The organism is Streptomyces sp. NPDC033165 (genome assembly GCF_055577965.1).
This window is the reverse complement of record NZ_JBVIPK010000016.1, coordinates 1-55,594: the sequence shown is the minus strand read 5'-3', so window position 1 is coordinate 55,594 and position 55,594 is coordinate 1. Positions and strand designations below refer to the sequence as shown.

Annotated in this window: 52 protein-coding genes and 2 pseudogenes; 28 read left to right on the top strand and 26 right to left on the bottom strand. The window is 72.9% G+C overall.

The features are described from left to right. Positions 1-41: 41 nt before the first annotated feature. Both ACZ5WC_RS28830 and ACZ5WC_RS28825 read left to right on the top strand, forming a co-directional pair. A complete protein-coding gene (locus tag ACZ5WC_RS28830; protein ID WP_468543557.1) occupies positions 42-194 on the top strand; it encodes a hypothetical protein in 153 nt (50 codons plus the stop codon). Next, on the top strand, positions 191-1,396 hold the full coding sequence (locus ACZ5WC_RS28825; RefSeq protein ID WP_468543556.1) for a PucR-like N-terminal domain-containing protein: 1,206 nt from the start codon (positions 191-193) through the stop codon (positions 1,394-1,396). Before ACZ5WC_RS28830 ends, ACZ5WC_RS28825 begins: the two co-directional genes overlap by 4 nt. Positions 1,397-1,465: 69 nt before the next feature. Here the strand turns inward: ACZ5WC_RS28825 and ACZ5WC_RS28820 are convergent, their stop codons facing one another. From ACZ5WC_RS28820 to ACZ5WC_RS28810, 3 genes are read right to left on the bottom strand one after another with little or no spacing between them, the layout of a single operon-like run. After that, positions 1,466-2,251, bottom strand: a complete 786-nt coding sequence (locus ACZ5WC_RS28820) for a 3-oxoacyl-ACP reductase (RefSeq protein ID WP_468543555.1) — start codon at positions 2,249-2,251, stop codon at positions 1,466-1,468. Positions 2,252-2,256: 5 nt separating this feature from the next. Next, positions 2,257-3,639 carry an aldehyde dehydrogenase family protein gene (locus tag ACZ5WC_RS28815; protein WP_468543554.1) on the bottom strand — a complete coding sequence of 461 codons (1,383 nt, stop codon included), beginning with the start codon at positions 3,637-3,639 and terminating at the stop codon, positions 2,257-2,259. A gap of 40 nt (positions 3,640-3,679) precedes the next feature. Further along, on the bottom strand, positions 3,680-5,044 hold the full coding sequence (locus ACZ5WC_RS28810; protein ID WP_468543553.1) for a glutamine synthetase family protein: 1,365 nt from the start codon (positions 5,042-5,044) through the stop codon (positions 3,680-3,682). Between the two features lie 73 nt (positions 5,045-5,117). On the opposite strand from ACZ5WC_RS28810, the gene ACZ5WC_RS28805 reads away from it, so the two are divergent. From ACZ5WC_RS28805 to ACZ5WC_RS28795, 3 genes are all read left to right on the top strand, one after another. Continuing rightward, positions 5,118-5,927 (top strand): FadR/GntR family transcriptional regulator, encoded by an 810-nt coding sequence (locus tag ACZ5WC_RS28805; RefSeq protein ID WP_468543552.1) that lies wholly within the window; start codon positions 5,118-5,120, stop codon positions 5,925-5,927. Between the two features lie 137 nt (positions 5,928-6,064). Then, positions 6,065-7,543, top strand: a complete 1,479-nt coding sequence (gene eat, locus ACZ5WC_RS28800; RefSeq protein ID WP_468543551.1) for an ethanolamine permease — start codon at positions 6,065-6,067, stop codon at positions 7,541-7,543. Between the two features lie 58 nt (positions 7,544-7,601). Next, on the top strand, positions 7,602-8,342 hold the full coding sequence (locus tag ACZ5WC_RS28795) for a gamma-glutamyl-gamma-aminobutyrate hydrolase family protein (RefSeq protein ID WP_468543550.1): 741 nt from the start codon (positions 7,602-7,604) through the stop codon (positions 8,340-8,342). Positions 8,343-8,351: 9 nt separating this feature from the next. Here ACZ5WC_RS28795 and ACZ5WC_RS28790 read toward each other — a convergent pair whose 3' ends face one another. The 3 genes from ACZ5WC_RS28790 to ACZ5WC_RS28780 all read right to left on the bottom strand — a co-directional run bounded on the left by ACZ5WC_RS28790 (position 8,352) and on the right by ACZ5WC_RS28780 (position 10,342). Further along, positions 8,352-9,014 (bottom strand): hypothetical protein, encoded by a 663-nt coding sequence (locus ACZ5WC_RS28790; RefSeq protein WP_468543549.1) that lies wholly within the window; start codon positions 9,012-9,014, stop codon positions 8,352-8,354. A 93-nt stretch (positions 9,015-9,107) separates the two neighbouring features. Then, positions 9,108-9,689, bottom strand: coding sequence for a TerD family protein (locus tag ACZ5WC_RS28785; protein WP_468543548.1), 582 nt, complete (start codon positions 9,687-9,689; stop codon positions 9,108-9,110). A gap of 77 nt (positions 9,690-9,766) precedes the next feature. Continuing rightward, positions 9,767-10,342 carry a TerD family protein gene (locus ACZ5WC_RS28780; protein ID WP_096628035.1) on the bottom strand — a complete coding sequence of 192 codons (576 nt, stop codon included), beginning with the start codon at positions 10,340-10,342 and terminating at the stop codon, positions 9,767-9,769. A 185-nt stretch (positions 10,343-10,527) separates the two neighbouring features. On the opposite strand from ACZ5WC_RS28780, the gene ACZ5WC_RS28775 reads away from it, so the two are divergent. Beyond that, complete coding sequence (locus ACZ5WC_RS28775; RefSeq protein ID WP_468543547.1) at positions 10,528-10,959, top strand: BlaI/MecI/CopY family transcriptional regulator; 432 nt, start codon at positions 10,528-10,530, stop codon at positions 10,957-10,959. Between the two features lie 2 nt (positions 10,960-10,961). After that, positions 10,962-11,894, top strand: coding sequence for a M56 family metallopeptidase (locus ACZ5WC_RS28770; protein WP_468543546.1), 933 nt, complete (start codon positions 10,962-10,964; stop codon positions 11,892-11,894). Between the two features lie 52 nt (positions 11,895-11,946). Here the strand turns inward: ACZ5WC_RS28770 and ACZ5WC_RS28765 are convergent, their stop codons facing one another. After that, positions 11,947-12,168, bottom strand: coding sequence for a hypothetical protein (locus ACZ5WC_RS28765; RefSeq protein ID WP_468543545.1), 222 nt, complete (start codon positions 12,166-12,168; stop codon positions 11,947-11,949). 401 nt (positions 12,169-12,569) lie between these two features. On the opposite strand from ACZ5WC_RS28765, the gene ACZ5WC_RS28760 reads away from it, so the two are divergent. Together ACZ5WC_RS28760 and ACZ5WC_RS28755 are read left to right on the top strand one after the other, a co-directional pair. After that, the gene (locus ACZ5WC_RS28760; protein ID WP_468543544.1) at positions 12,570-13,901 is read left to right on the top strand and encodes a hemolysin family protein; all 1,332 of its coding nucleotides are present in this window, start codon (positions 12,570-12,572) and stop codon (positions 13,899-13,901) included. Beyond that, positions 13,898-14,920, top strand: coding sequence for a hemolysin family protein (locus ACZ5WC_RS28755; protein WP_468543543.1), 1,023 nt, complete (start codon positions 13,898-13,900; stop codon positions 14,918-14,920). The genes ACZ5WC_RS28760 and ACZ5WC_RS28755 overlap by 4 nt, the downstream gene beginning before the upstream one ends. A 30-nt stretch (positions 14,921-14,950) precedes the next feature. On the opposite strand, the gene ACZ5WC_RS28750 is transcribed toward ACZ5WC_RS28755, so the two are convergent. Further along, entirely contained in the window at positions 14,951-15,223 is a 273-nt protein-coding gene (locus ACZ5WC_RS28750) for a twin-arginine translocase TatA/TatE family subunit (protein WP_468543542.1), read from the bottom strand. Positions 15,224-15,372: 149 nt separating this feature from the next. On the opposite strand from ACZ5WC_RS28750, the gene ACZ5WC_RS28745 reads away from it, so the two are divergent. Beyond that, positions 15,373-16,317 carry an ion transporter gene (locus ACZ5WC_RS28745; RefSeq protein WP_468543541.1) on the top strand — a complete coding sequence of 315 codons (945 nt, stop codon included), beginning with the start codon at positions 15,373-15,375 and terminating at the stop codon, positions 16,315-16,317. A 125-nt stretch (positions 16,318-16,442) separates the two neighbouring features. Continuing rightward, a complete protein-coding gene (locus tag ACZ5WC_RS28740) occupies positions 16,443-18,287 on the top strand; it encodes a hypothetical protein (protein WP_468543540.1) in 1,845 nt (614 codons plus the stop codon). 114 nt (positions 18,288-18,401) lie between these two features. Here the strand turns inward: ACZ5WC_RS28740 and ACZ5WC_RS28735 are convergent, their stop codons facing one another. Beyond that, the gene (locus ACZ5WC_RS28735) at positions 18,402-19,760 is read right to left on the bottom strand and encodes a geranylgeranyl reductase family protein (protein WP_468543539.1); all 1,359 of its coding nucleotides are present in this window, start codon (positions 19,758-19,760) and stop codon (positions 18,402-18,404) included. Between the two features lie 134 nt (positions 19,761-19,894). On the opposite strand from ACZ5WC_RS28735, the gene ACZ5WC_RS28730 reads away from it, so the two are divergent. After that, positions 19,895-24,679 (top strand): HEAT repeat domain-containing protein, encoded by a 4,785-nt coding sequence (locus ACZ5WC_RS28730; RefSeq protein WP_468543538.1) that lies wholly within the window; start codon positions 19,895-19,897, stop codon positions 24,677-24,679. Between the two features lie 184 nt (positions 24,680-24,863). On the opposite strand, the gene ACZ5WC_RS28725 is transcribed toward ACZ5WC_RS28730, so the two are convergent. Then, positions 24,864-25,433: a DNA polymerase ligase N-terminal domain-containing protein gene (locus tag ACZ5WC_RS28725; RefSeq protein ID WP_468543537.1), complete on the bottom strand. Its 570-nt coding sequence runs from the start codon at positions 25,431-25,433 to the stop codon at positions 24,864-24,866. 268 nt (positions 25,434-25,701) lie between these two features. Between ACZ5WC_RS28725 and ACZ5WC_RS28720 the strand changes: the two genes are divergently transcribed. Further along, the gene (locus tag ACZ5WC_RS28720) at positions 25,702-26,694 is read left to right on the top strand and encodes an aldo/keto reductase (protein ID WP_468543536.1); all 993 of its coding nucleotides are present in this window, start codon (positions 25,702-25,704) and stop codon (positions 26,692-26,694) included. Positions 26,695-26,759: 65 nt separating this feature from the next. On the opposite strand, the gene ACZ5WC_RS28715 is transcribed toward ACZ5WC_RS28720, so the two are convergent. The 3 genes from ACZ5WC_RS28715 to ACZ5WC_RS28705 all read right to left on the bottom strand — a co-directional run bounded on the left by ACZ5WC_RS28715 (position 26,760) and on the right by ACZ5WC_RS28705 (position 29,583). Beyond that, positions 26,760-28,124 carry a serine/threonine-protein kinase gene (locus ACZ5WC_RS28715; protein ID WP_468543535.1) on the bottom strand — a complete coding sequence of 455 codons (1,365 nt, stop codon included), beginning with the start codon at positions 28,122-28,124 and terminating at the stop codon, positions 26,760-26,762. Positions 28,125-28,319: 195 nt separating this feature from the next. Further along, positions 28,320-29,036, bottom strand: coding sequence for an HAD family hydrolase (locus tag ACZ5WC_RS28710; protein WP_468543534.1), 717 nt, complete (start codon positions 29,034-29,036; stop codon positions 28,320-28,322). A gap of 40 nt (positions 29,037-29,076) precedes the next feature. Beyond that, positions 29,077-29,583, bottom strand: a complete 507-nt coding sequence (locus ACZ5WC_RS28705) for an Lrp/AsnC family transcriptional regulator (RefSeq protein WP_468543533.1) — start codon at positions 29,581-29,583, stop codon at positions 29,077-29,079. A 344-nt stretch (positions 29,584-29,927) separates the two neighbouring features. Here ACZ5WC_RS28705 and ACZ5WC_RS28700 point away from each other — a divergent pair, with 344 nt between their 5' ends. Then, a complete protein-coding gene (locus ACZ5WC_RS28700) occupies positions 29,928-31,436 on the top strand; it encodes an FUSC family protein (protein WP_468543532.1) in 1,509 nt (502 codons plus the stop codon). Positions 31,437-31,678: 242 nt separating this feature from the next. Then, positions 31,679-32,752 carry a lactonase family protein gene (locus tag ACZ5WC_RS28695; RefSeq protein WP_468543531.1) on the top strand — a complete coding sequence of 358 codons (1,074 nt, stop codon included), beginning with the start codon at positions 31,679-31,681 and terminating at the stop codon, positions 32,750-32,752. Between the two features lie 129 nt (positions 32,753-32,881). On the opposite strand, the gene ACZ5WC_RS28690 is transcribed toward ACZ5WC_RS28695, so the two are convergent. The 4 genes from ACZ5WC_RS28690 to ACZ5WC_RS28675 form a co-directional block, all read right to left on the bottom strand. Beyond that, positions 32,882-33,814, bottom strand: a complete 933-nt coding sequence (locus ACZ5WC_RS28690; protein WP_468543530.1) for a sirohydrochlorin chelatase — start codon at positions 33,812-33,814, stop codon at positions 32,882-32,884. A 62-nt stretch (positions 33,815-33,876) separates the two neighbouring features. After that, positions 33,877-35,076 (bottom strand): N-acetylglucosamine kinase, encoded by a 1,200-nt coding sequence (locus tag ACZ5WC_RS28685; RefSeq protein WP_468543529.1) that lies wholly within the window; start codon positions 35,074-35,076, stop codon positions 33,877-33,879. Next, positions 35,073-35,750 carry a uracil-DNA glycosylase gene (locus ACZ5WC_RS28680; protein WP_096628118.1) on the bottom strand — a complete coding sequence of 226 codons (678 nt, stop codon included), beginning with the start codon at positions 35,748-35,750 and terminating at the stop codon, positions 35,073-35,075. Before ACZ5WC_RS28680 ends, ACZ5WC_RS28685 begins: the two co-directional genes overlap by 4 nt. 44 nt (positions 35,751-35,794) lie before the next feature. Further along, the gene (locus tag ACZ5WC_RS28675; RefSeq protein WP_468543528.1) at positions 35,795-36,880 is read right to left on the bottom strand and encodes a WD40/YVTN/BNR-like repeat-containing protein; all 1,086 of its coding nucleotides are present in this window, start codon (positions 36,878-36,880) and stop codon (positions 35,795-35,797) included. Between the two features lie 267 nt (positions 36,881-37,147). Here ACZ5WC_RS28675 and ACZ5WC_RS28670 point away from each other — a divergent pair, with 267 nt between their 5' ends. Together ACZ5WC_RS28670 and ACZ5WC_RS28665 are read left to right on the top strand one after the other, a co-directional pair. Next, positions 37,148-37,582, top strand: coding sequence for a hypothetical protein (locus ACZ5WC_RS28670; RefSeq protein WP_468543527.1), 435 nt, complete (start codon positions 37,148-37,150; stop codon positions 37,580-37,582). A gap of 61 nt (positions 37,583-37,643) precedes the next feature. Beyond that, the gene (locus ACZ5WC_RS28665) at positions 37,644-38,414 is read left to right on the top strand and encodes a class I SAM-dependent methyltransferase (protein WP_468543526.1); all 771 of its coding nucleotides are present in this window, start codon (positions 37,644-37,646) and stop codon (positions 38,412-38,414) included. A gap of 33 nt (positions 38,415-38,447) precedes the next feature. On the opposite strand, the gene ACZ5WC_RS28660 is transcribed toward ACZ5WC_RS28665, so the two are convergent. After that, the gene (locus ACZ5WC_RS28660) at positions 38,448-39,863 is read right to left on the bottom strand and encodes an FAD-dependent oxidoreductase (RefSeq protein WP_468543525.1); all 1,416 of its coding nucleotides are present in this window, start codon (positions 39,861-39,863) and stop codon (positions 38,448-38,450) included. A gap of 67 nt (positions 39,864-39,930) precedes the next feature. Beyond that, positions 39,931-40,617: a DUF305 domain-containing protein gene (locus tag ACZ5WC_RS28655; protein ID WP_468543524.1), complete on the bottom strand. Its 687-nt coding sequence runs from the start codon at positions 40,615-40,617 to the stop codon at positions 39,931-39,933. A 156-nt stretch (positions 40,618-40,773) separates the two neighbouring features. Here ACZ5WC_RS28655 and ACZ5WC_RS28650 point away from each other — a divergent pair, with 156 nt between their 5' ends. After that, on the top strand, positions 40,774-42,267 hold the full coding sequence (locus tag ACZ5WC_RS28650; protein ID WP_468543523.1) for an LVIVD repeat-containing protein: 1,494 nt from the start codon (positions 40,774-40,776) through the stop codon (positions 42,265-42,267). A 220-nt stretch (positions 42,268-42,487) separates the two neighbouring features. On the opposite strand, the gene ACZ5WC_RS28645 is transcribed toward ACZ5WC_RS28650, so the two are convergent. From ACZ5WC_RS28645 to ACZ5WC_RS28625, 5 genes are all read right to left on the bottom strand, one after another. After that, positions 42,488-42,667 carry a hypothetical protein gene (locus tag ACZ5WC_RS28645; protein ID WP_468543522.1) on the bottom strand — a complete coding sequence of 60 codons (180 nt, stop codon included), beginning with the start codon at positions 42,665-42,667 and terminating at the stop codon, positions 42,488-42,490. 57 nt (positions 42,668-42,724) lie between these two features. Further along, a complete protein-coding gene (locus ACZ5WC_RS28640; protein ID WP_468543521.1) occupies positions 42,725-43,459 on the bottom strand; it encodes an HAD family hydrolase in 735 nt (244 codons plus the stop codon). Between the two features lie 77 nt (positions 43,460-43,536). After that, positions 43,537-44,247, bottom strand: coding sequence for a phosphatase PAP2 family protein (locus ACZ5WC_RS28635; RefSeq protein ID WP_468543520.1), 711 nt, complete (start codon positions 44,245-44,247; stop codon positions 43,537-43,539). A gap of 61 nt (positions 44,248-44,308) precedes the next feature. After that, the gene (locus ACZ5WC_RS28630) at positions 44,309-45,244 is read right to left on the bottom strand and encodes a M56 family metallopeptidase (protein ID WP_468543519.1); all 936 of its coding nucleotides are present in this window, start codon (positions 45,242-45,244) and stop codon (positions 44,309-44,311) included. Between the two features lie 98 nt (positions 45,245-45,342). Then, positions 45,343-45,948 carry a DUF5134 domain-containing protein gene (locus ACZ5WC_RS28625; protein WP_468543518.1) on the bottom strand — a complete coding sequence of 202 codons (606 nt, stop codon included), beginning with the start codon at positions 45,946-45,948 and terminating at the stop codon, positions 45,343-45,345. A gap of 191 nt (positions 45,949-46,139) precedes the next feature. Here ACZ5WC_RS28625 and ACZ5WC_RS28620 point away from each other — a divergent pair, with 191 nt between their 5' ends. After that, complete coding sequence (locus ACZ5WC_RS28620; RefSeq protein ID WP_468543517.1) at positions 46,140-46,688, top strand: GNAT family N-acetyltransferase; 549 nt, start codon at positions 46,140-46,142, stop codon at positions 46,686-46,688. A 53-nt stretch (positions 46,689-46,741) separates the two neighbouring features. On the opposite strand, the gene ACZ5WC_RS28615 is transcribed toward ACZ5WC_RS28620, so the two are convergent. After that, positions 46,742-47,425, bottom strand: coding sequence for a glycerophosphodiester phosphodiesterase (locus ACZ5WC_RS28615; RefSeq protein WP_468543516.1), 684 nt, complete (start codon positions 47,423-47,425; stop codon positions 46,742-46,744). Between the two features lie 293 nt (positions 47,426-47,718). Here ACZ5WC_RS28615 and ACZ5WC_RS28610 point away from each other — a divergent pair, with 293 nt between their 5' ends. The 5 genes and pseudogenes from ACZ5WC_RS28610 to ACZ5WC_RS28590 all read left to right on the top strand — a co-directional run bounded on the left by ACZ5WC_RS28610 (position 47,719) and on the right by ACZ5WC_RS28590 (position 52,110). Continuing rightward, a complete protein-coding gene (locus ACZ5WC_RS28610) occupies positions 47,719-49,116 on the top strand; it encodes a DUF6421 family protein (protein WP_468543515.1) in 1,398 nt (465 codons plus the stop codon). A gap of 26 nt (positions 49,117-49,142) precedes the next feature. Then, positions 49,143-49,910: an SDR family NAD(P)-dependent oxidoreductase gene (locus ACZ5WC_RS28605; RefSeq protein ID WP_468543514.1), complete on the top strand. Its 768-nt coding sequence runs from the start codon at positions 49,143-49,145 to the stop codon at positions 49,908-49,910. Then, on the top strand, positions 49,889-50,968 hold the full coding sequence (locus tag ACZ5WC_RS28600) for a threonine aldolase family protein (protein WP_468543513.1): 1,080 nt from the start codon (positions 49,889-49,891) through the stop codon (positions 50,966-50,968). The genes ACZ5WC_RS28605 and ACZ5WC_RS28600 overlap by 22 nt, the downstream gene beginning before the upstream one ends. A 183-nt stretch (positions 50,969-51,151) precedes the next feature. After that, positions 51,152-51,346: pseudogene (locus ACZ5WC_RS28595) on the top strand (transglutaminase); the annotation flags it as partial. A gap of 71 nt (positions 51,347-51,417) precedes the next feature. Continuing rightward, positions 51,418-52,110, top strand: a complete 693-nt coding sequence (locus ACZ5WC_RS28590) for a B3/B4 domain-containing protein (protein WP_468543512.1) — start codon at positions 51,418-51,420, stop codon at positions 52,108-52,110. 27 nt (positions 52,111-52,137) lie between these two features. Here ACZ5WC_RS28590 and ACZ5WC_RS28585 read toward each other — a convergent pair whose 3' ends face one another. Further along, on the bottom strand, positions 52,138-52,860 hold the full coding sequence (locus ACZ5WC_RS28585) for a lysophospholipid acyltransferase family protein (protein ID WP_468543511.1): 723 nt from the start codon (positions 52,858-52,860) through the stop codon (positions 52,138-52,140). A gap of 231 nt (positions 52,861-53,091) precedes the next feature. Between ACZ5WC_RS28585 and ACZ5WC_RS28580 the strand changes: the two genes are divergently transcribed. The 4 genes and pseudogenes from ACZ5WC_RS28580 to ACZ5WC_RS28565 form a co-directional block, all read left to right on the top strand. After that, positions 53,092-53,418 (top strand): TlpA family protein disulfide reductase, encoded by a 327-nt coding sequence (locus ACZ5WC_RS28580; protein ID WP_468543510.1) that lies wholly within the window; start codon positions 53,092-53,094, stop codon positions 53,416-53,418. 196 nt (positions 53,419-53,614) lie between these two features. Next, positions 53,615-54,124 (top strand): flavin reductase family protein, encoded by a 510-nt coding sequence (locus ACZ5WC_RS28575; RefSeq protein WP_468543509.1) that lies wholly within the window; start codon positions 53,615-53,617, stop codon positions 54,122-54,124. Positions 54,125-54,325: 201 nt separating this feature from the next. Next, the gene (locus ACZ5WC_RS28570) at positions 54,326-55,111 is read left to right on the top strand and encodes an electron transfer flavoprotein subunit beta/FixA family protein (protein WP_468543508.1); all 786 of its coding nucleotides are present in this window, start codon (positions 54,326-54,328) and stop codon (positions 55,109-55,111) included. A 58-nt stretch (positions 55,112-55,169) separates the two neighbouring features. Then, positions 55,170-55,594: pseudogene (locus ACZ5WC_RS28565) on the top strand (electron transfer flavoprotein subunit alpha/FixB family protein); the annotation flags it as partial.

Below are 55,594 nucleotides of genomic sequence, written 5' to 3'. Positions count from 1 at the left end.
CACGGGGTGGGGATTGCCTCCAGCAAGGAGCTGACCCGACTATGCGCAGACTCATCGCCGCTCTTGTCACCGTCCTGGCGGCCGCGACGCTCGCCGTAGGTGCGGCGGTCGGTGTCGTGGCACTGCTCGACGCCACCCCCGACCAGCCCAATACACCGCTGATCAGCTACGACACCGCACCGGCCGCCCCATGACGCGCACGGCCTGGCAGGAGGTGCCCCGGCCGAAACTGGACCGGTTCGCCGCCATCGCCCTGTCCGAGGCCCCGGAACTCGCCCAGACGATCCTGCACGCGATCCGCAGGGACTACCCCTATCTCCACCTGGTCGAGGACGAGTCCGGGGAGCCCCTGGCCCTGGTCGGCATCCGCCGCGCCATCGAGGGCTTCGTCCACAACCTCACCTCCGGCGCCCACCCCCGGGTGCCGCCGGAGATGTTCCAGGAGTTCGGGCGGGGCGAAGGGCTTGAGGGCCGCAGCCTCGACTCGCTCCAGGCCATCTACCGCCTCGGTGTGAGGCTCACCTGGCGCAGGTTCGCCGAGATCGGACAGCAGATCGACATCGCCGCACCCGCCATGTACGAGCTCGCCGAATCGGGATTCGAGTATCTGGACGGACTCGTGGAACAGTCGGTACGGGGCTACGCCGAGGCGGCGGCCCGGCGCGCCAGCGAACGCCTCCGCCTCCAGCGCCAGCTGATCGAGATGCTGCTCATGGAGCACCGGGCCGAATCGACCCGGACCCTGGCCGAGCGGGCCGCCCGGATCGGCTGGGAGCTTCCCGAGACGATCGCGGTGGGCGTCCTCATCCGCCCCGCCCGGGAAGCGGTGGCCCCGGCGGTCGGCCAGGGCATCCTGCTGGAGATGGAGAGCGAGCAGCCGCGCATCGTCATCCCGGACCCGGACACGGCGGGCCGCGCGGAGACCCTGCGACGGGCCACGGCCGGCTGGTCCGGGGCGATCGGACCGCCGGTCCCGCTGGCGTCCGCGGCGACGTCGTTGCGCTGGGCGGAGACGGCGGTCCAGCTGATCAAGAAGGACCTGCTGCCGCAGGGCGAGGTGCTGTACTGCACCGAGCGGACGGAGGAACTGGTGCTGCTGCCCGCCCAGGAGCTGACCGACGCGTCCGCCCGCCGCTGCCTCGCCCCGCTGGACGGCCTCAGCCCGACCCAGACCCGGCGCCTGGCCGAGACCCTGCTCGCCTGGATCGAGACCCCCGGCGGCGCACCCGAGGTGGCCACCCGGCTCGGCATCCACCCCCAGACGGCCCGCTACCGGCTCCGGCAGATCCGTGAGCTGTGGGGCGACGCGATCGACGAACCGGACCAGCGCTTCGAGATGCTCCTCGTGCTCCGCTCCCGGCGGCTGCGCGGCGACCTGGCGCCCGTCCAGGGCTGAGGCCGCGACCGCCGCGGCCCCCGCGTCCGGGACCGCGGCGGTCCCGGACGCGGGGGCTCGGACCTGGGCTCAGACCGGGGTGACGTACGCCCCGGCGATCCCCCCGTCGACCAGGAAGTCCGTGGCGTTCACGAACGAGGAGTCGTCGCTCGCCAGGAAGGCGACAGCGGCGGCGATCTCGGTCGGCTCGGCGAACCGGCCCACCGGGATGTGCACAAGACGCCGCGCGGCCCGCTCCGGGTCCTTGGCGAACAGCTCCTGGAGCAGCGGGGTGTTGACCGGCCCCGGGCAGAGCGCGTTGACGCGGATGCCGTCGCGCGCGAACTGCACCCCCAGCTCGCGCGACATCGCCAGCACCCCGCCCTTGGACGCGGTGTACGAGATCTGCGAGGTGGCCGCGCCCATCCGGGCCACGAACGAGGCCGTGTTGATGATGGAACCCCTGCCCTGGGTCCGCATGTAGGGGATGGCCGCCTTGCAGCAGAGGTAGACGGACGTCAGGTTGACCTCCTGCACCCGCCGCCAGGCCTCAAGGCCGGTCTCCAGGATCGAGTCGTCCTCCGGCGGGGAGATCCCCGCGTTGTTGAACGCGATGTCCACCGAGCCGTAGGTGTCGAACGCCGCCTTGAACAGGGCGTCCACCTGCTCGGCGTCGGTGACGTCCGTACGGACGAAGAGCCCGGCGGCCTCCTCGGCGGCGGCCTTGCCCCGCTCCTCGTCCACATCGGCGCAGACCACATGGGCGCCCTCGGCGGCCAGTCGCCGCACGGTGGCCAGTCCGATGCCGCTGCCGGCTCCGGTCACGACGGCGGTGCGGCCGACCAGGCGGCGGCAGACAGAAGACGTGTCGGTCATGGTGCTCAGGCCTCCGTGCTGATGAAGACGTTCTTGGTTTCGGTGAAGGCGGCCAGGGCGTCGGGGCCGAGCTCACGGCCCAGACCCGACTGCTTGAAACCGCCGAAGGGGGTCGAATAGCGCACGCTGGAATGCGAGTTGACGGACAGGTTGCCCGCCCGCAGAGCCTGGCCGACGCGGAGCGCGCGGCCGATGTCCCGGGTCCAGACCGAGCCCGCCAGCCCGTAGTCGGTGGCGTTGGCGAGGCGCACGGCGTCCTGTTCGTCCTCGAACGGCAGGACCACCGCGACCGGCCCGAAGACCTCCTCGACGGCCACCGGCGCATCGGGCGAGACCCCGGCGAGGACGGTCGGCGGATACCAGAACCCGGGCCCCTCGGGCGCCTTGCCGAGGAAGGCCCGTACGCCGTCGGCGCCCCGGCCGCCGTCGACGAACCCCGCCACCCGGTCCCGCTGGAGGGCCGAGATCAGCGGGCCCATCCGGGTCCTCTCGTCGGCCGGGTCGCCCACCACGACGGCGGCCATGGCGGGGACGAGCAGGTCGAGGAAGCGGTCGTACACGGACCGCTCGACCAGGATGCGGGTGCGGGCACAGCAGTCCTGGCCCGCGTTGTCCAGGAAGGACATGGGGGCGGCGGCCGCCGCGGCCGCCACGTCGGCGTCCGCGAAGACGACGTTGGGACTCTTGCCGCCCAGCTCCAGGGTGAGCCGCTTCACGCGCTCGGCGCACCGGGTCATGATGTGCTTCCCGGTCCGGGTGGAGCCGGTGAAGACGATCTTCGCGACGCCGGGGTGCTCGACCAGGGCGCTCCCGGCCACCGGCCCCTCGCCGGGCAGCACCTGGAAGAGACCCTCGGGAAGGCCTGCCTCCAGGGCGAGTTCGGCCAGCCGGAGAGCGGTGAGCGGGGTGGTCTCGGCGGGCTTGAGGAGGACGGCGTTGCCCGCGGCGAGCGCCGGGGCCAGACCCCAGGCGGCGATCGGCATCGGGAAGTTCCACGGGGCGATGACGCCGACGACGCCCAGCGGCTCCAGGACCGTGAAGTCGATGCCGCCCGCCACCGGGATCTGCCGGCCGAGCAGCCGCTCCGCCCCGCCCGCGCTGTAGTCGAGGAGATCGCGGACGTTGCCCGCCTCCCAGCGGGCGTTGCCGATGGTGTGGCCCGCCTCGCGGACCTCCAACCGGGCCAGTTCCTCGATGTGTTCGTCGACGACGGCGGCGAAGCGGCGCAGCAGCCGGGCCCGGTCGGCGGGCGCGGCGGCCGCCCAGGGGCGCTGGGCAGCGGCGGCGCGGGTGACGGCCGCGTCCACGTCGGCGGCGGAGGCGGCGGGGACGGTGGCGATGACCTCGGCGGTCGCCGGGTTGAGGACATCCAGGGTGGGCTGGGACACGTACGGACCTCGATCGGGAGTGGTCGTGGCGGCGGGCGGGTCAGAGGCGTTCGAAGGAGCGGCGCAGCTCCCAGTCGGTCACCGCCGCGTCGTACGCGGCGAGTTCGACGCGGGCCATGTTGAGGTAGTGCGCCACGACCTCCTCGCCGAACGCCTCCTTGGCGATGGGGCTGGCCTCCCACAGCTCGGCCGCCTCGCGCAGGGTCGTCGGCACCTGGTCGTAGTCCCCGGTGTACGCGTTGCCCGTGCAGGCCTCGGGCAGCGGCAGCCGGTGCTGGACCCCGTACAGACCGGCGGCGACCAGTCCGGCCACCGCGAGGTGCGGGTTGACGTCGCCGCCGGGCAGCCGGTTCTCGAAGCGCGTCGAGCGCCCGTGGCCGACGACCCGCAGGGCGCAGGTGCGGTTGTCGACGCCCCAGGCGACGGCGGTGGGGGCGAAGGAGCCGGGCTGGAAGCGTTTGTAGGAGTTGATGTTGGGCGCGTAGAGGAGGGAGAAGTCCCGCAGGGCGGCCAGCTGACCGGCCAGGAAGTGGCGCATCAGTTCCGACATGCCGTCCGGACCGTCCCCCGCCATCGCGTTCTCGCCGTTCTCGTCGGTGAGCGAGAGGTGGATGTGGCAGGAGTTGCCCTCGCGCTCGTCGTACTTGGCCATGAAGGTCAGCGACACGCCTTCCTGGGCCGCGATCTCCTTGGCGCCCGTCTTGTAGACGGCGTGCTGGTCGCAGGTGGTCAGCGCCTCGTCATAGCGGAAGACGATCTCGTGCTGGCCCGGATTGCACTCGCCCTTGGCGGACTCGACGGTCAGTCCGGCCTCCTGCATCTCGTTGCGGATGCGGCGCAGCAGCGGCTCGATGCGGCCGGTGCCGAGGATCGAGTAGTCGATGTTGTACTGGTTGGCCGGGGTCAGCCCGCGGTAGTCGCGGTCCCAGGCCTCCTCGTAACTGTCCCGGAAGACGATGAACTCCAGCTCCGTGCCGACCTGCGCCGTGTAGCCGAGCTCCGCGAGGCGGTCGAGCTGGCGGCGCAGGATCTGGCGCGGCGCGGCCACGACCGGGCTGCCGTCGTGCCAGGCGAGATCAGCGATCAGCAGGGCCGTGCCCTCGTGCCAGGGGACGGGGCGCAGGGTGGCGGTGTCCGGGACCATGCCGAAGTCGCCGTAGCCGTTCTCCCACGAGGACATCGCATAGCCGTCGACGGTCCGCATCTCGGTGTCCACGGCCAGCAGGTAGTTGCAGCCCTCGGTACCGTGCTCCAGCACCTCGTCCAGGAAGAACCCGGCCGCGAACCGCTTCCCCTGAAGCCGCCCCTGCATGTCGGGGAAGGCCAGCACCACGGTGTCTATCGACCCGTCCGCGACGCGTGAGCGGAGCTCGTCGACGCCGAGCGGGGGTGTGCGGTCTGCCACGGGATGCCTCCTTGGGGGAACCGGGAGCCATAAGGTATGACAGAGAACCATTGCTTGGGAAGGGGATTCGCCAGTGGTCACCAGAAGGAGAACCGACGACACCCGTCCGGCGGCCGGGGAGGGCGCTCCCGGGGCCGGCGGCCTGGTGGCGGGCGGGGGAGCGGCGGAGGGCGGCCCCGGCCCGCTGGCCTCCGTCCTGCGGCCCGTGCGCGCGGGCAACGGCTTCGAGGAGACCCTTGAGCAGGTCCTGCAACTGCTCCGCCTCGGCCTCGTCCCGCCCGGCGACCGGCTGCCCGCCGAGCGCGAACTCGCCCAGCACCTGGGCGTCAGCCGGGTGACCCTGCGCGAGGTGCTCAAGGTCCTCCAGGACCAGGGCATGGTGGAGAGCCGGCGCGGCCGCTACGGCGGGACGTTCGTCCTGCCGCGCACCAGTGCCGCCGACGGCAGCGACGAACTGCGGCGCCGGGTGGCGGCCGTCGACGTGGAGGACACCCTGCGCTTCCGCGAGGTGCTGGAGACCGGGGCCGCCGGGCTCTGCGCCGACGGCCTCGCGACGGACGGGGCCGCCCGGCTGCGGGCGGCCCTCGAAGCCACCCAGGGCGCCCGGCTGGAGGACTACCGCCGCCAGGACACCCTGCTCCACCTCACCCTCGCCGAGCTCTCCGGCTCCCGCTCGCTCGCGGCCCGGTACGCCTCCGTCCGGGCGACCCTCAACGAACTGCTCGACTGCATCCCCCTGCTGGTGCGCAACCTGGAGCACTCCCAGCAGCAGCACGCGGCCGTCGTCGAGGCGGTGCTCGACCGGGACGCGGAGGCGGCCCGCGAGATGATGCGCGAACACTGCGGCGGTACGGCGGCGCTGCTGCGAGGCTTCCTGGCCTGAGACCCGGGAAGCGAATCCGTAACCGCTCTTTAACGCACGCCCCTTGCCATGCGTCCCGATGTTCTACAAAGGTGTGCCGGCGAACCTTTGATCGACGCAGTTCCACCGGTGAAGTCGACACACATCTGGAGCACCTGATGGCTCAGGAAACCGAAACACCCGCCGGTCCACCCGGCGGCGCGCGTACGGGAACGGCCGACGCCTCCGGCACCACCGCGTATCTCCACCGCCGGACCCTGCGCCGGGGCAGCGCCGGATGGCTGCTGCTGACCGGGCTCGGCGTCGCCTATGTCGTCTCCGGCGATTTCTCCGGCTGGAACATCGGCCTCTCCAAGGGCGGCTTCGGCGGACTCGCCGTCGCCACACTCCTCATGGGCGTCATGTACGCCTGCCTCGTCTTCGCCCTGGCCGAACTCTCCGCCATCCTCCCCACGGCGGGCGGCGGTTACGGATTCGCCCGGCGTGCGCTCGGCACCTGGGGCGGCTTCCTCACCGGTACGGCCATCCTCATCGAGTACATCCTCGCCCCGGCCGCCATCTCCCTCTTCATCGGCGACTACGTCGAGTCGCTCGGCCTGTTCGGGCTCACCTCCGGCTGGCCCGTCTACCTCGCCTGTTTCGCGATCTTCATCGGCATCCACCTCTGGGGCGTCGGCGAGGCGCTGCGCTTCAGCCTGGTGGTGACCGCCATCGCGGTGGCGGCCCTCCTCATCTTCGCCGTCGGCGCGTTCACCGAGTTCGACGCGGGCCGCCTCAACGACATCCCGGCGGACGCCTCCGCCTTCGGCTCCTCCTCGTGGCTGCCGTACGGACTCCTCGGCATCTGGGCCGCCTTCCCCTTCGGCATGTGGTTCTTCCTCGGCGTGGAGGGCGTGCCGCTCGCCGCCGAGGAGGCCAAGGACCCGGTCCGCTCGATGCCGAAGGCTCTGGCCATCTCGCTCGCCGTGCTGGTCTTCCTCGCCCTCATCACCTTCGTCTCAGCCACCGGCGCCCAGGGCGCCAACGCCATCAAGGAGGCCGGGAACCCGCTGGTGGTCGCGCTCCAGGGCAGCGGCGAGCCGACCGTCCTGAGCCGCTTCGTCAACTACGCGGGCCTCGCGGGCCTGGTCGCCTCCTTCTTCTCCCTGATCTTCGCGGGCTCCCGTCAGCTGTTCGCCCTCTCCCGGGCGGGCTACCTCCCCCGGTTCCTCTCCCTGACCAACCACCGCAAGTCCCCCTACCTCGGGCTGCTGATCCCCGGCGTCATCGGGTTCACGCTCGCCGCCTGGAGCGGCAACGGCGGCCGGATGCTGAACGTCGCCGTCTTCGGCGCCACCATCAGCTACGCCCTCATGGCCCTCTCCCACATCGTGCTGCGCCGCCGCGAACCCGGCCTGCCGCGCCCCTACCGCACCCCCGGCGGCGCGCTCACCTCCTCGGTCGCCTTCGTTCTGGCATGCTCGGCGCTGGTGGCGACCTTCCTGGTGGACCGCGACGCGGCCTTCATCGCGCTCGGTGTGTATGCGGTGGCGCTCGCCTACTTCGCCTTCTACAGCCGCCACCGCCTGGTCGCCGGAGCCCCGGAGGAGGAGTTCGCCGCCCTCGCGGCGGCCGAGGCGGAACTCGCCCGCCACTGAACCCGTCCGCACCCTGCGGCCGTCGACACGATCCCCCCGACCTGAAGGAGTACGTTCCATGTCCCGGCCCGTCATCGGCATCAGCACCTACCAGGACCCGGCCCGCTGGGGTGTGTGGGAGATGCCCGCGGTGCTGCTGCCCGCCGCTTATCCGCGTCTCGTCCGGGCGGCGGGCGGCCTCGCGGTCCTGCTCCCGCCCGATGACGCGGCGGACGCGGCCCGGGAGACCGTCGCGGCCCTGGACGGACTGGTCATCGCGGGCGGCGCGGACGTCGAACCGGCCCGCTACGGCGCGATCCCCGACCCCCGTACAGGCCCCCCGGCCCGCGAACGCGACGCCTGGGAACTGGCCCTGATCGGGGCCGCGATCGAGCAGCGCATCCCGCTGCTCGGCATCTGCCGCGGGATGCAGCTGCTGAACGTCGCCCGCGGCGGCACCCTGCACCAGCACCTCGACCACCACACCGGCGGCCCCGGCGTCTTCGGCCGCCACCCGGTGACCCCGGTACCCGGTACGGCGTACGCGGACGCCGTACCGGAGACGGCCGTGGTGCCCGCGTACCACCACCAGGCGGTCGACCGCCTGGGCGCGGGCCTGGCCCCCTCCGCCCACGCGCCGGACGGAACGGTGGAGGCCCTGGAGCTCCCCGGCCACGAAAGCCTGGTGCTCGGCGTCCAGTGGCACCCCGAGATGGGCGAGGACACCCGGGTCATGACGGCCCTGGTCGAGGCGGCCCGCCGCGGCTCGCGCACACCGGGTGCCGGAGCACCCGCCGATGTGGCGGTCGCCGTCTCCTGACGCGACCGGTCAGCGGCGGGTGTCGGGGAGGTACGGGGAGTGGGCCGCCTCGGTCAACTTCGCGACGAGGAACGGCCGGATGCCTTTGTCCCGCAGGGCGTCCAGCCAGGCTTCGCGGGCACGGTCCAGGGCGTCCGCCCGGACGGGAGCGGCCGACGGCCCCTCCGCCGACTGCCTCGCCGCCGTGCGGTAGAGGGCGACGATGCTGATCAGAGAGGCGGCCGCCGCGACCGAAAGGCTGATCCAGCCGACGCCGACGAGGGTGTCGGACAGCGCGGGCAGGCTCTCGGCGAAGCGCAGCGCGTAACCGAGGAGCAGGAACGTGGCCGCGGCGACGGCGGCGAGCACCGGCGTCAGGACCCCGAGCACCGCCAGCACCCCGGCCCCCGGCCGCTCCTGGTCGCCCGGCCCGGACAGCGGCGCCGCCCCGACGCCCTGCCGGGCGCCCAGGGCCTCCCGCCGCAGGGCCGCGTAGCGGCGGTACTCGGTGTCCGCGGCGGCGGCCGTGCAAGGGGCGGCCTCCAGCGCCAGGGCGCGCAGTCGGCCGACGGGCACTCCCGACCGTTCGAGCAGCTGCTGGATCTCGGGGCAGTCGATGACCTCGTCGAGCGCGCGCGTGCAGTCGGATCTGTCCTCGTCCTCGAAGTCCCCGGACCGGGAAGGCCTGCGCATACTGTCCCTCAGTCGATACATCGATACGTCGCTGTACAGCGGTGCGCCGGCCCGGTGGGTGCCCTCCGGGCCGGCGCGGTGAAGCCGGTGGAACTACAGGTGCTGTGCGACCGCGGGCATGAGGTCCTGGAACGTGCGCCCGTCCGCCGCCGCGCCGATGGCGGTCATCTGCCAGCCCGCGCCCGCCCGCTGGACCTTGGCCATGATCTGCGCGGTGTGCCGTCCGCCCCCGGTCAGGGTGTAGCGGGCCAGCTCCTGCCCGTTGCTCTCGTCGACCAGCCGGCAGAAGGCGGCCTCGACCTCCTCGAAGGTCTGGCCGGTGAACGAGTTCACCGTGAAGACGATCTGGTCCACATGGGCGGGCACACGCCGCAGGTCGACGACGATGGACTCGTCGTCGCCGCCCTCACCCGCTCCGCCGACCCGGTTGTCCCCGGTGTGCTGGACCGAACCGTCATCGCTGGTCAGGTGCTGGAAGAAGACCACGTCCTGCGGCTGACCGTCCGCGAAGAGCACCGCCGAGGCGTCCAGATCGATGTCGCGGGCGGTCAGCCGGGCCAGGAACCCCTTGCGGGGAGCGGACTTCCAGCCCAGCCCCATCCGTACGACGCCGAGTTCGCCGCCTCCGGACTTGGTGAGACTGACCTGCTGGCCCTTGGTGAGGTTGATCGTCATGGTTCCGCCTTCGGTGCCTGGTGCTGATGCCTGTGTTGCTGGACTTCGTGTGGTGTGCGTGTCCGGAGCCCGGCGGCTCAGAGACTGACGCCGAAGTCGGCGACGATGCCGCTGAGCCCGGAGGCGTAACCCTGCCCGACCGCACGGAACTTCCACTCCGCGCCGTGCCGGTACAGCTCGCCGAAGACCATGGCGGTCTCGGTGGAGGCGTCCTCGCTGAGGTCGTAGCGGGCGATCTCCGCGCCGCCCGCCTGGTTCACCACGCGAATGTAGGCGTTGCGGACCTGGCCGAAGCTCTGCCCGCGGCCCTCCGCCTCGTGGATGGAGACCGGGAACACGATCTTCGCGACGGTCGCGGGCACCGCGGAGAGGTCGACCTTGACGATCTCGTCGTCGCCCTCGCCCTCACCGGTGAGGTTGTCCCCGGTGTGCTCGACCGAGCCGTCGGGGCTCTTCAGGTTGTTGTAGAAGATGAAGTGCTCGTTCGACAGGACCTTGCCCGCCTCGTCGCAGAGCAGCGCGCTCGCGTCCAGGTCGTAGTCGGTGCCGGTCGTGGTGCGGACGTCCCAGCCGAGACCGACGAGGATCGCGGTCAGACCGGGGGCTTCCTTGCTCAGCGAGACATTTCCGCCCTTGGCCAGACTCACGCCCATGATGTTCTCCCTTGTACGGTGACGGGTGGTCAAATCTACAGCACTGTAGATTTGCCGTGCCGGAAGACGGACGATTCCCGCCGCTCCCGGCCGGTGGCCGCTCCTCCCGGTGGCTGGATACGATTTCCCGATGCCCGGCCGGTGAACGGCCGGAACCGGGCCGGACGGAAACAGGGGGTCGGGCCGTGGAAGCCGAAGGAGCCGGTGGCGAGCGGGAAGTGCCTGTCCGCAGACGGGGCCAGGGCGAGCTGGAGGCCCAGGTGCTGTCGGTGCTGGGCGAGGCCGGCGAGCCGGTGAACGCGGCCTGGGTGCTGGAACGGCTCGGCGGCGGCCTCTCGTACAGCACCGTCATCACCATCCTCACCCGGCTGCACGCCAAGCAGGCCGTCACCCGCACCGGGCCCAAACGCCCCGTCCTGTGGCAGCCCGTGGCGAACGAGGCGGGCCTCGCCGCGCTGCGCATGCGCCGACTGCTCGACAAGCAGAGCGACCGCGACGCGGTGCTCTCCAGCTTCGTCTCCGTCCTGTCCTCCCACGACGAGGAGCTGCTGCGGTCCCTGCTCGCGGAGAGCGGTCCCGGCCACCCGCATGAGCCCACGGACAGGCCGGAGCGCTGACGATGGGCGTCTTCGTCTTCCTGCCTCTCGTTCTCCCGCTGACCGCCCTGCCGATCGCGCGGCTCGCCGAACAGCACCTCCACCCCCGCAGGGCCGCGCGGCTGCTGGCCACCGCCGCCGTGATCCTCGCCTCGTGCAGCCTGGTCTGCCTCGGGCTGCTGGTGGTCGTCGGCACGGCCCAGCTGCCCGGCAATCCGCTGCCCGACGGCTGGTCCGACGACGAGGTCCGCGACGCCGTGCCCCACGACGCGTTCGCGGGCAAGGCCGCCATCGTCGCGCTCGTCGCGGTAGCCGTGTCCTGCGGTTTCACCGTCCACCGCCACTACCTCTTCCGGGCCCGGGCGCACCGGGCGCTGGCCGGTCTGCCGGGCGGTGACCTCGCTGTGCTCCCCGATGACGTGCCGTACGCCTACGCGCTCCCCGGTTCCCCGGGGCGGGTGCTGGTCTCCACCGCGATGCTCGCCTCCCTGGACCCGGCGGAGCGCCGGGCGCTGTTCGCCCACGAGCAGGCCCACCTGGCGGGGCGTCACCACCGGCTGCTGCTCGCGACCCGGCTGGCGGGATGCGTCAACCCCCTCCTGCGGCCCCTGATCGCGGCCCTGGTCTACAGCACGGAGCGCTGGGCGGACGAGGAGGCGGCCCGGGTCACGGGCGACCGCAGACTGACCGCTCGCGCGGTCGGCAAGGCGGCGCTCGTCTCCCGCCCGGCCCCCGGCCGCCCGGCCTTCGCCGCGTTCGCCGCGACGGGACCGGTGCCCCGCCGGGTGGCCGCGCTCCTCGGTCCCGTGCCGCCGGACCGGGGATGGCCGCCCGCCCTCACCCCGGCCGGGGCCGCCGCCTTCGTCGCCGCGGCCGGGACGACCGTCTCGGCCCTGTCGGCGCTCAACGCGGCCGTGGCGCTGTTCCTCGTCCTGGAAGCGGCGACACCTCTGTAGGGGGGCGCGGTGCGGCCCGCCGGAGGAGCCCGGCGGGCCGCACCGGAGCACGTCAGGCCCGGCCGGCGTCGAGCGCGGCGAGGGCCTGGGCCCAGCGGGCGTACTTCAGGTTGGCCAGATCTGCCACCGTCTTGACGTTGAACGCCTCCTGGAGCAGCTCGCCGTCGCGGTCCGAGACGCCCTTCAGCGCCGAGACCGGGGCCGCCAGAATCGTGCTGAGGTCCTTGTCCGCGTAAGCCTTGTCGAGCACCTTGTCCAGGTCGATCTGGGCCACTGCTGCCTCCTGGGAGCTTGTCGCCCCGCCTTGACGGCGGGTGGCCCCGGTCGGGGCCGACAGCACAACCGCGGAGGGCGGCCGGTCAGTTCCCGGCCGTGCCCGGCACCGAAAGGTTCTCGCCACGGAGGCCGCCCCGATCCCGGTCTACTCCGCTGTAGAGTTCGTGGGCCGCGGTCCCGATCGTGGGCGCCGCCGGAAACGCACCGGCAGCGGCGGAGCGGGCGCTGCCCCTCCAGACATGGGCTGGACCCCCAGCCGGACAGGAGCCACGCGTTGTATGCCAGTCCGGGCCCTTCGGGGCCTGACCTCCGCCCTCCGGGGCCTGACTTCCACCGCACCCGATCCGCCGCCGCGGCCCCGGACCGGGTGGGCCACCGCTCCTGTGGGGCGAGTGCCCGATGACCGCCGCGCTGCTCGGCCTCCTGGCCGTCTTCGTCCTCACCGCCGGGACCGGCTACTTCGTCGCCCAGGAGTTCGCCTACGTCTCCGCCGACCGCCTCACCCTCTCCCGGGAGGCCGCGGCCGGTGACAAGCGGGCCGCCCGCGCCGTGAACGTCCTGGAACGACTCTCGTTCATGCTGTCCGGCGCGCAGCTCGGCATCACCGTCACGGGGCTGATCGTCGGCTTCCTCGCCGAACCGTCCGTCTCCACCCTGCTGCGGCCCGCCCTGAGCGGCACAGGTGTGCCCGACGGAGTGGTGTCGGGCATCTCCGTGGCGCTCTCCTTCGTGGTGGCGACCGTCATCCAGATGGTCCTGGGCGAACTCGCCCCGAAGAACCTCGCCCTCGCCATCCCCGAGCGGATGGCGAAGTCCCTGGCCGCCTCCACCCTGATCTACCTCCGAGCCGTCGGCCCGGTGATCCGCGTCTTCGACAGCGCCGCCAACCGGCTGCTGCGCCGGATCGGCATCGAACCCGTCGAGGAGCTCCACCACGGCGCCACCCTGGAGGAGCTCGGCCATCTGATCGGCGAATCCCACGAGCAGGGCCAGCTGCCCGCCGCGACCGCCGAGCTGATGGACCACGCCCTGGAGTTCTCCGAGCGCACCCTCGGCGAGGTGATGATCCCGCGCGCCGATGTCGCCTTCGTCCGCCGGGACGCCATGGCCGCCGAGGCCGTCGAGCTGATCGCCCGCCACGGGCACTCCAACTACCCCGTGCTCGGGGACCACCCCGACGACCCCGCCGGAGTCCTGGGCGTACGGGAGCTGATGCGCCTCTCGACCGCCGAGGTCGGCCGCACCACCGTGGGCACCCTGGCCCGCCGCCCCCTCCTGCTGCCCGAGCTTCTGAGACTCCCCGCGGCCGTCGCGCAGATGCGGGAGCGTGACGACGAGTTCGCCGTCGTCCTGGACGAGCACGGCGGCCTCGCCGGGATCGTCACCTACGAGGACATCGCCGAGGAGCTCGTCGGGGACATCGCGGACGAGAGCGACACCGTCGTCGAACTCGCGGTGGCCGACGGGACCGGCTGGATCGTCGACGCGGGGCGCCGTCCCGACGAGATCCAGGAGGCCACCGGCGTCGAACTGCCCCAGGAGAGCGACGACTACGACACCCTGGCCGGACTGATCATCGACCGGCTCGGCCGCTTCCCGACGGTGGGGGACCGGCTCACCACCGGCAGCGCCCGGATCGAGGTCCGTACGCTCGACCGGCATGTCGCCGAGTACGTGCGCATCGAAAGCACCCAAGGCACCGGACGCACCGAACAGGAGCCGCAGGCATGAGTTTCCCCCTGGCCCTCTTCGTGACCGTCCTGCTGCTGATCGGCAGCGGATTCTTCGTCGCCGCCGAATTCGCCCTGGTCGCCTCCAAGCGCCACCGCATGGAACAGGCCGCCGCCCGCGGGCAGCGCGGGGCGAAGGCGGCGCTCGCCGGAATGCGCGAGCTGTCCCTGATGCTCGCGGGCGCCCAGCTCGGCATCACCATCTGCACCCTGGGCCTCGGCTCCGTGTCCAAGCCCGCGATCTCGCACGAGCTGGACCCGCTGCTGGAGCGGCTCGGACTGCCCGCGGCCCTCAGCTACGGCATCGCCTTCGCGCTGGCGATGACGGTCGTCGTCTTCCTGCACATGGTCGTCGGCGAAATGGCACCCAAGTCCTGGGCCATCGCCCACCCGGAGCGCTCCGCGATGCTGCTGAGCCCGCCCTTCCGCGCCCTGGTCAACGCCGTACGCCCGCTGATCCGGCTGCTGAACGCGATCAGCAACGCCCTGGTACGGCTCTGCAAGGTGACCCCGCGCGACGAACTGACCTCGGTGCACAACCGGGACCAGCTCACCCACCTCATCGAGGAGTCGGAGCGGCTCGGGCTGATCAGCAAGGGCGACTCCGGCCTGATGACCCGGTCCCTGACCGAGCCGCAGGCCCCGGTGTCCACCCTCCAGATCCCCGCCGAACGGATCGCGACCGTCCCCGCGGACGCCGGACTCGACCGGATCCTGGCCACCGCGGCCGAGGCCGACCGCACCCGCCTGCTGGTACGGGACGGGGAACAGGTCCTCGGATCGGTGCACGCCCGCGACGCCCTGGTCGCCCGCGCCGGCGGCCGGGCCGTCCTCGCCCGCGACCTGGCCCGCCCGGTCCCGGAGCTGGCCCCGGAGGAGACCGCCGCCCACGCCGTGGAGCAGCTGCGCGATCGGCGCGCCACGATCGCCGTGGTCCGCGACGCGGAGGGCAGGCTCACCGGACTGGTCAGCCTGGACGATCTCCTCGCCCGCCTGCTGCACCCGCCGACGGCCGCCTGAGAGACCGCTCGCGGCCCGGGCCGCGAGCGGCTACAGGTCCTTGCGCTCGGTCGCCTCCCCGCGGATCACGCGAGGGGACGGCCGGGCGTCGTCGTCCGGGGCCGCCCCACCGGGCGCGGCCCCGGCCTGCGGGACGTTCTGCGGGTCGGTGTACGGGGCGTCCTGCTCCTTGAGGGCCCGCTTCTCGCTCTTGAGGATGCGTGCGGCCTTGCCGGCCGAACGCATCAGGTCCGGCAGCCTTTTGATGCTCAGGACCACCACGATCACGAGAAGAAGAAGGGTGAGCTCGCCGAACCCCAACATGGCTGCTGCTTTCTCTCGTGCGATCTGCGTCGGTAGGTAATCTACAGGGCTGTAGAGTATCCGTTCGCGGGTTCCATGATCAGGCTGCCCGGAGCAACCTCCTTTCAGGCCAGTCGTGTTCGGTGGCCGCGGACGACCAGGGAAGCGGGATGACGGACGCAGCGGCGCACGCCCCGCGCCGACGGCAGGCGGTGGCCGGGCGGTGCAGGGAGATCACGGAGGCCCGCTGGTTCGCCGCCCTGGTCTTCTGCCTCATCCTCGCCAACGCGGCGGTGCTCGGCATCGAGACGTACTCCGGACTGGCCGAGCGCTGGCACCTGGCCCTGCGTACCGTCGAGTACAGCTTCCTCGCCGCGTTCACCGTGGAGATCCTGTTACGCGCGGGCGCCCACGCCGAACGCCCCGCGGCCTTCTTCCGTGACCCGTGGAACATCTTCGACCTCGCCGTCGTCCTCTTCGCCTTCCTGCCGTTCCTCCGCGAGAACGGCACCGTGCTGCGCCTCCTGCGCCTCGCCCGGGTGCTGCGTGCGGCACGCTTCCTGCCCCAGCTGCGCGTCGTCCTGGTCGCGGTCGGCAGAAGCCTCCCCGGCACCGTCAGCTTCCTGCTCGTCGGCGGTCTGCTGCTCTACCTCTACGCCATGGTCGGCTGGATCTGCTTCTCCGACAGCGACCCGGAACACTTCGGCTCCCTGGGCCGCGCGGTCCTCACCCTGTTCCTGCTGATGACCCTGGACGGACTGGGCGACGCGGTGCGCGCGGGCCTGGAGATCTCCCGGTGGAGCATCCTCTACTACGCCTCGTACGTCCTGTTCGCCTCCTTCGTCCTGGTCAACGTCCTGATCGGGGTCGTCATCACCTCGCTCGACGAGGCCCGTTCGATGGAGGAGCCGGCGGAATCACCGGAGCCCGCCCGCCCCGGCCCGGCCGACGCCCTCCTGCCCACCGCCGACGCCACCGTGCTGCGCGAACGCGTCGCCGCGGCCCGCCGGGCCCTGGACGACCTCGAACGAGCCCTGGCAGCGGCCCCGGTGGAGCACACGGCCGTCGCACTCGCACCCGCACACGCGTCCGCGCCCCGTACGCGTACCGACTGATCCGGGTCGGTCTGCGGACACCGCTGTCCGCCTCCGACCGGGCGGAGGCGATACTGGTGGTCCTATCAGCGGTCATATCAGCAGTTCAGGCCTGTCGGCGGGCCGGTGGAGAGGCGGGGGCGCGCGTGAGTTCCACGAAGGAGCGGGAGGGGACGGCGATCGCTCTCCCGGCCACCGAGAGAGCCGTCGCCCGCTACCGGAGACGGGCGGGCACATGGTGTGCGGCCGGGGGCGGGGCTCTCGTGGCCGGTCCGGCGGCGGCCCTCCTCGCCGGGGGCGGCGGGGCCCGTCCGGGCTGGGCCATGCCGCTCGCGGCGTGGCTGTCCGTGGCGGGCCTCATCGCTCTCCTCGTCGGCCTGGTCCTCGTCTTCAACGCCCGCCGCATGCACGGGCGGCTGTCCGCGGCCCCCTGGACGGCCTGCGTCGCCCGGTCGACGGTCTCGGCCGTGACCGGCGCACCGCGCCTGGTGCTCCGCGACCCCCGCACCGGTGACCTCGTGTGCCTCGGCGCCGTCGTCGCGCAGGCCAACGCCCACCTCGCCGAAACCGGGTGGGACGGCATCGTGTGGTGGTGCGGCGACCCGGTGCGCGGCGGTGTCGTGTCACGGCCCGGCGGGGAAGGCCTGTTCTGGGCCCGCCCGGAGACCGGGGCCAAGCGGAGCCGGCTCATCGCGTGGGCGCGGGAGACGGGCATCGACGGCCGCCCCGATCCTGAGCGGATCCCCGGTCAGCGGCCGCAGGCGGGGCCGGGTACAGCCGAGCACAGGGCCCCGGCGGCGGTGCCGCGCCGGCGGCCGTGCTGGCGCTGGGTCCTGCTCGTGGGTTGTGCGGTCCTGGGGCTGGGCATCGCCGCGTCCCAGGCGGCCATGGACGACCCGAAGGCCGAGCTGACCGTGATCAGCGAGTCGGCCGACGGCGACTGCACCGTGCGCTGGGCCGACCCCTGGAGCGGCGAGCGGCGCGAAGGCCCGTTCCGCTGCGACCCCGACCGGGCCCCGATCCTGCACGACTGGGAGATCGGCTGGGTGGTGTCCTACGGCCCGTGGAAGGGTGACCTGTACAACGCCGACTGGGAGGGCACCCCGGCCAACGAGGTGAACGATGCGGTGTTGCTGGCGGGTGTGCTGCTGATCCTCGGCTCCCTGATCGGGGGCGCCATCCGCGTCGTACGCCGGATACGGGACCGCCGTTCCTTCGCGCAGGGCCCGGCCCACGCCTCCCCCGTGACGCCGCCGCGCTCTCGTGTCTCCCTGGTCAAGGGCGCCCCGGCGGAACAGGGCCCCGGCCTCTCCTGCGCGGTGGTGTCCGCGGCGGCCGAGCGCCGGGCCCCGCACGTCACGGAACCACTGCCGCCGCTCCCGCCCGGAGCCCGGGAGCTGCCCTGGTGGCGGATCGGACCGCTGCTGGAGCTCTCGGCGACGCTCGGGACCCTGCGCTCCCTGGCCGTGTCGCTGGCCGCGACCGCCTTGTGGTGGTGGCTGGACGAACCGGCGCCCCTGCTGGTCGGCGGCCTCGCGGCCTGCAATGCCGTACGGCTGGGCTACCGTGCCCTGCGCCACGGGATACCGAACGTCCGCGGACTGGTCCGTGCAGCCCGCCACCCCGGACCCGTACGCAAGCGGTACGCCCTGCTGCGCGGCCACGACGACACGGTGGTCCTGATCTTCTTCCCGCTGGACGGCGGCCCGGAGGCGCAGGCGGAAGGCTCCCTGGAGGTCTTCCCGCCGGGCACGTCACGCAAGCCGTGGCGTGGCCTGCCCGCCCCCACCGGCATCGCGGAGCTGTACGGGGACGTCGACGGTACGCCGACGGCGGACGGCGGACGGACGCGCGCCCTGCCGGACGACGCGGAGCGCCCCTTGCTCGTGCCGTGGATCGACGGACGCCCGCTGTGGCCGCTGCACGGTTACGACGCCGTGCGACCCGAGGACGTACGGGACCGGGAGTACTTTGCCGGGCTCCTCTCCTGAGCCGCCCGCCACCGCGCGGACCGGGCCGGGCGCGGCCGCCCGTTCCGCGTCCTGCTGTGAGGGCCGATCGAGGCCGTACGCCGTGCCCTGAGCGCTGAGGAATGGACCGGGCCGTCAGCGTGACCGCGCGCCGCTGCCGCGAGCGCCCGGCTTCGGGGACGGGACCAGGCGGAACGCGGTGTTGAGCAGATGGTCGACGACATCGCGCGAGGGCGTGTCCGTGAGGTTGGTGAGCAGCCGGGCCAGTGTGTTGAGGAGGAACGGCGAGCCCATGACGTACCGGTTGAGCACTGGCTGGAAGCCCGACCGGCTGAAGAGCAGGTCGGCGGCGGTGTTGCCGAGCCGGTAGTAGCGGCCCCAGCGGCGGTTCATCTCCACCGGGTAGCCGCGCAGCACCTGTTCGCGGCGCGGGCCCTCGGGATGGGCCAGGGCCAGTGCCGTGCTCTCGGCGGCGACCTCGCCCGCCTCCATGGCCTGGGCGATGCCCTCACCGTTCCAGGGGCTGACCATTCCGCCGGAGTCACCGACGAGCAGCAGCCCCCGCGCGTACAGCGGATGCCGGTTGAAGCCGAGGGGGAGCGCGGCGCTGCGGACCGGGCCCTCCGCGTTCTCCTCGCGCAGCCCCCACTCCTCGGGGGTACGGGCCAGCCACTGGTCCAGCGTGGCGCGCAGGTCCGCCTTGCCGTGCCGCCGGTGGGGGAGCGCCCCGAGCCCGACGTTGACCCGGCCGTCGCCCATCGGGAAGATCCAGCCGTACCCCGGAAGATACGGGCCGCCGTCCGGGAAGCGAAGGTCGGCCCACAGCTCCAGATAGTCCTCCCGGGAGCGCTCCGGGCTGCGGTAGTAGCGGCGGGCCGCAGTCGCGATCTGCCGCCGGGGGTCCCGCTCCAGGCCCATCGCCAGGGCCAGCCGCGCGGAGGCCCCGTCGGCGGCGATGACGACCGGCGCGCGGAAGTCGACCGGTTCCGGCAGGTCCGGGGAGTCCGAAGTCGCGGCGACCCCGATGACCCGGCCCGCCCGGTCGGTCAGCGGCCGCTCCGCCTTCCAGCCGCTGTACAGCCGGGCGCCGGCCGCCACGGCGTGCCGCGCGAGAATGTCGTCGAAGTCGTGCCGGCTGCGGGAGAGGCCGAAGTCCGGGTAGCGGCCCAGCGCGGGCCAGTCGATGTGCACCCGGTGCTCCCCGGCGACCCAGCGCATACCGCGCGAACGCGTCCAGCCCGGCGCGGAGACGTCGACGCCCATCCGGATCAGCTGATGCACCGCGTGCGGGGTCAGGCCGTCCCCGCACACCTTCTCCCGGGGGAAGCGGGCCTTCTCCAGCAGGATCACGTCGACCCCGGCCCGGGCCAGGTGGTAGGCGGCCGACGAGCCTGCCGGTCCCGCGCCCACCACGATCACCCGGGCGTCCTCCCCCGAGCGGGACACCCCCCGTACGTCCGTCGTCGCCAGGTCCGGTGGTGAGAGATCCCGCATCACAGTCCCTTCCTTCCGCGGCCGTTGCTCCTGCCGGGGCGGTGGGGCCCCGGGCCACATCATCGGCCAGGACGGGCGGCAGCGATACCCGGCCCAGGGGACGGGAGACCGGACCGTCCGTCTACGATCCCCCGATGGCCACCCCACCGGACGCGCTGATCGACGACGCCCTCGACCGCGCCGACGCCGGACTCCTCGCCCGGCACCTCGACGCCCGGACCTGCCCGCCGGGGCTGCTCGCCCGGCTGCTCCGGCACCCCGCCCCCCGGCTCCGCCACCTCGGCCTCCTGCTCCTCACCGAACGCACGGACACTCCGGCGGCAGCGGGCGGCGGGCCGGAGCAACAGGGCCTCCTGGCGCGCCTGTTGCCCGCATCGCCGGGCGCGTCCCCCGAGGAGTCGCTGCTGCTCGCGGAGCTCCACGCGCGGCTCGGCGCGCAGCGGCCGGGGCACCGGCTGCCGGACTGGCGTACGGCGGAGCTGCCCGCGCGGGTACGGATCGCCTGGCTGCGGGCCGAACTCCTCGGCGACCCGGCCGCCGTCCGTACGGAGCCACCGGGCGAACTCCTGTACCGGGCCGTCGGCGCGATCGCCGCCGCCGTCGTGCACCGGCCCGACCGCCTCGACCGGCTCGTGGCCGAACTCATCGGCAGCGGCGACCCGGTCCTGGGGGCCGAGGCGCTGCGGCTGGCCCGGGAAGGGCTGCACGCCGGGCTGCTCGCGCCCGCGTCCGCCCGCGCTCATCTGACCCAGCTGCTCGACGCGCCCGACGACGAGGTCGCCATCGGGGCGCTGCGCGAACTCGCCGAGCCCTGGGCGGCGGTGACACCCCTGGAACTGCTGCCGCTGTCCCGGCTGGTGAGCGGGCCGGGGACGCCGGGGGGAGAGGGCTCGGCGGTCGCCGACGCCGCTCTCCTCGCGGCGGCCCGCCACGGCCATCAGGAGCTGCTGTGGCGGACGGCGGAGGACGCGGCCTCGCCCCCCGCCCTGCGCCGACGGGCGCTGGAACTGCTGGGCGATTCGGCCGAACGCACGGACACTGGCCGCCTGTTGGCGGTGGCCGCGCCGGACCCCCTGCTGCTCGCGGGGCCCGTACTGACCGCTCTGCTCGGACTGCACCGGCGCGGCCACTTCCCCACCGGCCCGGACGTCCGGCCGCTTCTCGCCCTGGCCCTGAGGGACCACACGCTCCCGGCGGACGATGTCGCCACGGTCCTGTACACCTGCCGTCGGCCCCTGTTCGACGCCCTCGTGGACGCACCGCCCACCGCCCCGGACTGGCCGCGCCGTCTGGAGCTGCTCGTCGCGCTGGCGGGGCAGGGTGCCACCGACGTGCCGATCGGTGAGGCGGTCACCGGGCTCCTTCCCACCGCTCCGGCCGCGCGCCCGTTTCTCGACGCGATCCGTGCTCTGCGCCCGCCGGACGCCGAGGAGGCCGTGCTCGCCCTGCTGCCGAGGGCGCCCGGCGCCGCACTGGGTGCGCTGGAGGCCATCGGCGGAGCCCGTACGAGGGAGGCGCTCGCCCAGGGCCTGGACGTGGCGGGCCCTCCGGCGGCCTCCGGTGTCGTCCCCGCCGGCGCGCCCGCGCCCGCCATCGCACCCGAGCTGCGCCCCGTACGCGACCGGGCCCTGGAACTCCTCTGGCACCTCACCGACGAGCCCGTCCAGCGGCGGCGGCTCCTCTCGCGGCTCGACCCCCAAGACCTCCCGGGAGCCGTCGAGGCCGACCTCGGGGCCCCGGACGAACGGGAACTGGCCGTTCTGCGCTCCCGGGTGGACGTCGACGACCCGGTGGGCGCACTGTGCCGGATCGCGGGGAACGCCGGAGGACGGACACCGCCCGTCGTCGCGGATCTGATCCTGCGCATCGTGCGCGATCTCGCCGCACCCCGGGAGCCCGGCCCCGAACCGGAGCTGCCGCAGGAGGTGCTGAGTGCCGTGCGGGACCTGGGGCGCCGACTCCGCGCACGTGAACGGATCAGGCCCGTCTGCCTGCTGGACACCGCCGACGGTACGGCAGCGGGCCAGGCTCTGCTGTCCACGACGCTGCTCGACCTGCTGGAGCGCCCGGGCCTCTCCGGCGGCGAACAGACCGTGCTGCTCAAGGCGTTGACGCAGACCCCCGCCACCCTCGCCACTCGCGCCCGCGTGCACCGGCTGCTGCGCAGCCGCGACCCGCAGGTGCGCAAGCACGTCATCGCCCTGCTGGCCCACGACACTTCGGGACGCGACGCCCGGGCCCTGTCGGCGACGCTCGTCCCCCTGACGGCCGACCCGGACATCCGGACCGTACGGCAGGCCCTGCTGGCCCTCGGTGCGGCGCGGGCGGTCTGGGCGGGCGAGGCGGTCGCCGCGTGCCTCGACCACCCGAACATGAACGTCAGGAAGACCGCGGCGGCGACTCTGGCCCACGCGGGCGCACCCGCCTCCGTGCCCCGAATCCTCGGGCGGCTCGGCCGCGACGACAATCCGGGACTGCGGGCCGCGCTGACCCGGGCACTGCGGGCCGTCGTGGGCCGTGCCTACGCCGCCACCCTCCTCGCCGCCGCCGAGGCGGGCCAGGACGCGCGCGGCCGCCGCCTGCTGCTGAGCGCGCTCGACGGGGAGCTGACCGCGCGTGCGGTGCTCGCCCTCGACGCGCAGGCTTCGCCGGTCGTCCCCCTGCTCCTGACGCTCGTGGCGGACGGCGGCGTCCGCTTCGCCGACGGTTCCGTCGAGGACCTGGCGGAACCACTGGCCCGGCACGGTGTGCCGACGCCCCCGGTCGCCCCGAACCCGCCGCCGTGCGTGCCCGATCCGGAGGTCGCGGCGCTGCTGCGGTCGGGCTGGGACCCGGCGCTCGCCCTGCGGATCGCCCGTCGGGCCGCGCCCCCGGACCTCACCGACGTGACGGCCGCCACCGCCGTACGCGAAGACCCGCGAGCGCGGGCGCAGTTGGAGAAATGGCTCGCCCTGGCCGAGAGCACCCGCGAGGCCGGACTGCCGAGCCGCCTCCTGCGGTGCGCGCTGCGCCTGTGCCCGGCGCCCTGGTCCGCCGACGAGACGGCGCTCCTCGCCCGGTACGCCGGCACGGTGGCCGACGCGTTCGACGAGGCGACGAGGGCCGGCGAGGGATCGTTCGCGGGGGAGCTGACCGGCGTACTGCACGCCGTCGCACCGGAGTTGTCCGGTGTCCAGCGCTTCATGGCCGTCGAGGGGCTGCGTACCCTGCCGCCCGGTGCCGGTGAAGCGCCCGACGGGTACGGGACCCCGGCGCTGACGGCCGCCGCCACCCTGACCCTGCTCCGGGAGCTGGGCGCGGTGCTGGTCCGCGCCGATCTCGACCGGGCCCTGGACTCCGCGCACCTGGGCGCCGACCCCTGGCAGGCCGCGCCCGCCGTGCTCGGTGAGGCGTTCGGCGTACCGGGACCGCAGGAGGCGTCCGGGGCGGCGGCGGAGGACGCCGGGGGCGGCGTATCGGAGGCGTGGCGTGCGGAGTTGAGGAAGGCGGTACGGACGCAGGGGGCGCTGGCGGAGTTCCGGGGGCGCGGCGCCGGTGGTGCGGCCGGGGCCAGGGATCTGCTGGCCGCCCTCGTCACCGCGTACCCGGCGGCCGGGCCGGACGTCCGGGGGCCGCTCGTCGACTGGATGGCCGAGCTCCAGCCGCTCGACGCGCCGCCGTGGAACGTCGCTGAGACCAGGGCGGTGGTACGGGCCGCCGCCGTGCCAGCGCGTCCGGTGCGTGCGGACGATCTCGACCAGCCCCGGTCGGCCGCGCAGCGAGCCCGCTTGCTGGCCATGCTGGAGGCCCCGGAGCCGGAACGCCGGAGCACCGCCGTGCGGGCCCTGCGGGCCTGGCCCGAGCCGGAGGTGTCGCTCGCCCTGCTACGGGCCTTCCTGCACGGCCGCGTCGACCTCTTCCCCGCCGACCTGTTCGGGCTGGCGGCCCGCGCGGAGCAGACCGGTCTCGCGGGGTGGACCGCCGACCAGGTCCTGGCCGCTGACGGGGTACTGCCCGAACGGGCCCTCCGCTGGACGGGCCTGCTCCCCGAGGACGACCTGCCTCCGCTCGTCCCCCTGCTCCTGAAGTGGTGGGAACACGGCCCGCCCGCCGGGCGCGCGGCCGCCCGCACCGCGTTGGGGCGGGTACCCGCCGACGCCCTCGCCCACCTGCTGGCACCCCGTATCGACGCGGGCGACCTCGGGCTCGTGGACCTGCTGACCGGGCGCCCCCTGCTCCGGACCCCGATGCTGACCCGGGCCCTGGGCCGACTGCGCACCGAAGGCCGCGACAGCGTCGCAGACGGCCTCAACCTCGTCGACGGTCCGCTGCGCGCACCCGGCACCGACGGCGAGGACGCCGCCGTGCTGGACGTCCTGCGCACCCCGGCCCCCGCCCCGGCGGTGGTGGTGCCCCGCCCGTCACTGCCGGAGCTGCTCGACCTCGCCCGTACGGGAACGCCCGAGCAGACCCGCCGTACGCTCACCCGCCTCGTCGAGGAGCACGCACCGCCGCCCGGGGCGGAACCGGACGAGGCCCTGCGCGAGCTGGTCGAGGAGCTGCTCCGCCACCCGCGTGCCGGGGTCCGGCTCCACGCCCACCGGACCTCGCGGGCCCTGTTCGACCGGGCCACCCACGCCCGGCTCACCGGGCTCCTGCTGTCCGACCCGCTGCCGGACGTGGTGCGCATGGCCGTCCGGACGCTCGGCCGCGCCGCCTGGGAACCTGCGCTGCCGGACCTCGTCCGGCTCCTCGGCCATGCCAGGCCCGTGGTCCGGGGTGCGGCCCGGGAGGCTGTCGTCGGGTTCGGGGCGACGGCGGTTCCCGTCCTGCGGCGGGCCGAGGCGCACGCCCGGCCCGACCGGCGGTCGCTCTACACCGACGTCCTCACCGAGATCACAGACTCGGGCCCCGGCCCTGATGGGCGAGATCGGCCCTGATCGGCGAGAGCGCCCCTGAGGGCTGTCCCGTCAGCCCCGGCGGATCAGCACGCGGCGTCGGATGCGGCGCATCGCACGGCGGAGGAGTGTCCGCACACGGGATGGGTCCGGGCGTTCCGGCAACGCGGCCGACTGCCGTGGCCGTCCTCGTGCGCCCGCCAGGGATCATGGGCCAGCCCACAGCTCAGCCCGCGTCTGCCCGGGCCGCCGCCGCGGCGACCTGGTGCAGCGTGCGTCCCGTACGGGCTGACCGGGCGTGGTACGGGTCCGGTGAGCCGGGTCTGTCGCGTACGGCGAGGCGGTCGTTGGCCTTGATCAGCAGCCAGGCCTCGTGGCCGCCGCTGTCCGGCTCGTCGCCCTTCCGGATGCGGGTGAGCGCGAACTCCCCGTGCAGCTTCTTCCCGTACAGCCAGAACGTCGCATGCCCGAGGCCGAGCGACTCGGCGAAGGGGACGGAGCCGCCCTGCCCGTCGTGTCCGAGCGGCCGGTAGGTCCCCTGGTCCCAGACGATGACCGTGCCGCTGCCGGACTCGCCCCGGGGGATGACCCCCTCGAACTCGCGGTACTCCAGCGGATGATCCTCCGTGGGCACGGCGAGCCTGCGGTCGCTGGGGTTCTCCGAGGGGCCGCGGGGCACCGCCCACGACTTGAGTACGCCGTCGACCTCCAGCCGGAAGTCGAAGTGCATACGGCGTGCGTCATGGATCTGCACGACGAAAAGGGGCCGTGCCGTGTCGTCGCTCTCCGTCCCCACCGCCTGCTCCCTCCGTCGGCCTGGACGTTCACAGGTGCGTGTCTCCACTCTGCCGCCGCCCCGGGGGAACCGCGCGTCGGACCCGCTGCCTTCAGGTGCGTATGCGCAACGACAGTGCTGTGAGGGCCGGTGGCGCAGGCTGTCGCCTTCGAGGACCGGTTCGACGGTCCGGCCGGTTCCGCCGTGGCCGGCGGCAGCGGTGCTCCTGCCGCTGTTCGTCTCTGCGGCTGCCCGCCACCCCTGCCGCTACGGGGCAGAGCGGAATAGCATGATCTTCATGGAGCAACGCACACTGGGCAGGACCGGCCGTGACGTGTCGGCTGTCGGACTGGGCACCTGGCAGCTGGGGGCCGATTGGGGCGAGGTCGCGGAGGGCGACGCCCTCGACATCCTCGACGCGTCGGTCGAATCCGGCGTCACCTTCTTCGACACGGCGGACATGTACGGAGACGGCCGAAGCGAACAGCTCATCGGCCGCTACCTCACGAGCCGTCCCGACGCGGACGTCTTCGTCGCCACCAAGATGGGCCGGCGCGCCGAACAGGTGCCGGAGAACTACGTCCTGGACAACTTCCGCGTCTGGAACGACCGTTCCCGGGCCAATCTGGGAACCGACACGCTCGACCTCGTACAGCTGCACTGTCCGCCCACCGGCGTCTACTCCTCCGACGCGGTCTACGACGCGCTGGACACCCTGGTCGCCGAACAGCGGATCGCGGCCTACGCCGTGAGCGTGGAGACCTGCGCCGAGGCACTCACGGCCATCGCGCGCCCCGGCGTCGCGAGCGTGCAGATCATCCTCAACCCGTTCCGGCTCAAGCCCCTGGACGAGGTGCTCCCGGCGGCGGCCGCCGCGGGCGTCGGGATCATCGCGAGGGTCCCGCTGGCCTCCGGTCTGCTCTCCGGCAGGTACACCGAGGACACCGTCTTCGCGCCCGAGGACCACCGAACGTACAACCGCCACGGCGAGGCCTTCGACCAGGGCGAGACGTTCTCCGGTGTCGACTACGTGACCGGTCTCGCCGCTGCCGCCGAGTTCGCCGAGCTGGCCCCCGAGGGTGCCACCCCGGCCCAGGCCGCGCTGCGCTGGATCATCCAGCAGCCCGGCGTGACCACCGTCATCCCCGGCGCGCGCTCGGCCGAACAGGCCCGGGCCAACGCGGCGGCCGCGTCCCTGCCGCAGTTGCCGCAGAGCACGCTGGACGCCGTACGGGAGCTGTACGACCGGTCTGTCCGCGCGGACGTGCACGGCCGATGGTGAGCGGCTGCCTCTGAACGACCGCTGCTGAACGGGCCGCCGCCGAACAGCCTTGCGACGGGCGGGAGTCAGTCGTCCCGCTCGTCGTCCTCGTCGTCGTCCCGGTCCCCATTCTGGGGGTCCGCATCCTGATCTCGGCCCTGGTTCGGGTCGCTGCCCTGCTGGCCGTCCTGCTGGCCGCCCGGCTGGTCCTGTTGCTGATCCTGCTCCTGGCCCGGCTGCTGTTCAGCGCCGTTGCCACCGTCATCGCCGTGGCCGCCGTCGCTGACGTTCTCCGCCGGGCCGGAGGACGTCGGCGCCGGGCTCGGCGTGCCGGCGGAGCTGGAGTCCGGGGAGAAGAGGATCATCCCCAGATACACGGCGGCCAGGAACGTCGCCGTCCCCGCGATGGCGCTGGCCACCCTCGGGCGGCGACGGATCGCCTCGCGCGTGCTGCGGCGGCGCGCGGGGGCGGACCGGGACGAGGTGTTGCGTCTTCGGCCGGTCGGCTGCGGCAGCCGGTACGTCGTGGGGCCCACGGGGGCGGCGGCGGGCGGTGCTGCCGGGAGGGACGTCGAGCGTGCGGGGGCCGGGCCGGAGGCGCGGTGGGACGCGGGCGTCTGCATCGGGAGGGGCTCGGGCCGTCCCCGCCAGGCGTCGGTGCGGAACCAGTCGGAGACCTGCTGTGCGGTGGGCCGCTCCTCGGGCTGCTTGGCCAGCAGGCCCAGGAGATACGCGTCGAAGGCGGCGGAGATCTCCACGCCCCGCTGCCGCAGCGGGACCGGCGGGGTGTCGACGTGCTGATAGAGCGTCGCGGTCGCTGTGTCGGAGCGGAACGGCGGCTGTCCGACCAGCAGTTGGTAGATGACGCAGCCCAGGGAGTACATGTCGGAGGCGGCGTCGGCGGTGCGGCCGAGGGCGCGTTCGGGGGCCAAGTAGAGGCTGGTGCCCACGATCTGACCGGCCGTCGTCAGAGCGGTCGAGGGATCGTCGACGAACTGGGCGATGCCGAAGTCGCCGATCTTCACCGAACCGTCCGCGTCCAGCATCAGGTTGCCCGGTTTGATGTCCCGGTGGACGATGCCCTGCCGGTGCGCGGCGGCGAGCCCGGCGGCCGCCTGCCCCGCGATCTGCGCGACCTGCTCGGGGTGGACGCGTTCCTGGGCGGCCAGCAGGTCCCCGAGGCTCTGCCCCTCGACCAGCTCCATCACCAGGAAGAACCGGTCCTCCCAGGCGCCGAAGTCGAACACGGCCACCAGGTGCGGGTGGCTGAGCCGGGCAGCGGTCTGCGCCTCCAGCCGGAAGCGGGCGGTCGACGAGGCGTCCGCCTGGTCGCCGAGCAGCAGTTTCACGGCCACGGCCCGGCCCAGCACCTCGTCCGTGGCGCGCCACACCTCGCCCATGCCGCCTCGCCCGATGGGGGACACCAATCGGTACCGACCAGCTACCAGCACCTGTACACCTATCTCGAAGGGCGGCCCGTACCGGCTGTCGGCCCACCTGGGGCCTGGGGCGTCCGGGGCGGTGGGGCGAACGACATGATCAGGATATCCGTCCGGGGACCCCGGGTGCCCCCGACGGCCCCTCCGCCGGGCACGGCTGACGGACCGGCACGCCCCGGGGCCCGGCGCGGCTGCCACCGGCCCGGGTCAGCCGATCAGCCAGGTGTACGCGGCCTCGGCCGTGAACGCGGACTGCCCGCCCGTGAACAGCAGGTCGGCGGCCTTGAAGGCCGGGTCGGACGCGGTCTTGGGCACGTAGGGCACGGCGATGCACCGCATGCCCGCCGCGTGCGCGGCCGCCGCCCCCGGCGGGGCGTCCTCCAGCACCACGCAGTCGGCGGGTTCCGCCCCCATCCTGCGTGCCGTCTCCAGGAACACGTCCGGCTCGGGCTTGCCGCGGGGGACCTCCTCGGCGGAGACGTACAGCGGGATGTACGCGTCCAGCCCCGTGACCGCGAGCACCGCACCGATCGCGGCCCGGGACGAACCGGAGGCCACCGCCATCGGCACCCCGGCGGCGTGCAGGCGTTCCACGAACGCCCGCATCTGCGGGAAGACGTCCGTCGAGGCCCCGGCGAGCTCCAGATACAGGGCGTTCTTCCCGGCGAGCAGTTCGTCGACCGGGGCGTCGATCCCGTACTCCGCGCGCAGGGCGGTCAGGGTCTCGCGGGTGCCGATCCCGATGAACCGGGTGTGCTCCTCCCAGCCGAAGTCCCGCACCCCGTACCGGGCGAGCAGCCGCCGCCCCGCCTCGTAGTAGTTCGGCTCGCTGTCGACCAGCGTCCCGTCGAGGTCGAAGACCACGTGGACGGGGGCGGGGGAGGCGGGAACGGCTGCACGGGCGGCGGAGGGGTGCGACGTCATGACCCCAGCATGCCGCAGCCGGGAAGGGCGGCCGGGCCGGTCACTCGCGATGGGCCCCCGGGCGCCCCTGGCTGCCGCCCGCCGCGCGTCCCACGGACTCCACCAGTGGCAGCACCCGGTGTGCCACCCGCTCGCGCAGCGCCACCTCCGTCCGCGTCCTGACGACGCCCGGCAGTTGGATCAGCCGCTGGATCACGTCCTCCAGGTGCCCGTTGTCCCGGGCGACGACACGGGTCAGGAGATCACCGCCGCCCGTCGTCGAGAACGCCTCGATGATCTCGGGCACGGCCGCCAGCGCGTCGCCCACCTCCACCAGATGCCCCTGGGTGACCTCCAGGTGGACGAAGGCGAGCACCGGGTGGCCGAGGGCGGCGGGGGAGAGGGTCGGGCCCGTACCGGTGATCACACCGTCGCGCTCCAGCCGCTCCAGCCGCGCCTGGAGCGTGCCGCGGGCCACACCGAGGATGCGCGCGTACTCCCGGACGCTGGTGCGCGGCTGCTCGATCAGCAGCCGCAGGATCCGGGTGTCGAGCGCGTCCACCGCCATGATCCGCAGATCCCTTCCGCCCCGTCCCCGTCCGCTTCAGCCGTTTCGACCCCGACTGTACCCAGGTCACCCGCATCGCGGCGCGGCCCGGCCCGGCCCGGCCCTCCATGGCGACCGCCGTCCAGGCGTAGTCGACAGGGAGGTGGCCGTCCTTCCTCCTGGTGGTCCGTTGGTCTGCTGATGGCCGACCAATCGGGTCACAGGATGGACCATTGGTACAGCATGTTCCGACTCGTTTGATCCATGGGTCCGGAGGATGCTCTTATATCTACGTCGATGGCGCTGCGGATCTCCGCGGCGCCTTTTTCATGCGGGCTCTGTGGCGACGCGGAAGGGGCGAAAGCGTGCTGAAGAGGGTGTTCGTGGCGCCGGACCCGGGGCGGGTGCGGCTGCGCTTCGCCACCCGGGCGGTGCTCGGGATCGGCCTCGCGGTCGCGCTGTGCGGCCTCGCCGGTCTCTCGCTCGCCGCGGCCATCACGGGTGGCCTCGCGGCGCTTCTCGCCCTCTTCACCGTCACCGACCCGACGGTGCGCGGGCAGGCGGCCACCACGGTGCTGCTCCCCCTCGTCGGCCTGCCCGTCCTCGCCGTGGCCGCTGTGCTGCACGACCAGCCGGTCGCCCGTGACCTGGCCTTCCTCACCGTCATGGGCGTGGGCGTGTACGCCCGGCGCTGGGGGCCGCGCGGGCACGCGCTGGGCGTCTTCGCGTTCATGACGTTCTTCGCCGCCCAGTTCCTGCACACCGTCCCCGAACAGCTGCCCGAGCTGTACCTCGCCGTGGTGCTGTCCCTGTGTGTCTCCTCCGCCGTGCGGTTCGGGCTGTGGTGCTACGAGCGGCGGCTGCCCGTCGCGGCGGCGCCCGCACCCCCGGAGGGCCGCGGACTGGCCCGGATCACCACCCGGCAGGCCGTGCAGGCCACACTGGGCGGGGCCTTCGCGCTGGGGCTGGGGCAGGTGCTGTCGGACCAGCGGTGGTACTGGGCCGTCGGCGCCACCTGGTGGGTCTTCGTCAACACCACCTCGCGCGGGGAGACGCTCGTACGGGGATTCCGGCGGGTCCTGGGAACGGTCATCGGCATCCTCGCCGGATTCGCCGTGGCCATTCCCCTCGACGGCGCGGGCGCCCCGACCGCCGCCATCGTCGCGGTCTGCGTCTTCGGGATCTTCTACACGGCGGCGGTCTCGTACAGCTGGATGATGTTCTTCGTGACGGTGATGGTCGGCATGCTCTACGGCGTCCTGGGCGTGCTGGACGCCTCGCTGCTGTGGCTGCGCGTCGCGGAGACGGCTGTCGGGTCGCTCGGCGCGGTGATCGCCGTGCTGCTCGTCCTGCCCGTCACGACCCATGCCATCACCGACGCGTGGATCCAGAAGGCCCTGCGGTGCGTGCACGCCTGCACGGCCGAGGCCGCCGACCGCCTCGCCGGTTCGACGGTCGCCGACCCCGGGCCCCGCGTCGCCGAGCTGGAGTCGTTGCTCGGCCGGGTCCGGCTCTCGCTCGCGCCGCTGGTGCACCCCCTGAGCCCGCTGGCGGCCCGCAAGGCGCGCGCCCGGCAGGTGCTCGCGTCGCTTGACGACTGCGTACGGGAGGTCCGCGGCCTGGCCTCGATCGCCGCCGACCCGGACGCCTCTCACGACGCCCGGCTCTCGGCCGCGTGCTCCCGCGTGGAGGCCGCCGTCGAGGCGCTCACCGCGCCGGAGGGCCAGCGGCGACGGGCCTTCCGCCCGGCCGAGCTGCCCGGCGGCGCCGCGGACCCCGCCCTCGCCCACCTGCACGGCCTGGAACGCGCGCTCGCCGCACTGGCAGCACCGCTCGGCGGGCGCGGCGGCCGGGCGCCGATCGTGGGCGCCTGAACCCACGGGGTTCCGTCGGGGGGCGGACCCGGAGTCCGCTGCTCTTTCACTTCTCCGGGTCTTCCGGCCTTCTCACTTCTTCCGGCCGTTCCGTGAACCGGCCCGATGCTGCCCCGGAACCGGCCCGATCCGTCTGCCGCTTACGCCCCGATCCTCCCGGCGGCGCGTTGGTCTAGACCGCAAAGGGCTGCCTGCTACCGTCGGCCGGGAAGATCACGGCGACGGTGAAGAGGGGTAGGGCCATGAGCGGCAACAGCGCCGGGCGGGCATTCATAGGGTCGTTCACCTCGGCGGGCGGCAGGGGAATCACCGCCGCCGCCGTGGACCGCGATACCGGCGCGCTGACCGTGCTCGGGTCCACGGACGCCGTGCCCGATCCCTCGTTCCTCGCGCTCGCCCCCGCGGGGGCCCCTGCGGCCCTGTACGCGGTCGGGGAGAGCACCCCGGGAGTCGCCGCCGCCTTCGACGTCAGCGGCGACGTACCGGCCCTCCTGGGCCCCGTCCGGCCCGTCGAGGCCGACGCGCCCACCCACCTCGCCCTGGCGTCGGGCCACCTGATCACCGCCAACTACGGCTCCGGCAGCGTCACCGCCCTGCCGGTCCGCGCCGACGGGACGCTCGGCGCGGCCTCCTCGGTCCTCCGCCACGAGGGCAGCGGCCCGGACACCGCCCGCCAGGAGGCGCCGCATGCCCATCAGGTCCTCGCCGACCCCTCCGGGCGCTGGGTGGTGGGCGTGGACCTCGGCACCGACTCGGTACGGGCCCACGCCCTCGACCCCGCCACCGGCGCCTTGCGGCCGCACACGGAGACCGCGCTGCGCCCGGGCACCGGACCGCGCCACCTGGCCTTCCACCCCTCGGGCCGGCTCGCCTACGTCCTGGGCGAGCTGGAGGCGACCCTCACCGTCTGCCGCTGGGACGCGGCCGGGGGCCGGCTCGACGTACTCGGGGAGACGCCGGTGCTGCCCGAGCACGAGGACGCGCAGGAGCGCGCCGGCGACGAGGGGCGCGCCTACCCCTCCGAGGTGGTCGTCGCGCCCGACGGACGCTTCCTGTGGACCGCCAACCGGGGCCACGACAGCATCTCGGTGCTGACCCTCGACGAGACCGGCGAGAAGGTCTCCCTGGTGGCCACTGTCGGCTGCGGGGGCCGCTGGCCCCGCGATCTGACCCTCGACCCGAGCGGCCAGTGGCTGTACGCGGCCAATGAGCACTCCGGGAACGTCAGCTGGTTCGCCGTGGACGCCGAGACGGGCGTGCCGCAGCACGCGGGCTCCGTCGAGATCCCGGCGGCCTCCTGCGTCGTCCTGACCTGACCGGGGGTGTCCGGCCCCGGACACGGAGGGCCGGACAGCACAGTGGGCCCGGACCGGAGGCAATCGCCCCGGTCCGGGCCCACCGTGCTGTCCGGCTTCCCGGGCCGCCGCGAGGGCGACAGCCCCCGGTCAGTGCGCCTGAACGCCCTGCGTCCCCTGCGGCGTCGCGGGCGTGATGCCCAGCGTCGTGGCGTACAGGGACAGCACGAGCTTGCCGATCGCCGGGTACGCGCCCAGCGGCTCGGCCGTCGCGCAGCCCGCCTCCTTCGCGGCGGCGTCCAGCAGGCCGGGGTCGATCTCCGGGCCCACCAGATACGGCGCCAGTGCGAGCTGCGCCGAGCCGGAGGCCTGGAGCTGCTCCGCGATCGAGGCGACCGAGCCCTCCACGTCCAGCGCGGCGGCCATCACCGGCACGGCGAGGCGGGCGGCCAGCAGCATGCCGGTGATCCCGGCCGCCTGTACGGCCTCCTCACCGCCCACCGTGGCCAGCACGATGCCGTCGGCGGCGGTCGCGACGGTGAACAGCCGGGCGCGGTCGGCGCGCGCGAGACCCGCCTCCGACAGCCGCACGTGCAGCGCCTCGGCGAGCAGCGGGTGCGGGCCGAGCACGTCGGTCAGCTCGACCTGTGTACCGCTGTCCGTCACGGCCTGCCGTATCCGTCGGATCAGCGCGTTGTCGGGACCCGCGAGCAGCGGGACCACGACGGCGGACGGACCTGCGGGCTCGGGGACCTCACGACCGGCGGCGGTGGCCTGCTCGTAGCGCGCGACGCGCTCGGCGGCGGTGTGGGTGAGAACGGTGGCGAGGGTCGGGTACTCGGCGTCGTCGCCGTCGAGGTAACCGATCCGGGCGTTGAGCCCGGGCAGCTCGGAACGGGCGATGCTGATCACTTCTTCGGCCAGACTGCGGGTGGCCGGAGAAGGCGTACCGGGAACGGCGAGAACGAGCGCGGCAGCGCCCTCAGGCGCGACCACCGGCTCCGGGCGGCGGTGCCGTCCGGACTGGCGAGGTCGCGGCATTCGTACAGGCAGGCCGGAAGCGGGCCCAGTGGGGGTGCTCATGGCGCCGCATGCTACTGGTTTTGCCTGCCCCACGGTTCGGGGAGGGTCCGGTCGAGCGTTAACTATCCGCTTATGTCCGATGAGTGATGTACCGCCGAAGTATCCCTGTCTGTCGCCTCGTTCTTCGGGCCTTGCGATGTCTCCGTGGGCACCCGGAGCATCGCCGGATGGCGCGGCAGCCGCAGATCGCCTTCGGCCAGGGCGCGCGCTATCCGGAGTGCGCCGGTGAGCGGGTCACCCGTCCCCGTATCCACCCGGGCCCGGGGGAGCAGCTGGGCCAACTCCTCGCGCAGCGGTGCGATCAGGGGCTCACCCATCCGGAACAGGCCCCCGGTCAGGGCCACTTCACTCCCGCTGCCGCTACTGGCGCCACCCCTGTCGTCCTCTCCGTCGCCTTCCTCCTGGCCTGCGCCCCCGCCTCCCGGGCACACGGCCGCGGCCGCCTCAGCGATATGGCGGGCAGCCTCGCGCAGAATGCCCGCGGCAACCGGATCCGCTCCGGCGCACGCCGCCACCTCCGGGGCGAACGAGGCCAGTACGGCGGGCCGGTCGGAGCGGGGGTAGAGCAGCCCCGGCAGATCCTCGGCGGGACCGAACACGGACACCAGCCGGGCCAGCAGCGCGGGGGAACCGCCCCGCCGCCCGTCGTGCGCGCGCATCGCCGCGTCCAGCCCGGCCCGGCCGATCCACGCGCCGCCGCCGCTGTCACCCAGAAGATGACCCCAGCCGTCCGCCCTGCGCCAGGACACCAGGTCCGTGCCGAGGGCGATCATGCCCGTGCCGCCCGCGACGACCGCCCCGGGACGCTGTCCGACCGCGCCCGCGTACGCCGTCACCGCGTCGGCGGCCAGCGCCAGCCTGCGTACGCCCAGCGCATTCGCGAGCGCTCCGGGCAGCTCCGCCCGCAACCGCCCGCCCAGCGTGGCCATCCCTGCGGCCCCGATCGCCACAGCGGCGATCTCTCCGGCAGCCGCAGTGCCGGGAGCCTGGGCGTCGGGCGTCTCCGTTCCGGGAGCTGCCGTGCCGGGCGCCGCCGCCCGGGCCAGCAACTCCCGCGCCGCAGGCAGCAGCTGGTCCAGCAGATGTACGGCGTCGATACCGCCGGGACCCGTCCGTACGGGTTCGGCGCAGACCGTCGTCGACACCGGCCCGGCCGGATCCACCCGACCGAGTGCCACGCGCAGGCCGGAACCCCCGGAGTCGACCCCGAGGACATATGCGTCCGGGTGGGCCGGGGCGGTCGCCGCCGGGGGATGCGTCACGGAAGCCGCCAGTCCACCGGCTGCGCCCCCTGGCGCTCCAGCAGTTCGTTGACGCGGCTGAACGGACGCGAGCCGAAGAAGCCCCGGTCCGCGGACATGGGGGAGGGGTGCGAGGACTCGATCGCGGGGAAGTCGCCCAACTGCGGGCGCAGATTGCGGGCATCGCGCCCCCACAGCACCGACACCAGCGGTGTGCCCCGGGCCACCAGTGCCTTGATGGCCTGCTCGGTCACCTCCTCCCACCCCTTGCCCCGATGGGCGGCGGGCCGCCGGGGCGCCGTGGTCAGCGCTCGGTTCAGCAGGAGCACACCCTGCCGGGTCCACGGCGTGAGATCACCGTTGGACGGCCTCGGCAGACCGAGATCCGCGTTCAGCTCCCGGAAGATGTTCTCCAGACTGCCCGGCAGCGGCCGGACGTCGGGGGCCACGGCGAAGCTCAGCCCGATCGCGTGCCCCGGGGTGGGGTACGGGTCCTGGCCGACGACCAGCACCCGCACCTCCTCGAACGGCTGCTGGAACGCCCGCAGCACATTCGGCCCCGAGGGCAGATAGGTGCGTCCCGCCGCGATCTCCGCGCGGAGGAAGTCGCCCATAGCGGCGATGCGTTCGGCGACGGGTTCGAGGGCGTCGGCCCACCCCGGCTCGATGATCTCTTTCAACGGTCGTGCTGCCACGGCCCGCACTCTACTGGTGATACGACCACTCCGATCAACTGCCGTCAGCCGAGCACCACCGCCCGCACGCACAGGACGTCCGGCAGATGCGAGGCGAGCTGCTGCCAGGTGTCCCCGTCGTCCGCGCTCGCGTACAACTCCCCGTTGCGGTTGCCGAAGTAGACCCCGGCGGGATCGGCGTCGTCGGTGCACAGGGCGTCCCGCAGCACCGTGCCGTAGTGCGCGCCGTCCGGCAGGCCCGCGGTGAGCGGCTCCCAGGTGCGCCCCGCGTCGGTCGTCCGGAACACCCGGCAACGGTGCTCCGCCGGGACCCGGTCGGCGTCGGCGTTGATCGGGAAGACGTACGCCGTGTCACCGCGGTGCGGGTGCGCGGCCGCGGCGAACCCGAAGTCGGAGGGCAGGCCCGCGCCGATGTCGCTCCAGTGACCGCCCCCGTCGTCGCTGCGGAAGACGCCCCAGTGGTTCTGCAGATAGAGCCGGTCCGGGTCGGCCGCGTCCCGGGTGACCTTGTGGACGCACTGGCCGAACTCCGGGTCCGGATCGGGGAGGAAGACCGCGGAGACGCCCTTGTTCGACGGGGCCCAGGTCGCTCCGCCGTCCTTCGTCCGGAACACCCCCGCCGTCGATACGGCGACGGTCACCGCCTTGGCGTCCCTCGGGTCGGTCAGGACGGTGTGCAGCCCCTCGCCCCCGCCGCCCGGCTCCCACCGCGACCGGGTCGGATGCTCCCAGAGCGGACGCACCAGCTCGAAGGACTCGCCCCGGTCCTCGGAACGGAACAGCGCGGCCGGTTCGGTGCCCGCGTAGACCACGTCCGGAGCCTCCGGGCCCGCCGGGTGCAGCTGCCAGACGCGCTCCAGGGACGCCCCGGTGAACTTCGGGAACTTCACCGCGGGCTGCTGCGGCTCGACCCAGGTCTCGCCCAGGTCGTCGGAGTGGAAGACGGACGGCCCCCAGTGCGCGCTGTCCCCGCCCACCAGAAGTCTCGGGGTGTCCCCGCGAGTGTTGATGCCGACCGAGTAGATCGCCTGCGCGTTGAAGTGCGGGCCCGTGAGCTCCCAGGTCCCGCCGCGTCTGCGGCCGATGAAGAGGCCCTTGCGGGTGCCTGCGGTGAGGAGTACGTCGGTCATGGTCCAGGACCTCCCGAAACGCCGCTGTGCCGGAACAGTGCCAGTCTGCACCCGGCCACTGACAGCGGCCCGCTCACACGCTGGACGGCCTGGTCACGCCTGCACACCCGAGCCGCTCGGCCCGCACCTGCACCTGCGCCGTCTGTGCCGCTCGCGTAGCCCGCCGCCGGGGCTGGCATGCTGGACAGGGTCCCGGCCCAAGCCGTACCGAGCCGTACTGGGGCCGTACTGGGGCCGGGACGGGTGGCGGACATCGAGGAGACGACCATGGGCAGTGGGATCACGGACGCCGAGGGCCACGAGGTGCGGGCCACGGTCACCGCCGGGCCGCCCGGCGGAGAGCCCCGCGTCGCCGTCCGGCTCTCGTACCGGGCAGGCGGAGCCGTCGAGCCCTCGGCCCCGGCAGGAGAGCTCGCCTGGTCCTGCACCCCCGAGGCGGCCCGCGAGCTGGCCGCGTCACTCGTACGGGCGGCCGAGGAGGCCGAGAACGCGCCCGGCGAGCAGCCCGTCACCGTCGAGGCGGGCGAACTGCGTCGGGGCGACGTGCGCGACGGCGACCGCGCCATGACCGTCGAGAACGTACGGACCGACGGCTCCACGGCCCACGTCACCTGGAGGTCCGGGGCCGGACGCACCTGGACCCAGGCGTACGGTGCCGATGCCGTCATCACCCTCAAGCGGCGCCTTCCCGAGGGCCGTTGACACGGGTCGCGGGTGGCGGAAGCGCCCGCCGGGTGTCCCCGCGTCGGTAGGCTGGTCCGTGATGTTCACCAAACATGGCCCCACCGTGCGCGAACTGGCCGTTCAGGCGCTCTCCTCGACAGAGCGCGGATACGACCTCCTCGCCCCGAAGTTCGACGAGACGCCCTACCGCACCCCGGACCGCGTGCTCGACGCCGTCACCCGGGCGCTGCGCCCGCTGGGCCCCTTCGACACCGGACTCGACGTCTGCTGCGGCACCGGCGCGGGCGTCGGAGTGCTGCGGCGGGTGTGCCGGGAGGGCGTGACCGGAGTGGACTTCAGCGCGGGCATGCTCGCCCAGGCCCGCGCCGCGTTCCCGGACCGCGCGGCGTACCCGGCCGGGGGCGACAGCCCGGCGGTTGCCGGGGGCGGCGGGCCAGCGGTGCACTGGGTGCGGGCCGACGCCCGCGCCCTGCCCTTCGCGCCCGCCTTCGATGTCGCCCTGAGCTTCGGCGCGTTCGGGCACTTCCTGCCCGAGGAGCGCTTCGGGCTCTTCGCCGAGGTGTACGGATCGCTGCGCCCGGGCGGCCGGTTCGTCTTCCCGCTCGGCGCACCGCCCCCGGTGGGCTCGCGCGCCTACTGGTCGCTGTTCGGGTTCGACGCGGCGATGCGGCTGCGCAACGCCCTGTGGCGCCCGAAATTCATCATGTACTACCGCACGTTCCGGCTCGGCGATGTGCTGGAGGACCTGACGCAGGCCGGTTTCGTCGTGCGGCTGCTGCCGTTGGCCGAGCTGGGCCTGCGTCCCGACGGCAGCCCCCGGGCACGCCTGGTGGTGGCGACCCGGGAGTGAGACCGGCAAGGCTCACCTCTCATCTCTCACCGCTCATCGGTCCCTGTCCTTTCCTGTCCTGTCCCCGTTCCGTGCCGCCGCCAGCAGCCCGGGCCAGTCGGGAATCTTCACCGGCCCGCGCCCCAGCGACCGGCCGAGCTCCGCCTCCGCGCGCTCGATCGACAGCCAGCCGTCCCACTCCACCGGCCGCAGCCCCCACCCCCTCAGCACCGCCAACGGGTCCGCCGCCGCCGTACGCTGCTCCAGGAGGGGTGCGTCCTCCAGCAGCGAGGCCACGGTCTCCTTGGCGCACGAGCGGTTCGAACCGATCACGCCGGTCGGCCCCCGCTTGATCCACCCGGCGACGTACTCACCCGGCGACGGCACCCCGTCCCGAACCACCCGCCCCTCCCGGTGCGGTACCGTCCCGCGCACCGGGTCGAAGGGCAGCCCCGGCAGCTCCACCCCCCGATAGCCGACGGCCCGCAGGACGAGCTGCGCCTCCACGTCCTCGTAGGCCCCGGTGTCCCGTACACCCCCCGCGCCGTCCGGAGCCGTACGGGCGAAGCGGACCCCGGCCACCCGCCCGCCGCGCTCCAGCAGCTCGACCGGCCGCAGGAAGAACCGCAGCCGGATGCGGCGTACGGCATCGGGAGTTCCGGGCCCCTCCGCCGCCGGCCCTCCGCCCGCCGACCAGCCGCGCAGCACTTCCAGGTTGCGCCGCACCACGGCGGGCAGCGGCGGCGACCCGGGGAGGCCGCCCGGAGCGGCGTACGCCGGATCGAGCGCCAGCTCCGCCGGGTCGACGACGATCCGGGCGCCGGGCAGAGCGCCCAGCTCCCGCAGCTCCTTGGTGGTGAACCGGGCCTGGGAGGGGCCCCGCCGGCCCACGATGTGCACCTCGCGCACCCGGCTGTCCGCGAGCGTGCGCAGCGCGGCGCGGGGCACGTCGGTGGAGCGCAGTTCGTCCGCGCCGCGCGCCAGGATCCGGGCCACGTCGACCGCCACGTTGCCCACGCCGATCACCACGGCCGAGCGGGCGTCCAGGGCGAAGGGGTCGGCGGCGATGTCGGGGTGCGCGCTGTACCAGGAGACGAAGCGGGTGGCCGAAAAACTCCCCGGCAGATCCTCGCCCGGCACCGCCAGCGGGCGGTCGGCCGCCGCCCCGACGCAGTAGACGACCGCGTGGTACAGCCGGGCGAGCCGCGCGGGGGAGACGCCGTCCGCCCCGCCGACGCCGACGTTGCCGACGAACGTGACCCGCTCGTCCTCCAGCACCGCCCGGAGGCTGTTCTGCAGCGACTTGATCTTCTCGTGGTCGGGAGCGACCCCGTACCGCACGAGGCCGTACGGGGTGGGCAGCCGGTCCAGGACGTGCACCCGGACATCGGGCACGAGCGACTGCTGGAGCAGGGCCTGGGCGGTGTAGACCCCGCTGGGACCGGAACCCACGACGGCGACTGAGAGCACGGCGTACCTCTTCCCGGAGGGTGCTTCCAGCATCGCACCGACGGCCGGAACACGGGATACCCGCGCATCACGTCATCAGCGCGCGCATCCGGTTGATCTCCACGGTCTGCTGGGCGACGACGTCGTTCGCCATCTGTTCGACGATGACGTCGTTCCCCTCGGAGAGGGCTTCCGTGGCCATGGTGATCGCCCCCTGGTGATGGGTGATCATCAGTTCGAGGAAGAGCTTGTCGAAGGCCTTGCCGTCGGCGGCACGCAGCTTCTTCAGCTGGGCCTCGGTCGCCATGCCGGGCATCCCCGCGTGGTCGTGGTGCTGCTTCCGCTCGTCCCCACCGTTTCTTTTCAGCCATCCTTCCATCGCCCCGATCTCGGGTTTCTGGCCTGCGGATATACGTTCCGCGAGCCGCTTGACCGAAGTGGACGAGGCCCGGTCCGGGGTGAGTCCGGTCATCACGAGGGCTTGCCTGTGGTGTTCGATCATCATCTGCGCATAGCGGAAGTCCGCCGAGTTGGCGGTGTCCTGGCCGGTCTCCGCGGCGGCCTCCTCGGCGGTGAGAGTCCGCGCGGGTTCGCCCGGTCTGCCGGGCGCCACCACACCCGGACCTGCGTCCTTGCCCGCTGCCGGCCTCCCGTCGCCGCTGTCCGCGTCACAGGCTCCCAGGGTGAGTACGGCGGCAACCGCCGCTGCCGCAAGAGCGGTTGAGCGCAGAGTTGCGGACCGGTGGTGGATCAACACGGCGACCTCCTGTGGCACGTGGGCTGTTGCGGACCGTCCTGACACGCTTCCACACAGCAAAGATCGGAAACTTCCGGCGCGTCCATGTTGCCATCTGTTGATGTGTACATGAGAGGGGCGATACTGCCCGGGTCCGTGAACCGTTCGACCCGAACGGATACAAGGGAGGACGCAGTGACCTCGTTGCACACCACCCGCGTGCGGCGCAGACGCCTGGGCGCGGTTGCAGCCGCAGCCGGACTCCTCGCCACGCTGCTGACGGCCACCACAGCGGCCGCGACGCCCGACCCGGGCGATGCCCCGGCCGAACGCGGTTCCGTCACCACCAGCGAGCAGGCCGAGGCCAGGGCGGCGATAGCCGCCGGTGACATACCCGGCGTGGACGAGATCGTCCACAGCTCGAACATCAAGCACCTGACGAACGTGCCGAAGGGCGACCTGAAGGGCACCAACACGGACCTCGCGTTCCAGGGGAAGTACGCCTACGTCGGCAACTACGACGGCTTCGTCATCTACGACATCAGCAAGCCGAAGAAGCCGAAGACCGTCGCACAGGTCCTCTGCCCCGGCGCGCAGAACGACATCTCGGTCTACGGGAACCTGCTGTTCCTGTCGACCGACTCCTCGCGCAGCGACAACTCGTGCTCCAGCACCTCCCAGCCCGCAACGGAGAAGTCCTCCTGGGAGGGCATGAAGATCTTCGACATCAGCGACAAGCGGCGTCCGGAGTACATCGCGGCCGTCGAGACCGCCTGCGGCTCGCACACGCACACGCTGGTGCCGGACGGCAGGAAGAACGTGTACGTGTACGTCTCCTCGTACTCGCCCAACGACGCGTTCCCGGACTGCCGGCCGCCGCACGACGGGATCTCCATCATCAAGGTGCCGCTCAAGGCGCCGCAGCGGGCCCGGGTCGTGAACTTCCCGGTGCTCTTCCCGGACGGCGGCAACCCGGGGGCGCCCGAGAACCCGGGTGTCTCCAAGACGACCGGCTGCCACGACATCACGGTGCTGCCGTCCAAGGACCTGGCCGCCGGCGCCTGCATGGGTGACGGCCTGCTGTTCTCCATCAAGGACCCGGAGCGCCCGAAGATCATCGACCGCGTCCAGGACAACGTGAACTTCGCGTTCTGGCACTCGGCGACCTTCAACCAGGGCGCGAACAAGGTCGTCTTCACCGACGAGCTCGGCGGCGGCGGCGCGGCCACCTGCAACGAGGAGATCGGCCCCGACCGCGGCGCCGACGGCATCTACGACATCGTGGGCAAGGGCGACAAGCGCAAGCTAGTCTTCCGCAGCTACTTCAAGATCGACCGCCACCAGGCCGACGTCGAGGTCTGCGTCGCCCACAACGGCTCGATCATCCCGGTGAAGGGCCGCGACCTGATGGTCCAGGCCTGGTACCAGGGCGGCATCTCCGTATGGGACTTCACCGACTCGGCCAAGCCCGAGGAGATCGCCTTCTTCGAGCGCGGCCCGGTCACCCTCGACCGGGTCACCACGGCCGGTCCCTGGTCGGCGTACTACTACAACGGTCACATCTACTCCAGTGACATCGCCAAGGGCTTCGACGTACTGAAGCTGAAGGACCGGCGCACCGACCCGGCGAAGCGGGTAAGGCTCGACAGGCTCAACGCGCAGACGCAGCCGGACTACTTCGACCGCTGACCCGTCGGCGGGCTCCGCGGAACACGCGGCGCGCAGTCCGGGGCCGGTGTCTTCCGTGAGGTTCTCCGCCCGGGAGGCACCGGCCCCGCCGTGTGAGCGCAGGAAATTCATTGACCGGTGAGCCGGGCCGGGACATGCTGGATGCGCCCGGATCCGGCGACGCGGGGGATCGCCGGATCGGGCGCTTTTCGCGCGTACGGTCATAGGGGCCCGAAGGCCGTCAGGCGGCGGTCCGGCCGGTGTCACCGGTGGCTGCGGCCCACTCCACCAGCAGCCGCTGGTATTCCCTCTCGTCCTGCGGCGTCAGCCGGCCGCCCGCGCGCTGCCAGAGGTCGCGGATCTCCGCATTGACCTCGGCAGTGGAACGCACGGAAACGGACGACGACGACATCGGGGGCATGCCCCCAGGCTACGGCCACGACCCGCCCCTAATACCCCCTCCGCGGCAGGATATGCCTCACACTCCGGACCGGCTGCCGTTCTCCGTGCTGCCGCCCCGGGGCGGCACGAGCCCCAGCGCCCGCAGGCCGTCCGGCCGCCCGGCCACCGGCAGGTGGTCCACGAACCGGACCTCGCAGCCCACGGCCGCCGCGCCCCCGTCGGCCCCGCGGTCGTCACCGACCATGACCACGTCCGCCGGATCCCGGGCGATCAGCGAGCAGGCGGTCCGGAACAGCCCGGCGGCGGGCTTCTGCATCCCGTGCTCGTAGGACAGGACATAGGCGTCGACCAGGGCGTCGAGCCCATGGGCGCGAAAGACGGGGCGCAGGTCCCAGCCGATGTTGCTGACCACCCCGATGGCGATGCCCGCCCGCCGCAGCCCCTCCAGCACCTCCGCCGCGTCCGGGTAGGGGCGCCAGGCGTCCGGCAGCATATGGCGGTCGTAGAGCGCTTCGTACAGTCCCGGATCGGGCAGGGCGACCTGCCGGGCCAGACCCGTGTACGCCTCGCGGTGCAGAGCGGCGCCGAGGTCCCGCCGGGCCATCACCCCGGCCAGCCGCTCCGGCACCCGGACCGGCGGCGGACCGCCCGGCAGGGCGCCGGCGGCCGAGAGCTGACGCACGTACCGCTCGAAATCCTCCGGCGCCACCTCGGTGCCGCGCTCGCGCAGCACGGTCGCGAGCCAGTCCCGGACCGGCTCGATACGGAACAGGGTTCCGGAGAAGTCGAACAGCACACCCTTGACCACCATGGTGCGATCCTTCCCGGTACGCTCCCGCGCCGACAAGACCGCCTTGGGCCGGGTCCGCTGCGGTGTTCGAGGGTTCCTCAGAGCCGGGAAGCCCGAGCCGCTCCCACCGGGTCCCGGCGCGCCGCATCCCGCGCGTACCCGGCGGCGCACAGAGCCACCGCGGCCACCCCCAGCAAAGCGCCGCCCACGACATCGCTCAGCCAGTGCACCCCCAGAAACACCCGGGTCACCGCCACGCCGGCAGCCGAGACCACCGCCACGGCCAGCGCCGCACCCCACACCCCGGGGCCCGTGCCGTACAGCCGCAGCAGCCAGACCAGCAACCCGCAGCTGACCACCGCCGTCATGGCGTGGCCGGAGGGGAACGCGGAGTAGTGGGCCGTGTCCACCGGGTCGGGCCACCGCGGGCGCTCGCGCCCCACGGCGGTCTTCAGCCCCTGCTGGAGGAGGGAGGCGAGCACGCTCGTCGCGGCCACCCGGAGAGCGAGCAGCCGCGCACCCCGCCACCACAGGGCGAGCACGGCCACCGCGATCAGGAGGCGCATCGTCCAGGGGTCCCACACCCAGTCCGTCAGCACCCGGCTGACCCGGACCAGCCCGGGATCGGCCACCGCCTCCCGGTGCAGGGCCTCGGCGACCGTGCGGTCCAGGGACAGCAACGGGGGCCACCGCGCGGCCACCAGGGCGAGCAGCGCCAGGGCGGCCGCAGCGGCGACGGACGCGGTCCACAGCGCGGCGGTCCGGGGTCGGGGCAGGGGCTGCGGCGGGGAGACTCGGAAGGAGCGCATGGGGGCGATCCTCGCGGAGGATGCGGCCCGAAGCCCGCCCCGCCCCGCCCCCGGCGTACTCCTAGCCCAGTGCCCGCAGCCCCGGAACGAACGCCACGACCAGCGGAATCACCGGCACCAGCGCCGCCGCGGCCGTCAGGCGCAGCCGACGGCCCGCCGTCAGACGCTCGACCGGGGTCAGCAACCGGTTGACGCGCAGCGGGACTTGGGCGTCCGGTGTGGGGCAGGGGCCGAACACCCCCCGGTCCTCGTTGAGTCCGACCAGGGCCAGCGCGGTCGTGAGCCGGCCGAAGCGGCGTGACGCCACGTCGTCGGCGGCCAGTTCGACCAGCCGGTGCATCTCGTCGCGGAACGCGGCGAACACCGGGACCTGCGGGAAACCCACCGCCAGCGCCGACGAGCAGTGCAGCAGCCAGTCGTGCCGCGCCTGGGCGTGGCCCTGCTCATGGGCGAGCACGGAGTCCAGCTGGCGGCCCTTCAGGCGGCTCAGCGCGGCGGTGGTGATGACGAGTTGCGGCGCCGTACCGGGCAGCCACCAGGCGTCGGGGCGCTCGCCCTCCAGCACCACGAGGCGGTCGGCGCCCGGTTCCTCGCCCGGCAGGAGAGGGGAGCGGACCAGCAGCTCGGCCCTGCGCTGCCTGCGCCGCTGCCGTGCCCGCCGGATCTCCCTCAGCAGCATCGCGCCGCTCCAGAGTCCGCCCAGCGCCAGCAGCACCGCGATGACCGCCGACCACGGGCCGTACGCCGCCAGGGCGTACGCCTCGACCACGGCGTGCGGGGCCGGGGCGAAGACATGGCCGCGCACCGCCTGCCAGGCGGCCGCCGCGCTCAACGTCATGGACAGGGCGAACGAGACGAGGACCCCCGCCACCACGCACTGCCAGACCCACAGGGCCACCACCGGCTCGCGCTCCGGCCACTGGGCGCGCGCCATGAGTCGCGGGGTCACCAGAGCGGTCAGTGCACCGAGCAGCAGCAGCGCGAGGGAGACCAGCATGGCCTCAGACTATGAGGGGCGGGTCTTCCATTGGTATGGCTGCGACCGGCAAGTGACGCAGACCACGGTTTGCCGGGGCTTCTGTCCCACTTCCCGTCTCACAGGGTGAGCAGCATGGCGAACATGGCGATGCCCATCGTGAGCCGCCAGGCCGCGGTGAGCCCGGAGCGCTCGTCCCTACCGCTCCCGAATCCTCCGGGCCCGCGCCCGGCGACGCGCACCGCTCCGCCCGGCGCGGCGGCCACGGGCAGCAGCCGCCCGGCCGAACTCAGTACGTAGAACGCGTAGTAGACGAGCAGCGCACCCGTCAGCGCCGGTATCCCCCCGGCACCGCCCGCCGCCCCGTGTCCGGCATGCCCGACCCCGCCGCCTCCCGGGACTGCCGGTGCCATGGTGATCGCCATGTAGACCATGGCCAGCGAGCCGACCAGGTGGTGCAGGTGATGGCCGCCGCCCAGGGCGGGGCGCAGCGACCGCAGCGCCGAGGTGCCGAAGAGCACCGCATACACCGCCCACGCCCACTCCGGGGGCGGCAGCACCGCGGCCGGTACGGCCATCGCCGCCATGCCGAAACCCATCAGCGCCTCCGCGCGCGCGGCGCGGCGCTCCGCCGGGGTCCCCGTACGGGCGTGCCGCAGGCAGTAGGCGCCGCTCACCGCGCACAACGCCAGCAGCAGCCAGCCGACCAGGGTTCCTCCGTGCACGGCGCGCATCCCCCTCGGACGTACGGCACTCCTGCGGGTCGACTGGTCGATGCCCGGGCGATCGCCGCCGAACCCGGCGCACAGGGGTGTGAAGGGGGTGCGCCGGGGCCCGGGAGGGGCGCTACAGGCCGCGCTACTCTCGATCGCACGCACGGCAGCGGAGAGGCCGCTGAGAAACGGAGAGCGCCACCATGGACACCGCCCCGCCCGCCGACTCGGCCCGGCTGACCTTCCGCGACGCGACCGGGGACGACGTCCCGGCACTGGTCGCCCTCATCGAGTCGGCCTACCGCGGGGACTCCAGCCGCACCGGCTGGACCACCGAGGCCGACATCCTCCAGGGGCAGCGGACCGACGAACAGGGAGTGCGCGAGGTCCTCGACGCCCCGGCGGGACGGCTCCTCGCGGTCGAGCGGGACGGCGAGCTCGTCGCCTGCTGCCAGCTCGAACACCGGGGCGACACCGCCTACTTCGGTATGTTCGCGGTGCGTCCCGGCCTCCAGGGCGGCGGACTCGGCAAGCTGATCATCGCCGAGGCGGAGCGCACCGCGAAAGAGAGCTGGGGCGTCGGCGAGATGCACATGACGGTGATCTCGGTGCGCGAGGACCTGATCGCCTGGTACGAGCGCCGAGGCTACCGCCGTACGGGAGAGCTCACCCCGTTCCCGTACGGCGACGAGCGCTTCGGCATCCCGCAGCGCGACGGACTGGCCTTCGAACTGCTGGTCAAGAGCCTCTGAGGCGTGCCCGGCGTGCCCGGCGTGCCCGGCGTGCCCGGCGTGCCCGGCCGGGCTCAGGCGGTGAAGCGGCCGGTGCGGCGGATCTCCGGGAAGTCGGTGGTCGCGCCGTCCAGCCCCAGCGCCCGCGCCAGGCGCAGCTGGTCCTGGGTGTTGACCACCCAGCCGATCACCTTCACGTCCTCGGCGTGCGCCTGTTCCACCACCTCCAGGGTGAGGCGGCGGATGTTCAGCGCGAGCGTCGCCGCGCCCGCCGCCTTCGCCCGGTCCACCACGTCCGCGCCCCAGCGGCTGGCGATGAGCACCGTCCGTACGCCGGGCACCAGCCGGGCGATCTCCACGACGGCCTCGTCGTGGAACGAGGAGACCTCCACGCGTCCGACGAGATCGCGCTCCAGCATCACGTCCGCCAGCGCGCGGGCCGCCGCCACATCCTTGATCTCCGCCTGGAGCGGCGCGGAGATCGCCTCCAGCACCTCTTCGAAGACGGGCACCCGCTCGCCCTGACCCGCGTCGAGCTCGCGCAGCTCCGCCAGGGTCTTGGCCGCGATCGGCCCGGTGCCGTCCGTGGTGCGGTCGACGGCGGCATCGTGCATGACGGCGAGTGCGCCGTCCTTGCTCAGGTGGAGGTCCAGCTCGATGGCGTCCATCCCGGACGCCTGCGCGCGGACGAAGGAGCGCAGGGTGTTCTCGGGCTCGACACCCATCACTCCGCGATGACCCAGGGTGAGAAAAGACAAGGCGACCTCGTTTCCGTCGGCGGTTGTCCGCCAACTGCTCCTGCCCGCGCGGAGGTACGGCAATACGGCACTGGGGAGGGTAACGGCCGGGGCTCCCGATGTCTGCCGCCGTGCGGGCCCGGTCGGCGGGCTCCCGCAGCGACTGCGGGAACTGTGCGTCTGTCCGGGGTGTAACAGGAAAAACAGCGGTGACCATGGGGGTGCGCAGGATAATTTTCAGGGCCCCCCTTGTCGGGAGGAACCCTGCACGGCTACGGTGGCTCCACGCGAGGTTGTCCCGTGGAGGAAGTGTTATGACGGAAATTCTTGTGCACGACGCCACCGAAGGCGAGATAGCTACGGCCCAGCGGGTGGTCGAGCACCCGGCCTGGCCTGTGCTCAAGGGTGCCGTCGAGGAGATCCGCCCCTGGCAGTCCAAGGACGGATCGATCGACTTCGAGGCCGAGGGCGCCCCGTCCCCCGCGACCGTCGAGCGTGCCGTCGAGCGCGTGATCGGCGCGGTCGAGGAGCTGTCCCCGCTGCTGCCGCACGACGCCGACTACCACCGTGCGCTCGTCACCGACCTGCGCCGCTGGGCAGCCGACGGCTTCCGCGTGCCGGACTTCCTGGACTCGCTGCTCGCCTTCCAGCCCGCGAAGAACCGCGCCGACGGCCTCCAGCACCTCGTCGTCTTCGCGATGTACACGCAGAACGGCAACCCCGACCGCAACCTCGAAGCGGTCGTCCTCAAGATGGTCTGGCCGGAGTGGCTCGCCGACCTGGAGGCGAACCGCTACGACAACCCGCTCTTCTGCGGCATCACCTTCGAGGACTTCACCGCCGGGTACGACACGAACTCCGCGGTCCTCTTCCCGGAGACCATCGCCGTGCGCGAGGCCCCCGAGCGCTTCAGCTGGGGCGGCATCTTCTGCGACCGCGAGGCCGCCCGCTTCCGCCGCGTCACCGAGGCCTCCGTCGACCTGCTCGGCCTGGAGCTGCCCGACGACATCCGCGAGATGATCGGCGACCAGCAGCGCTGCGAGCAGGCGTTCGTCCTGTGGGACATGGTCCACGACCGCACCCACAGCCACGGTGACCTGCCGTTCGACCCCTTCATGATCAAGCAGCGCCAGCCGTTCTGGATGTACGGGCTGGAGGAGCTGCGCTGCGACCTCACCGCCTTCAAGGAGGCCGTGAAGCTGGAGTCCGAGGGCAACGCCCACGGCCGTGACGTGCAGTACGCGGTGCTCTTCGACCGGATGTTCCGCTTCCCCGTCTCCGGCGAGCGCGTCCGCAACTACGACGGCCTGGGCGGCCAGCTGCTCTTCGCCTACCTCCACAAGCACGACGTCGTCCGCTGGACCGACAACACCCTGAAGATCGACTGGGACCGTGCCCCGCAGGTCACCAACCAGCTCTGCGCGGAGATCGAGAAGCTCTACCGCGACGGCATCGACCGCCCCAAGCTGGTCCACTGGTTCGCCGCGTACGACCTGGTCTCCACCTACCTCGCGCCGCACCCGGGATCCCGCTGGGCCAAGGGCCCCGACGCCCTCGACCTCACACTTCCCCCTCGCAAGCTCGTCGACGACGTGCTTCCTGACGAGTTTCCCCTGAGCATGTTCTATGAGGCGCTCGCCAAGAAGCTGAAGCATGTGATTGCCTCCACCAAGGGAATCACCGCGGCGAACGACGAGCGGGCAGCCGCGTGAACCATTCTCCTGAGGAGGCGGTGGCCATGAACGGAATCGGTACGGGCGGCGGGACCGGTGCGCTCGAAGGCGCCGTGGTCGCGGTTGCCGGTGCGGCCGGACCGGCCGGCCGCGCGACGCTGCTGCGGCTCGCCGAGGCCGGTGCGACCGTCGTCGGCTGCGACGCCAACCCCGAACGGCTCGCCGAGGCTGTGGACGCCGCGCGGTACGCCCACGGTGGAGCCACCGTCACCGGCGAGACCGTGGACCTGCTCGACCTCGACGCCACCCGCGACTGGGCCAAGCGCACCGAGGCGGAGTTCGGCCGGATCGACGGACTGGTGCACCTCGTCGGCGGCTGGCGCGGCAGCGCCACCTTCGAGGAGACCGCCCTGTCCGACTGGGACGCGCTGGAGAAGCTGCTGATCCGCACGGTCCAGTCGACCTCGCTGGCCTTCCAGGAAGGCCTTCAGCGCAGCGACCGGGGCCGGTATCTCCTGATCAGCGCCGCCGGGGCCAGCAAGCCCACCGCGGGCAACGCCGCCTACGCCTCCGCCAAGGCCGCCGCCGAGGCATGGACCCTCGCGCTGGGCGACGCCTTCCGCAAGGCCGGGGGCGAGGAGGGGCCGCGTACCGCTGCTGCGATCCTGGTGGTCAAGGCACTGGTGCACGACGCGATGCGCGCCGAGCGCCCGAATGCGAAGTTCGCGGGCTTCACCGACGTCACGGAGCTGGCCGAGGCCATCGTCGGCGTCTGGGAGCAGCCCGCCACCGAAGTGAACGGAAAGCGCCTGTGGCTGACCCCGCAACCGTAAGGACCGACGCCCGACGTCACCATGATCCGCAGGTACGCGGATTCGCCAGTGACAACTACGCGGGCGCGCACCCCGAGGTCCTCGCTGCCATCGCCCTCGCCAACGGCGGCCACCAGGTCGCCTACGGCGAGGACGAGTACACCGGCCACCTCCAGCGGATCATGCACAGCCACTTCGGGCCCACCGCCGAGGCCTTCCCGGCCTTCAACGGCACCGGGGCCAACGTGGTCGCCCTCCAGGCGCTCACCGACCGCTGGGGTGCGGTCATCTGCGCCGAGTCCGCACACATCAACGTGGACGAGGGCGGGGCCCCCGAGCGGATGGGCGGCCTCAAGCTCCTCACCGTGCCCACCCCGGACGGCAAGCTCACCCCCGAGCTCATCGACCGGCAGGCGTACGGCTGGGACGACGAGCACCGGGCCATGCCGCAGGTCGTCTCGATCGCCCAGAACACCGAGCTGGGCACCGTCTACACCCCCGACGAGATCCGCGCCATCTGCGACCACGCCCATGAGCGCGGCATGAAGGTGCACCTCGACGGGGCCCGGATAGCCAACGCGGCCGCCTCCCTGGACGTGCCGATGCGGACGTTCACCAACACGGTCGGCGTCGATGTGCTGACCTTCGGCGGCACGAAGAACGGGGCCCTGTTCGGCGAAGCCGTCGTCGTCCTGAATCCCGACGCGGTCCGGGCGATGAAGCATCTGCGCAAGCTCTCCATGCAGCTCGCCTCCAAGATGCGCTTCGTCTCCGTCCAGCTGGAGGCGCTGCTCGCCAAGGACCTCTGGCTGCGCAACGCCCGGCACGCCAACGCCATGGCCCAGCGGCTCGCGGAGGGCGTCCGGGCGATCGACGGGGTGGAGATCCTCTACCCGGTCCAGGCCAACGCCGTCTTCGCCCGGCTGCCGCACGCGGTCAGCGAACGGCTCCAGAAGCGCTTCCGCTTCTACTTCTGGGACGAGGCGGCCGGGGATGTCCGCTGGATGTGCGCGTTCGACACCGGCGAGGACGACGTCGACGCCTTCCTCCAGGCGTTGAAGGAAGAGATGGCGCGTTAGTCGCCCCCTCCTTCCGTATGGCTATGCGGCCGACCGTAGATTGATGGATCTGCGGTCGGCCGCTTCGTGCGCTCTGGGACATGGAGCCGACCCCGCAGTCCTCGGGCATCTCCCTGTACCTGGGTGCCGACGAGGCCATCGACCACGAGCACCCGCGCGTCACCTGGGGGGCCTCCGGCGTCCCCGCGGGGAAACAAGCCGGGCATCGACGCGCAGTTCTCCCTGGAGGAGGAGCGGTTGGCCTGGACCGTGCGCGAAGAGTCCAATGAAGTGGACTATCCGATAATCTATGCTGCATCAGCGTCCGCGGTCCTCCATGCGCTCAGAAGCGCCCGGGACCGCGTGGAGCTGTGGCGGATGCTTCCGGCCGGCCTCTGAACGCCGCCGAACGCACCGAACCCCTCCACCGCACCCATTCCCCCCGGTCACGGCCCAAGGTAAGGCAGACGATGTCCCTCACGTTCACCGTGTCCGACGAGGTGCGCACGCTCGCGCCGGGCTTCACCCACCTCGCCGTCGAGGCGCGCGGCCTGGTCAACGGCCCCAGTGACGCCCGCAGCTCCGCCCTGCTGGACGCCGCCTCCCGCAGGCTCGCCGAGCGCCTGGAGGGCCGCGCCCCGCACGAGGACCCGCGCATCGCCGCCTGGCGCGAGACCTACACGGCCTTCGGCGCCAAGCCCTCCCGCACCCGCAATTCGGCCGAGGCGCTGGCACGGCGCGCCCTCGCCGACGGCGGGCTGCCCCGGATCAACCTCCTCGTCGACGCCTACAACGCGATCAGCGTCGCCCATCTCGTCCCGGTCGGCGGCGAGGACACCGACCACGTCAAGGGCGGCATGCGGCTGATCCGCGCGACCGGCGACGAGCCGTTCCCCACCGTCGCCGGGGGAGCGGAGACGGTGGAGTACCCCGAGCCGGGCGAGGTCGTCTGGTGCGACGACGAGGGCGTCACCTGCCGCCGCTGGAACTGGCGCCAGGGCGTGCGCACCCGGCTCACCGAGGACTCGGTGAACGCCGTCTTCCTGCTGGAGGGCCTCGCGCCCATGACGACCGGCGATCTCGACGCCGCGGGCACCGAACTCGCCGAGACCCTGGAGCAGCTGAGCCCCGGGGCGCGGATCACCGTCCACGCCGCGCAGTGATACCCCCCGTCATCGGCGGGAGTGCCGTCAGCCCGCCTCGCGCACCTGGGCGGGCGTCGGGGCCGTACCGCCGAGGTGGGCCGGCACCCACCAGGTGTCGCTCGCGTCCTTCGGGCGCACCGGGTAGGCGCGCTGGGCGGCCTCCAGGAGCTCCTGCACCCGCTCGCGCAGCCGCCGGGTGATGGCCCCCGCGTACTGGTCGGCGGGCGCCTCCACGGGCTCGCCGACCCGGATGGTGATCGGGATGTGGCTGCGCTTGAAATTGCGCGGCCGCCCCTTCGTCCAGATCCGCTGCGTGCCCCACAGTGCCATCGGGATCAGCGGGACCCCGGCCTCCTGGGCGAGGCGCGCCGCGCCCGACTTGAAGCTCTTCAGGGTGAACGACTGCGAGATGGTCGCCTCGGGGAACACCCCCACGATCTCACCGGATCGCAGCGACTTGAGGGCGTGGGCGTACGCGTGCTCGCCCTGGTCGCGATCGACGGGGATGTGCTTCATTCCCCGCATCAGCGGACCGGAGACCTTGTGCCGGAAGACCGATTCCTTCGCCATGAACCGGACGAGCCGCTTCTGCGGCAGGGCGCCCAGGCCGGTGAAGATGAAGTCGAGGTAGCTGATGTGGTTGCTGACCAGCACCGCACCACCGGTCTTCGGGATGTGCTCCGAACCCTGAGTGTCGATCTTCAGGTCGAGCGCCTTGAACAGGGTGCGAGCGGCGCCGACGACCGGTCGATAGACGAGTTCTGCCATCTGGTGAAGACCCTTCTTCAGTGCCTGGGGAGGGTTCTCCCGGCGGAAGTTACGCAGCCGTAGGTTTTCGGCATTGTGGCGATGGTGCCCCATGTGGGAGCCGGTGGCCAGTCCCGGCGGGCTCGGGCTGCGAGATTCTCGTCACGTGTGCGCCCCCCGGGAGCTGCGGGAATGTCCGGAGGGCGGCCGGTGCTGACCCCTTGCGAAGAGCTCTGATCGAGGAGGCACCACGTGGACGGCCGGAACGGCGCACAGCGCCTCGACGCATCCCAGCTCGGCGCGGAACTGGGGGAACGGGCGACGCTCGTCCAGTTCTCCAGCGCCTTCTGCCAGCCGTGCCGGGCGACCCGCCGCACCCTGGTGGAAGTCGCCGGGATGGTCGAGGGAGTCGCGCACATCGAGATCGACGCCGAGGCCCATCTCGCGCTCGTACGGCGGCTGGACATCACGAAGACGCCGACCGTCCTCGTCCTCGACGCGGACGGCGAGGTGGTCCGTCGTGCGTCCGGCCAGCCCCGGACGGTCGATGTCGTCGCGGCGCTGGGACACGCCATATGACGGACCGTGACGCATGTCGCACCTTGCGGAACTCCCTTGACTGCACCCACCACGCATCGTCAGTCTGACGTTATGCCGCCAGAACTCCTTCTCCACGGCCGGGTCCATGTGGACCTCGCACGCTGCGCGAGTGCGCGCTGTCCAGGTGTCTGAGCACCCACGGACCCGTACGCCTCTCCCGCATAAGGACACGTTCATGACGGCTTCGCCCGACCTCGCCACCTCCCCGGCGGTCACCACGTCCGAGCTCTTCCGCTCCGTCTTCCGCCGCCACGCCGCGGGTGTCGCGGTGATCACCGCGACGGGGGAGCGCCCCGTCGGCTTCACCGCCACCTCGCTGACCTCCGTCGCGGCCGAACCCCCGCTGCTCTCCTTCGGCGTCGGTACGTCCTCCTCCAGCTGGCCCGTACTGGCCGACGCCGAGCACGTCGGCGTCCACCTGCTCGGTGAGCACCAGCGGGAACTGGCCGCGACCTTCGCCCGCAGCGGCGCCGACCGCTTCGGCCCGCCGACGGACTGGGCCCCCGGCCCCGAGGGCGTACCGCTGCTCGCCGACGTGTCGGCCTGGCTGGTCTGCCGTGTCGTGGCCCGTGTCCCGGCCGGGGACCACCGCATCGTGATCGCCGAGGCCGTGGCCGGGGACCCCGCCGGGGCGGGCCGTCCGCTCGTCTATCACCAGGGCCGCTTCACCGCTCTGCGAGACTGACCCCACGCACCCCGTGCACAGATCGGCCGCCGTTGGCAAGGTCACAGTGCACAGCGGTTGCCCAGGGGTAAGAGACTGGGTGTACTGGCGAGTAATATCGGCTCGGAGCCTCGGTCGCCCTGACCGGGAACGGCCCGACATGGCGCCTATGCTGCGTGCAACAAGGCAGCCCAGAAATGACGATGCAGTAGGAGAGCCGGCGTGAGCTTGAGGATCGTTGTCTGTGTGAAGTACGTGCCCGACGCGTCCGGTGACCGGCGTTTCGCCGATGACCTGACGGTGGACCGTGAGGATGTCGACGGTCTGTTGTCGGAGCTGGACGAGTACGCGGTCGAGCAGGCGTTGCAGATCGCGGACGAGGCGGATGATGCGGAGATCACCGTGGTGACGGTGGGTCCGGAGGATGCCAAGGACGCGTTGCGCAAGGCGTTGTCGATGGGTGCGGACAAGGCGGTTCACGTCGAGGACGACGATCTGCACGGTACGGATGTGATGGGGACGTCGCTGGTGCTGGCGAAGGCCGTGGAGAAGACCGGGTATGACCTGGTGATCTGCGGGATGGCGTCGACGGACGGTGTGATGGGTGTGGTGCCGGCGTTGCTGGCGGAGCGTCTGGGTGTGCCGCAGGTGACGCTGTTGTCGGAGGTGGCGGTGAGCGGGGGTGTGGTGACCGGGCGTCGTGATGGTGACACGGCCACGGAGCGTCTTGAGGCGTCGCTTCCGGCGGTGGTGTCGGTGACCGACCAGTCGGGTGAGGCGCGTTACCCGTCGTTCAAGGGGATCATGGCGGCGAAGAAGAAGCCGGTTCAGTCGCTGGATCTGGGTGATCTGGGTCTGGAGGCGGACGAGGTGGGTCTGGCGGGTGCGTGGACGGCGGTGGATTCCGCGACGGAGCGTCCGGCGCGTACGGCGGGCACGATCGTGAAGGACGAGGGTGAGGGCGGCAGGCAGCTCGCTGAGTTCCTCGCGGGTCAGAAGTTCATCTAACCCCCGCTCCCTTTCCTCTTCCTCTTCCTCTCTCGTTTCTCGTCTGGAGTGCGTTGTCATGGCTGAAGTTCTTGTTCTTGTCGATCATGTGGACGGTGCGGTCCGCAAGCCCACGCTGGAGCTGTTGACGCTGGCCCGTCGGATCGGTGATCCGGTCGCGGTGGCGTTGGGTGCTGGTGCGGAGGCGACCGCGGGGGTGCTGGGTGAGCACGGTGCGGTGAGGGTTCTGGCGGCGGATGCGCCGGAGTTCGCCGAGTACCTGGTGGTGCCGAAGGTGGATGCGTTGCAGGCGGCGTTCGAGGCGGTCTCGCCGGTGGCGGTGCTGGTGGTGTCCTCGGCCGAGGGCAAGGAGATCGCTGCCCGTCTCGCGGTGCGGGTCGGTTCGGGTGTCATCACCGATGCCACGGATCTGGAGGCCGGTGAGGAGGGTCCGGTGGCGACGCAGGCGGTGTTCGCTGCTTCGTACACGACCAGGTCCCGGGT

What these genes read in the sequence shown, in the direction of transcription:
- ACZ5WC_RS28780 (WP_096628035.1), bottom strand. Translation starts at nt 10,342, where the DNA reads ATGGGCGTGAGTCTGGCCAAGGGCGGAAATGTCTCGCTGAGCAAGGAA.
- ACZ5WC_RS28710 (WP_468543534.1), bottom strand. Translation starts at nt 29,036, where the DNA reads ATGACGTCGCACCCCTCCGCCGCCCGTGCAGCCGTTCCCGCCTCCCCC.
- ACZ5WC_RS28640 (WP_468543521.1), bottom strand. Translation starts at nt 43,459, where the DNA reads ATGGTGGTCAAGGGTGTGCTGTTCGACTTCTCCGGAACCCTGTTCCGT.
- ACZ5WC_RS28785 (WP_468543548.1), bottom strand. Translation starts at nt 9,689, where the DNA reads ATGACGATCAACCTCACCAAGGGCCAGCAGGTCAGTCTCACCAAGTCC.
- ACZ5WC_RS28755 (WP_468543543.1), top strand. Translation starts at nt 13,898, where the DNA reads ATGAGTTTCCCCCTGGCCCTCTTCGTGACCGTCCTGCTGCTGATCGGC.
- eat (WP_468543551.1), top strand. Translation starts at nt 6,065, where the DNA reads ATGGCTCAGGAAACCGAAACACCCGCCGGTCCACCCGGCGGCGCGCGT.
- ACZ5WC_RS28760 (WP_468543544.1), top strand. Translation starts at nt 12,570, where the DNA reads ATGACCGCCGCGCTGCTCGGCCTCCTGGCCGTCTTCGTCCTCACCGCC.
- ACZ5WC_RS28705 (WP_468543533.1), bottom strand. Translation starts at nt 29,583, where the DNA reads ATGGCGGTGGACGCGCTCGACACCCGGATCCTGCGGCTGCTGATCGAG.
- ACZ5WC_RS28750 (WP_468543542.1), bottom strand. Translation starts at nt 15,223, where the DNA reads ATGTTGGGGTTCGGCGAGCTCACCCTTCTTCTTCTCGTGATCGTGGTG.
- ACZ5WC_RS28620 (WP_468543517.1), top strand. Translation starts at nt 46,140, where the DNA reads ATGGACACCGCCCCGCCCGCCGACTCGGCCCGGCTGACCTTCCGCGAC.
- ACZ5WC_RS28590 (WP_468543512.1), top strand. Translation starts at nt 51,418, where the DNA reads ATGTCCCTCACGTTCACCGTGTCCGACGAGGTGCGCACGCTCGCGCCG.
- ACZ5WC_RS28690 (WP_468543530.1), bottom strand. Translation starts at nt 33,814, where the DNA reads ATGAGCACCCCCACTGGGCCCGCTTCCGGCCTGCCTGTACGAATGCCG.
- ACZ5WC_RS28795 (WP_468543550.1), top strand. Translation starts at nt 7,602, where the DNA reads ATGTCCCGGCCCGTCATCGGCATCAGCACCTACCAGGACCCGGCCCGC.
- ACZ5WC_RS28720 (WP_468543536.1), top strand. Translation starts at nt 25,702, where the DNA reads ATGATCTTCATGGAGCAACGCACACTGGGCAGGACCGGCCGTGACGTG.
- ACZ5WC_RS28585 (WP_468543511.1), bottom strand. Translation starts at nt 52,860, where the DNA reads ATGGCAGAACTCGTCTATCGACCGGTCGTCGGCGCCGCTCGCACCCTG.
- ACZ5WC_RS28605 (WP_468543514.1), top strand. Translation starts at nt 49,143, where the DNA reads ATGAACGGAATCGGTACGGGCGGCGGGACCGGTGCGCTCGAAGGCGCC.
- ACZ5WC_RS28665 (WP_468543526.1), top strand. Translation starts at nt 37,644, where the DNA reads ATGTTCACCAAACATGGCCCCACCGTGCGCGAACTGGCCGTTCAGGCG.
- ACZ5WC_RS28735 (WP_468543539.1), bottom strand. Translation starts at nt 19,760, where the DNA reads ATGCGGGATCTCTCACCACCGGACCTGGCGACGACGGACGTACGGGGG.
- ACZ5WC_RS28575 (WP_468543509.1), top strand. Translation starts at nt 53,615, where the DNA reads ATGACGGCTTCGCCCGACCTCGCCACCTCCCCGGCGGTCACCACGTCC.
- ACZ5WC_RS28745 (WP_468543541.1), top strand. Translation starts at nt 15,373, where the DNA reads ATGACGGACGCAGCGGCGCACGCCCCGCGCCGACGGCAGGCGGTGGCC.
- ACZ5WC_RS28695 (WP_468543531.1), top strand. Translation starts at nt 31,679, where the DNA reads ATGAGCGGCAACAGCGCCGGGCGGGCATTCATAGGGTCGTTCACCTCG.
- ACZ5WC_RS28770 (WP_468543546.1), top strand. Translation starts at nt 10,962, where the DNA reads ATGGGCGTCTTCGTCTTCCTGCCTCTCGTTCTCCCGCTGACCGCCCTG.
- ACZ5WC_RS28830 (WP_468543557.1), top strand. Translation starts at nt 42, where the DNA reads ATGCGCAGACTCATCGCCGCTCTTGTCACCGTCCTGGCGGCCGCGACG.
- ACZ5WC_RS28825 (WP_468543556.1), top strand. Translation starts at nt 191, where the DNA reads ATGACGCGCACGGCCTGGCAGGAGGTGCCCCGGCCGAAACTGGACCGG.
- ACZ5WC_RS28675 (WP_468543528.1), bottom strand. Translation starts at nt 36,880, where the DNA reads ATGACCGACGTACTCCTCACCGCAGGCACCCGCAAGGGCCTCTTCATC.
- ACZ5WC_RS28730 (WP_468543538.1), top strand. Translation starts at nt 19,895, where the DNA reads ATGGCCACCCCACCGGACGCGCTGATCGACGACGCCCTCGACCGCGCC.
- ACZ5WC_RS28610 (WP_468543515.1), top strand. Translation starts at nt 47,719, where the DNA reads ATGACGGAAATTCTTGTGCACGACGCCACCGAAGGCGAGATAGCTACG.
- ACZ5WC_RS28630 (WP_468543519.1), bottom strand. Translation starts at nt 45,244, where the DNA reads ATGCTGGTCTCCCTCGCGCTGCTGCTGCTCGGTGCACTGACCGCTCTG.
- ACZ5WC_RS28670 (WP_468543527.1), top strand. Translation starts at nt 37,148, where the DNA reads ATGGGCAGTGGGATCACGGACGCCGAGGGCCACGAGGTGCGGGCCACG.
- ACZ5WC_RS28790 (WP_468543549.1), bottom strand. Translation starts at nt 9,014, where the DNA reads ATGCGCAGGCCTTCCCGGTCCGGGGACTTCGAGGACGAGGACAGATCC.
- ACZ5WC_RS28635 (WP_468543520.1), bottom strand. Translation starts at nt 44,247, where the DNA reads ATGCGCTCCTTCCGAGTCTCCCCGCCGCAGCCCCTGCCCCGACCCCGG.
- ACZ5WC_RS28645 (WP_468543522.1), bottom strand. Translation starts at nt 42,667, where the DNA reads ATGCCCCCGATGTCGTCGTCGTCCGTTTCCGTGCGTTCCACTGCCGAG.
- ACZ5WC_RS28820 (WP_468543555.1), bottom strand. Translation starts at nt 2,251, where the DNA reads ATGACCGACACGTCTTCTGTCTGCCGCCGCCTGGTCGGCCGCACCGCC.